Here is a 44,201-nt window from a genome sequence, read left to right as displayed (position 1 = left end):
AGGCGTGCGAGTTCGTCGAGCATCCAGCGCGCCCGCTCCGGACCATGCGCCTCGGCCAGCGCGACGAAGGCCTCGCGCCACTCGGCGGTTTCGACGGGATCGGGGTCGTGCGGTGACATGTCGAACAGGGCGCGCAATTGACTGGAGGGAATCGGAGCGTTCATGAACCGCAATTTAGGTTGCGGGCCGCGGAATGAGTTGCTGTTTCGCGGCCTCTGTTGACTCGATGAAAGCATAGAATGCCGCGCCTTGGCTATTCTGAAGCATTTCATGCACCTGGACACCATCGACCTGCGCATCCTCGATGAACTGCAGCGCGACGGCGCGCTGTCGAACGTCGAACTCGCGCGCCGGGTGCACCTCTCGCCGTCGCCCTGCCTGGCGCGCGTGAAAGCGCTGGAATCGACCGGCGTGATCCGGCGTTACGTGGCGCTCGTCGATGCCGCCGCGCTGGGGCTCGGGCTCAATGTGTTCATCTCGATCAGCCTGAAGACGCAGAGCAAGCAGTCGCTGGCCGATTTCGAGCAGCGCATCGCGGAGCACGACGAAGTGATGGAGTGCTACCTCATGACGGGCGACAGCGACTATCTGATCCGGGTCGCGGTCGCCGACATTGGCGCACTCGAGAAGTTCATCCTCGAGCAGCTGACGCCGATCGAGGGCATCGAGAAGATCCGCTCGAGCTTCGCGCTCAAGCAGGTGCGATACAAGACGGCGCTGCCGCTGCCGAAGGCCTGAGCTTCCACCGTTCGCAGCGGCATTGACCCTGCTGTCGCTCAGAGACCGACCAGGCCCCCGTCGTCCCTGGTGATCACCAACGTGGCCGAGCGCGGGCGGGCCGTGCCGCCCTGCGGCCAGTGGCTGCCGAACAGGGCCGGGTTGCCGATGTTGGCCGCCGGCGTGGTTTCACCCGGATGCTGAATGTTGACGAACAGCGCGCGGCCGTCGCCCGACTCGGCGATGCCGGTGATCTCGCAGTCCTTCGGACCGACCAGAAAGCGCCGCAGGCCGGCCGCGCCCGGCGCCTTGCCCACATAGGTCGCCTGCGTGCCGGTGGTGGCGCCGTCGACATTGGTGATCGACTTCGCCGCGCCATCGCCGACCTTGCCGGGAAGCGCCGCCAGCAGCATGCAGTTGGTGACGTCCGTGTACTTGCCGTCGTCGGTCTCCAGCCACAGCAGGCCGGGCGTCGCGGCGCTGAACCACATGCCGTCGGGGCTGGAGAAGTCGTTGTCGGCACCGAGGCCCGACAGGTTGACGTCGGCCGCCGCCGTCGAGCGCGCGCCGAAGAGATAGCAGTCCCATCGGAAGCTGGCGGCCGCGGGGTCGCCGCCCACATCGGCGAAGCGCACGATATGGCCGTTCGGATTGCCCTTCTGGGCGACCTGCGTCGGGCCCTTGGGATCGTTGTATGAGCGCGGGTTCGCCGCATCGGTGCCGCCGACCGGCCGCGCGGAATTGTTGGTGAGGGTCACGTAGACCTCGCCGTTCGTCGGATTCACCGCCGTCCACTCGGGGCGGTCCATCTTCGTGGCGCCCGCCGCATCGGCGGCCAGACGCGCATTGACCAGTACGTCCGCGGTGTCGGCGAAGGCGTAGGCGGCGTTCGCCGCGGTGATGCCGTTGACACCGAGCTTCAGTTCGAGCCAGCTGCCGGTGCCATCGGCATTGAACCTGGCGACGAACAGCTTGCCGTCGTCCATGTACTTGTCGCCGGCCGCAATGCCGCCGCCAACGTCCGCGGCATCCCAGACCTTGGTCGAAACGAACTTGTAGATGTACTCGTTCTGCGCGTCGTCGCCCATGTACCAGACCAGCGGCTTGCCGACCACCACGGGGCCAAGGCAGGCGCCTTCGTGGCCGAAGCGGCCCAAGGCGGTGCGCTTTTTCGGGGTGCTGGCGGGGTCGAAAGGGTCGATTTCCACCACCCAGCCGTAGGTGTTGGCGCCATTGCGGAAGTCGTCCGTGGCGGTGGCACCCAGGGCCTCGGTGTTCCATCGGCCGTAGAGGCCATCGCTCGTGTCGGGCGTGACGGTCGCCCACAGCTCACGGCCCGTGGTGTTGACACCGTAGCGCGCGAAGGAGGCAAGTTCCCTGGCCGTGCGCTTCGGGTTGTCGACCGCGGTGATGCGACGGAAGTAGCCGGCCCAATTCTCCTCGCAGGTGAGATACGTGCCCCAGGGCGTGGTGCCGTTGGCGCAGTTGTTGACCGTGCCGCGCGTCTTGCTGCCATCGCTCGAGTACTTCGTCTTCAGGTAGTCTGTCGTCGCCGCGGGGCCCGAGAAGTTCATCGGGGTCAGCGTGTGAATGCGGCGATTGAAGCCGCTGTCCTGCTTGTAGCTCCAGGCATTGCCGTTCCTGTTCACCTCGATCACGCTCACGCCGTGCAGGAAGAATTCGCGCTGCACCTCGTCGGCGACGGTGCGCACCTGGGCATTGCCACTACCTGTGGTGGTCTGGCCGGTGGGATGCAGGAACAGCGGCGTGATGGCTTCGTGGTTCATCACGAGCAGGCCGCGCGAGGCGTTGGCCGGAGCCCACTTGTTCGAGGCGTCGATGCCGAAGAAGCTCATGCCGTCGTGGTGGTCACCGGAGCGGCGGTCGTAGGTCGAGGGCGCATCGGTGCCGTCATTTGCATAGGCGGGCACGCCGGCGGCGATCGGGTCGCCCAGGCGGTAGAGCACGGTAGCCGTGTACCCGGCAGGCACGGCGACCACGTCATCCAGGCTCTTCGCCACGGCGGCGAATCCGAGCTTGGGGGCGGCCGGCGGCGCCGGAGCCGGCACCGGCGCAGGCGCGGGGGCCGCCGCGGGAGCTGGGACGACGACACCGTCGCCACCGCCGCCGCAGGCCTGCAGCAGCGCGACGCTGGCGGTGCCGGCGCCCAGGCCGAGCAGATTGCGGCGACTCAGGCGCGATGCGATCAGGTCGCTGAAAGATGGATTGGAGGTCTTGTTGCAGCCGATGTCATCGGGATCGATCGCAGCGATGTCGTTGCGGTGCTTGGCGGTCATGCGCGGTTCTTTCAGTGGGGGGCTGGTTGTTGAAAACTCACCCCCTTACGCTAAAAGTTCAATGTGACGCGCAAAAGTCAGCTATTGGTCAGCGATCAAATGCTTGGCATATTCAGAAACCCGGTCTACTTGGGCCAGAGCGCCCACAGCCGCAGCGGCTGGTTCAGCCGCGCGGCCAGGCGGCCCGCTTCCGGACCGGTGCCGGCGAAGAAATCGGCCCGTACAGCACCGACGATGGCACTGCCCGTGTCCTGCGCGACCACCAGCCTCGCCAGCGGCAGGGCGGGCCCGGGCGAGGCGAGCCAGACAGGCGTGCCGTAGGGAATGCTCTCCTTGTCGACCGCGATGGAGCGTCCGGCCGTGAGAGGCACGCCTTGCGCGCCAACGGGCCCGAAGGCGGCGTCGACCTCGCTCAGCGGCTCTTCGCGGAAGAACACATAGCGGGGATTGCTCCACAAGAGCTGCGTGAGGCGCTGCGGGTTCTGCGCGACCCATTGCTTGGTGTCTTCGGGCCATAGGCTGACCTTCGTCGCGCCCTGATTCAGGAGCCATTGCTGCACGCTACGGTATGGCTGCTCGTTGGTGGCGGCGAACGACACGCGCACCATGCGCTGGGAGCCGTCGGCCTCGGTGATGCGCAGTCGCCCCGAACCCTGGATGTGCAGCATGAGCACATCGATCGGATCGGCGAGCCAGGCGATCTCGCGCCCGCGCAAGGCGGCCTGCGCCTGAGGCAGGGTGTCGATCTCCTGGCGCGTGTACCAGGGGCGGCGCGCGACAAGGCCCGCGGGCGTCTGGTAGAGCGGCACGGTATTGGTCGCGGTCGGCCTGCGCGTGGCTTCGAACACCGGTTCGTAATAGCTGGTGAGCTTGCCCTCGACCGGACCGCCGAGCGCCTCGATACGGTAAGGCTGCAGGCGCTGCTGCATCCAGGCGCGCTGCTCGTCGGCGCTGGCGATGGCTAGTTGCCGCACCTCGCGGCACAGCGGCGCGAAGGCCGCGTTGGGCCGAGCGCAGTTGGCTATGAGGGCAGCCCAGCCTTCGTCCAGCGCATCGTCGTTGAAGCCCGGCAACTCCGACCAGGGCACCGGCACCCAGCGGCTCTTGGGATGCGCGAGCGACCCGGTGAGCGGCCCCAGGTCGCGCTGCGGCGGCGCCCGGCCGGGCGTGGAGGTGAGAGGCGCCTCATTCGGCAGCCTCGTGCTGAACGAGCAGCCGGCGAGCATTGCTACGATGGCGAGCCCGACCAGCCACTGGAGTCCTTTTGTCATGGGTTTGATTTTGCTTGAAGCGCTTGGCGCGGGAATCGTGTTCATCCTGATCGTCTGGTGGACCATGTTCTCCGGCCGGAAAGGGGGCGAAATACGCGACACGCCCGATGCCGACGACCATCCGACACCGCCCAAGGAGCCGCCTCCGCGGCGCTGAATCCGTTGTAGTTGGATGCCGCGACGACGCGTCGGGAAAGGCCTCGCCTGCTCACTCTTCGATAGCGCTGCATGCAGTGATCATGGGGCTTCACGGACTTTGCGCGCCCAAAAGATTTACATAGCGTGACCGAGGTCAAGTCGGTTTGCAGGCCACGCGCTCGGGATAATCGCCGCTCATTGGATCCAACTGTCGAAAGGAATTCACATGAAAAGATTCGTACTCGCCGCCACTGCCGCGGCACTTGTTCTCTCCGGCTGCGCAGGAATGACCGACACACAGCGCAATACCGGCATCGGCGCGGGCATCGGCGCCCTGGGCGGAGCCGCGATTGCTTCGGGCACGGGCGGACGCGCGGGCACCGGCGCCGTGGTGGGCGCGGCCGCGGGCGCCCTGGGCGGCTATCTCTGGTCCCAGCGCATGGAGAACCAGAAACGCCAGATGGAGGCCGCCACGCAAGGCACGGGCGTCTCCGTGACGCAGACCGCGAACAACGAGCTCAAGCTCGCGATCCCGAGCGACGTCTCCTTCGACGTCGGCCGCGCAGCGATCAAGTCCAACTTCGCGCCTGTGCTGGACCAGTTCGCGAGCGGCCTGCGCAACAACCCGAATGCTGAAGTGCGCATCATCGGCCACACCGACAGCACGGGCACGGATGCCATCAACAACCCCTTGTCGATCGAGCGCGCGGCCAGCACGCGCGACTACCTGATTGCTCGCGGCGTGCGCGCCACGGCCTTCCGCATCGAAGGCCGCGGCTCGCGCGAGCCGGTCGCCGACAACAACACCGACGCCGGCCGGGCACAGAACCGGCGCGTCGAGATCTACGTGGGCGAGCGCCCGCAAGGTTGAGCTGAAAAGGGGGCGTATTCGGCCAGCCCGGATGGATTTCGCTTAAGCTCCGCCCCGCCCGTCAACCGCGCGACATCAAGCGGGGGCTAGGAGAGGAAATCCATGTCATATCACCGGGACCATCCCGGCGAGCCAAAGCTTTCGGCCCGCGCAGCGCTGGCCGCGCTGGATTCGATCGTCAGGCACTTCAACCTGGGGCGCCTGTCGGTCGCCATCCTTGGCAAGGACCAGACGCGCAACAACTTGTCCGTCCCGCACTCGCCGGGCTTCGATGAAGGCGACCGCGGTGCCGCGGCGTGGCTCCGATGACACATCTCACCCAAGCCGATCTGCGGCTATGGCTGGATGCCGTCAGGTATCGGCCTCTTTCGTCGGAATACCTCCTGCCCTGGCTCGAAGGCCCGTTGCGAAGATTCTTCCCATACCGGGGCTTCATCCTGGGCCATGGCGAACTCGACGCAGGCCAGCTGAAGCTCACTCACATGCTGGCGAGCGGCCATGAAGAGGCCTACCTGCATCGGATAGGGAACACATTCGAGCTGGCGCAACGCGGGTCCCTCAAATGGTGGCTGGCGAGCCGACAACCGTTCTACATCGACCTGGAGGCCCCGCCGTTCCATGCCAGCGACTTCGAACTCGACGAAATCGCCCAGTTCGGGCTGGGCAACGTCGCCATCCACGGCGTGCTCAACCTCAAGTCGACTGCGGGAACGTACTTCGGCTTCGCCGGGGTCAAGGAGCCGCTGGGCGAATGGCATCTTGAAGCCCTGCGTCTCATGGCTCCCGTGCTCAACGACTTGCTCCTATGTCATTTCTCGCCCGAGCCGGAACAACTCCCCGCCCTGCTCCACACGCTGTCCCAGCGGCAAAAGGCCATCGTGTACCACCTCGCCGCCGGCCTGCGCCCCAAGGCCATCGCGCAAGCCCTGGGCCTCACGGTGGTGGCCGTGCGAACCCAGATTGCGGCGATCTATGCACGCGCAGGCGTGCACAAGCAGGCGGACCTGATTGCCATGCTCAAGTAGCGGGCGTGCCTTGCACCCCTGCACGAGCTCACAAGCTCCTCAGCAAGTTCGCCAACTCCACCGCCGACTTCACCTCCATCTTCTCGAACACGCGCGCCCGGTGGACCTCCACCGTGCGCACGCTGATCGAAAGCCCATCGGCGATCAGCTTGTTGGGAAGGCCTTCGACCACGCGCTGCATCACGTCGCGCTCGCGGTCCGTGAGTTCGTCGATGCGGCGCTTGAGCATGTGCCGCGCGCGCCGCGCCTCGATGGCGCGCAGCGACGCGCCGAGCGCATGCTCGATGCGGTCGACCAGCGCGTTGTCGGAGAACGGCTTCTCGCAGAAGTCGAAGGCGCCGCGCTTGACGGCGTCGACGGCCGTCGGCACGTCGGCATGGCCCGTCAGAAAGATCACCGGCATGGTTTCAAGCAGGCCCCGCTCCGCCAGGCGGTCGAAGAGCACGAGGCCGCTGGTGCCGGGCATGCGCACATCGAGCAGCATGCAGTGCGGCTGATCGATCAGCGGCTGTTCGGCCAGCCGCAGCTCGAAGGCCTCGGCGCTTTCGAAATGCTCGCTGACGAGCCGGCGCGAGCGAAGCAGCCAGGCCAGCGCTTCGCGCACGCTCGCGTCGTCGTCGACGATGAAGATCAGGGCGTCAATCAGGGGTTGCATGCGGGAGATTCCAGGACCAGGCTCAGGCGGCCGGCAAGGTGAAACGAAACACGGTGCCTCGTGGGCGCTGCGGCTCGTAAGTCAGCACGCCGCCGTGCTGTTCGACAACCGTGCGACACAGGCTCAGGCCGAGCCCCATGCCGTCGGACCGTGTGGTGAAGAAAGGGGTGAAGAGGCGCTCGGCCACCTCGTCGCTGATGCCGCAGCCGACATCGGCCACCGAGAATTCGAGCCAACGGCGCGCGTCCGACACCAGGCCGGAACCGCCCACGACACGCACGCGCGCCGCCTTCAGACGCAGGACACGATCGGCCAGGCCCGGCATGTCCATCGCCTGCATGGCGTTGCGCGCCAGGTTCAGCAGCACCTGCTCGACCAGCGTGCGATCGCACAACACCGAAGGCAGGCGCTCTTCCAGGGCGAGCTCCACCCGCACGCCCAGCTTGCGCGCCTGCAGCTGAACCAGCGGAAGCACGGCATCGAACAAGGCCTGCGGCGCGACCGGCTCGCGTGTGCGGTCGCGCCGGCGCACGAAGTCGTGAACGCTGCGGATGACCTGGCCGGCGCGGTCGGCCTGCTCGGCGATGCGGCGAACCGCCATCGCGATTTCGTCGTGATCGCCGTGGCGCACGTCGCCGCCGCTCAGCAGATTGAGCGAACCGTTCGCGTAGCTGGCGATGGCAGCCAGCGGCTGCGTGAGTTCGTGACTCAGCAGGGAAGCCATTTCGCCCACGGTCGCGAGTCGGGCACTGGCCTGCAATCGCTCCTGGGTGGCGCGCGAAAGCTCCTCGACCCGCCTCTGCTCGCTGATGTCGACGAAGGCGCTCATCCAGCCGGTCTGGGCCCGATGGGCGTTGATCAGCGGGGCCTCGAAGATCAGCACCGGGAAGCGACTGCCGTCCTTGCGCATGAAGACCGATTCAAAGCCCTCGCGCGGCGGCATGCCGCCCGCCAGTCGCACCGCCTGGCGCCGCTGGTACTCGTGCGCGAGTTCGGTCGGCCAGTACGGCGCCTCGACATCGCTGTTCATGAGCTCATCGGCGCTGAAGCCCACCATCTCGCAGAAGGCCGGGTTCACGTAGGTGATGCGGCCCTGCAGGTCGCGCGCCCGCAGGCCTGTGATGACGGAGTCCTCCATGGCCTTGCGGAATGCGAGCGCATCGGCCAGGTCGCGCTCGGCGCGCAGGCGCCGGCGCGTGTCGCGCGCCAGCAGCACGAGCACGGAGACCAGGGCAATCGAGATGGCCGTGACGAGTGCGGTCAGGAAATTGGGAAAGAGGTCGGGCGCTGCGCGCCAGCCATCGACGCGCAGCATCACGGCGGCGCCGGGAAGGTCGATGAGCTGCTGCGAGCTGAACACGCGGCTGCCCATGCGGCGCGGCACGCCGACGGCGACAAGCCGCGTGCCGTCGGCCTCGGTGAAGGCGACTTCCTGACCGCGCGTCAGCGTGGGCGCGACCATTTCTGTCAGCGTGTCGCGCAGCGAATAGGTGGCCACCAGGTAGCCGCCCGTCTCGACCGGCAGGCACATCTCCATGACCTCGAGACCACTGCTTGGGGCGTAGGGGACATAGTGGCTCGGCGAATAGGCCGCCGCGCCAAGCTTGCGCGCAGCGGTGCACGCCAGGGCCACGTCGGGCTGGTCGGCCCCGCGGTCCTGCTCGTCGAACACGCGGCGGCGGTAGGGCGTATCGACCGCGTCGAGCGGGCGCAGGGCGCCATCGCGCCGCTCGAGGCGCAGCCACTCGCGGTGTTCGCGCATCAATGCTCCGGCCAGCATCGGCCACTCCTCGCGCTTCGCACCGCCCGGCAGCGATGCACGCAGGGTCTGCACATTGCGCTGGAGGCCGCTGCGAAGGTCGGACACCGCGTCGGCGGTGTCGCGGTCGAGTGCCGTCTGCGCCTGCTCGACCTCGTGCCGCCCGGCAAGCCAGACGACGGTGACGAGCAGGGCAAGGACCAGGATGGCCATCAGCACCCAGAGGAACCAGCGCTGCCACAGCGAGCGCAGGCGCGCAAACGCGATGAACAGCGGCGCGCGGTGGGGGGGCGAGGCGAGCGAGGACACGGGCTTAGAGCACGCGGTGCGAGAGCACCGGCAGTTGGGCACGGGCGCGTTCGACCCGCGGGGCATCGATGTCGAAGAGAACGACGGCGGGGCCCTCGGCCTGCTGCGCGACCACTGTTCCCCATGGATCGACGACCATCGACTGGCCCCAGGTTCGGCGCCCGTTCTCGTGCAAGCCACCCTGGGCAGGCGCGACCACCCAGGCGAGATTCTCGATGGCGCGGGCGCGCAGAAGCACTTCCCAGTGAGCCGCGCCGGTGGTGTGCGTGAAGGCGCTCGGCACCAGCAGCAGATCCGCGCCCTGGCGCGCGAGCGCGCGATAGAGCTCGGGGAAGCGCAGGTCGTAGCACACGCTCATGCCGACGCGCCAGCGGTGGCCATCGCGCGAAGGCAATTCGAAGCTCACGGGCTCGACGCCGGGAGCGATCACGCGACGTTCGTCGTAGCGCTCGCGGCCGTTGTCGAAGTAAAAGAGATGGATCTTGTCGTAGCGCGCGACGCAGCTGCCGTCCGGTGCATAGGCAAGCGAGCTGTTGAATACGTGGCTCGTGTCCTCGGTCTCCAGCGGCAGCGTGCCGCCGACGATCCACAGGCGGAATTCGCGCGCGGCATCGGCTAGGAAGCCCTGCACTGCGCCCGCGGCGGGCGTCTCGCGCAGCGCGATCTTGTCGGTATCGTGCGCGCCCATCAGGCAGAAGTATTCGGGCAGCACGGCGAGTTCGGCGCCCGCGGCGGCGGCCTCGCGCAGAAGCGCATACGCGTCTTCCAGGTTCGCCTCGCGCGAGATCGCGGACACCATCTGGATCGCTGCGACTTTCATGGATCAGATCTCCTTTCTGTTACCGCCCGGGGGGCGTGCTCAGGGCTTCGGGCACTGGCCGACGCGGCGCCTTGACGATCTTGGGGTCGGTCCACGTGCCTTCGATATGAAACTCCTGCGTGGCGGCGGCGATGAGCGGCCTGCTCAGGATCATCTGCGCAAGGAAGGTGCCCAGCCCGACGGCGGGGTTGATGGCCGTGGCGACCAGCGCGGCGGTGCCGGCGTTGATCTCGGGCACCACGACCACGCGCAGGTTCTGGGTCTCGTGCGCGAGGTCGGCGGAGCCGTCCATCAGCACGGCCGCATTGACACCCTTCATCTGGAGGTTGTTGGTGATCGCGACGCCCTGGCTGATCTTCGCGTCGCCACGCACGAAGTCGAAGGCGAAGCCCTGGCTGAACACATCGCGAAAATCGAGCGTGAGGCGGCGTGGCAGCGCCTGGAGACTGAGCACGCCGAGCAGCTTGGCGATGCCCGGGTCGGCCTTGAGGAACTGCCCGGTCTCGACGTCGACCTGCAATTGTCCGCCGAGGCTGGGGTAGTCGAGCGAGAGCGGCGAGCCGATCCATTGAACCTGCCCATCGAGACGACCGCGGCCCCGTCGCACGACTTCCTTCATGCCGAAGCGGTTGAGCAGACCGCCAGCATCGGCGATCTCGAGCTTGAAGTCCATGGTGGTACGGCGCGCCTGCCCGCGCGCACCGCCGGCGGCGGGCGCCGCCCAGCCACCCTGCGCGGTGAAGGTGGCATCGGGGTTGGTGAACGCGAGCTTGTTGAGCTGCCACTCGCGCCCGGCGCCGCCTCGATTCACGGCATCGATCTCGGCGCGGCCGAGCCGGTGGCCCAGCAGTTCGAAGTCGTCGACCACGATGTCGAGCGCGGGCAGGGTATCGGGCTGCTCGTCGAGTAGAGATTCGACCTGTTTGGCTTCGCTGCGCTCGATGGTGAGCCGCGCAAGACGGGCGTAGAGGCGCCCGGCCTGCGCATGCCGGTATTCCGCATAGCCGCTAAGCTCGCGCGCATCGATGTTCGCTCGCCACAACGTTCCGTCGCGGCTGCCGCCCAGCACCACGTCGTGCAGCGTGCGGCCGCCCACGGTGAGCTCTTGCGCACGCACGGCAATCGCGGTCGGGAGATAGGAAAGCGCGTCGTCGGCGCTGCCCGTGTTGACGACCGCCTCCGGCGCCTTGCCTGTGGTTTCGCTGAATATCTGCTGCCAGGCCGGCAGATCGAGCCGCGCGAGCTGGATATTGGCGAGCACACCCCGCTCCGGCATCCCGCCGGCCTGGTCCGCCGCCAGGCCGACGCCGATGCTGCCGCGCAGCACCCGGGCATCGTTGCCGGAAACGTCGCGCACATAGGACGCCGACCCCACGCGGCCGAGATCGATCGAGATCTGATCGTGCACGGTGGCGGCGCCGGCGGCGGACTTGGCTGCTTCGCGCAGCACGATCTTCTTCTCGATGCGAAGCGGCATGGATTCGTCCGTCGTCTTGGCCAGCGGGGGCGGAAGTTGCAGCGCGAGGCCCTGCAGGCTGCTGGTGAGCAGGAACTCGGAGGCTCCATCGCGAACGGCGAAAGTGGCCGCGTAGGCGGTGCTTCCGCTCGCGTTCTTGGCGAGACGCGGAAGCCAGTCGATCCCGCGCGCTGCGCGCAGGCCCTCGGCGCTGGCGGTGCCCTGCGCGCGGATGCTGAGGTCCTGAGCGGCGCCGGCGAAGCGGCCTCCGCCCTCGATGCGCACGGTGCCGCCGAGCGCACGGGCCTGCACGCCCGTGAGCGTGAAGTCAGTTTCCGTGAAACCCAGCGTGCCGCGCGCCTGGCTCACCGAGGGCGCTTCGGGCGCGAGCTGGATCTCGTTGTCGGCCAGCGCGATGCTGGCCTGTACCTTGGACTTTTCCAGGGCTTCGAGCGGCAGTTCCAGATGCAGCCGATAGTCGGCATTGCCGGTCGCGCGCATACCCGCCAGTGCCGAGCCGGCCTCGCCGGCCAGCGGCGCCCCGACGCGCAGCAGCTCGCCGAGTGGACCCTTGGCCTGGGCATCGACTTTCACGAGCGCGTGGTGCGCAAGGTCCGGGATCTGGGCTTCGGCCTTGGTGACCTCGATGCCGGAAGGGCCGACCAGGCGCCCGCGCGCATTGCGCACCTGCATGCCGTCGCGTTCGAAGATGAGTTCGCCTGAAAGACCACTGAGCGGCGGCCAGACCTTCGTCGACCCGGCCACGGGCGGTGCATAGGCGTAGGTGACGTCCGCCACTTTCGCGGCGATGCGGAAATCGCCCTGCCGCGGATCGCTGAAGGGCATGTCGTGCAGGTCACCCCTGACACGGAAGTCGACCGTGCTGGCGGTGCCCTTGGTGACAGCGTCGCGCACGTAGTCGCGCGTCTGCTTGGGAATGTGAAGCGGCAGGTAACGGAACACGCGCGTTCCATTGGCGCGGCTGAGCTTGCCCTGCAGGTCGAGCACGCCCGGAAAGCGCGAGCCCCCGCGCGAGACAGCCGGGTCGCTGGTGCGCCAGCTGGCCTGCGCATCACCTTCCGCATCGGCGTTGGAGAAGTGCAGGTTCGAGAGTTGCAGCTGTGTAATGCTTCCGTCGATCTTCCACTGGAGCTGCGTGGACAGCTGGTCGATGGAAACGAACGGATCCTCGAAGATGCCCGGCAGATCGAGCCCGCCGTCGGCGATCGAGAGCGTGGCGGAGCCACCGGCCTGGCTGGCGTCGAAGTCGAGCGTGACGCCCCGCATGCCGGGTGTTCCGATGGGCGCCGAGGCGAGCTGGCTTGGCTGCGAGGCTACGCTCAGAGCGGTCGCTCGGCCACGCGCCTGGTATTTGTCGGGGGCGTCGAGCGGGCCCTGCCAGTTGGCGTCGATGCGCTCGACCAGGCCTCGCGGCTCGTAGCTCTCGATCAGCTTGCGTGTCGCGTCGCCGATGGGCAGGCGGTCTCCGATCAACGCCAACGCCGCCAGATCGAGGCGGTCGGCGCGCAACGCGCCACGTTCGGGGGTCGCCCCTGCGGCGGGAGTGTGCTGGAACCAGAGATTGCCGCCGGGCCAGCGCATGCCCTCGGCGGTGCTGAACTGCAGCGCGGCGGTGGAGAACTCCAGGGTTTGCCCCGTCAACTTGCCGGCAAGACGCCCCGTGACGTCGCGCAGCACCAGCGGCTTCAGCGCCGGGTCCAGGGAGGTGTCGATGCGCGCCAGTGCGAGATCGGCAGCCCCGCCGATCGGCTTGCCGTCCTTGATATCGGCCCAGAGGCGCAACGCGCCATCGCCTTCACGGATGCGCGCGTCGATATCCAGATAGCGGCCCAGCCGCGTGACGTCGATGTGCGGGAGGTCCGCATAGGCCTCGCCGTCCCAGCTCTGCCAATTGCCGCTGCGCATCGACAGCAGCGGCTGGTGGAAGCGGCCCCGCAAGCTGAAGCGCTCGCCCCACTCCGAGGGCGGCGTGGCGTCGAGCCGCAGGGCGTGGCGCCCGCCGCCGTTGCGAGCGACGAACTGGACGCCGGTCAAGACCAGGGGCTCGGCGCCGCGCAGCTCGTCGGTCCAGCGCACGGTCCCACCCTGGATCACGAACTCGCGCTGGGCGAAGAACCAGTCGGCGCCACCATCGCTCGTCTCGGTGGACATGTCCAGGCCAGCCACGTGGATCTTGCCGAGCGCGTCACGCCGCACGTCGAGCTGCGGTCCTTCGATGTAGATCTGCTCGAAGCTCAGGCGCCAGACGGAACGCGGCGACACGCTCGCCACCACGCGCGCGAGGTGAAGCGCCTCATTGTTCAGGGCGTCGTGCAGCGCGACGTCGCGCAGTTCGAAGCCGGGAAAGAGACTGCCTCCGCGCGCGGTGATCGACCCGATGCTGACGGGCACGCCAATGACGCGGCTGGCCTGCGCTTCGAGCGCGCCACGGTAGTCGCCGATTCGCGGCACAATCCAGATGTGTAGGACTAGGACTGACAGCGCCAGCAGGAGCCATGCACCGATCAGCAAACCCAACAACCAGCGCGCCGTCGCAGCGGTGATCTTGAGCAGACGTGAGGGGGAAAACGTCGTGTCGTTCATTGAGGATCGCGCTGTGTCAGGAATTATGACCGCCAGCCAGAAACCAGGGGCCGCCGGAGTCGACGTCACCGCTCTGGAGCCGTCGCCCGCGTCCCTTTCCGCAACGCGCTTGTCGGGCTATTCGCGCTTCGTGCAACGAGTGCGGCGCCGCTATGCTGGCGACCTCGCGCTGCTGCCGCCGGGTGCGCCGTTGCGCGACGGCATGGCCCAGGCCTTCGACGCGCTGCGCGCCCGCGGAGAGAGCGTGGCCGACGCGCTGCGCACGACGCGGCATCTGGTGATGGAGCGCCTCGTCGCGCTCGACTGCGACCAGGAGGCGCCGTTGGCGGTGGTCACCACCGCAGTCACCGAACTTGCCGAATTCGCACTGGACGTCGCCTGCCAGGACGCGTTCGCTGAACTCGAGTCCGCGCATGGAATACCCCTCGGCCCCGAAGGGCAACGATCGCAGTTCTGGGTCGTCGGCATGGGCAAGCTCGGCGCGCGCGAACTCAACGTGTCGAGCGACATCGACCTGATCTACCTCTATGACCACGACGGCGAGACGGCCGGCAACGCCCAGGGACTTTCGCGGCTGTCGAACCAGGAGTACTTCTCGCGTGCCGTCAAGCGCATCTATGCGCTGGTGGGCGATATCACCGAGCACGGCTTCGTGTTTCGCGTCGACCTCGCGCTGCGCCCCAATGGCAACTCGGGGCCGAGCGTGGTCTCGCTCGACGCGCTTGAAGAATATTTCCAGGTGCAGGGCCGCGAGTGGGAACGCTTCGCCTGGCTGAAGAGCCGTGTGGTGGCACCCAAGGCGGTTGTGACCGACCGCTCGGCCCAAGGCCTGCGGGGCGTGGTGCTGCCCTTCGTGTTCCGGCGTTACCTCGACTACAGCGTGTTCGACTCGCTGCGAACGCTGCATCGGCAGATCCGGGAACAGGCCGCGCGGCGCAGCGCCGGGCGACCCGAGCGCGCGAACGACGTCAAGCTGTCGCGCGGCGGCATTCGCGAGATCGAGTTCACCGTGCAATTGCTGCAGGTGGTGCGAGGCGGCCAGTTTCCCGAGTTGCGCACCCGGCCCACGCTCGATGCGCTGCAACGCCTGGCGCGGGCCAACCTGATGCCGCAGGAGACGGCCGATGCGCTGGCCACGGCCTACGATTTCCTGCGCCGCGTCGAGCACCGCATCCAGTACCTCGACGACCAGCAGACCCATGTGCTGCCGGTCAATGACGACGATCTACGCTGGATCGCGGTGTCGATGGGCTATGCCAATTGCTGCCTCTTCCTCGAGCAGCTCGATGCGCATCGCGAATTCGTGGCGCAGGAATTCGACAAGCTGCTGGGCGACAAGAAGCCCTGCAAGCGTTGCAACGGCAGCGAAGCAGCGACGCCGCCCGACCTGAGCGACCTGATCGCCGAACTGCCACCGGCCTTCGGCGAGCGCATCCGCAACTGGTGCGAGAACCCGCGCGTGCTGGCCTTGCGCGACGAAACGCGGGCGCGCCTGCGCCAGCTGGTGCGGCGCACCGGCCAATGGCTGCGCGAGCCCGACGGCGAGGCGCAGGGGCAGATCGGCCACCACGTCGATGCCGCGATGCGCTGGGCCGACTGGATCGAACCGCTGCTGCGCCGCGAGAGCTACATTGCGCTCCTGGTCGAGCGCCCCGCGGTACAGGAGCGCCTGCTGCGCCTGCTGGGCGCCGCCAGATGGCCCGCGCGTTACCTGATGCAGCATCCGGGCGTGATCGACGAGCTTGCCAGTGACGAGATGCTGTCCGGCCGCTTCATCGCCTCCGAGTTCGAAGGCGAGTTGCAGAACCGCCACGTGTCGCTGACCCGCACGGGCGAGGCCGACGAGGAGCGTCTCCTCAACCTGCTGCGCCATGCCCATCATGCGGAAGCCTTCCGGACTTTGGCACGCGATGTCGAGGGCCGCATCACGGTCGAGCAGGTGGCCGACGACCTGAGCGCGCTGGCGGATTCGGTCTTGCGCGTGACCGCGCAGTGGTGCTGGCCCCACGTGCGCAATCCGCACCGCGAAGTGCCGCAGTTCGCGATCATCGGCTACGGCAAGCTCGGCGGAAAGGAGCTGGGTTATGGCAGCGATCTCGACATCGTGTTCGTCTACGACGATGACGACGAACGCGCTCCGGAGGTGTATGCGACTTTCGTTCGCAAGCTGATCAATTGGCTCACGGTGAAGACGCGCGAGGGCGATCTGTTCGAGATCGACACCGCCCTGCGGCCCAATGGCAACTCGGGCATGCTCACGACCAGTTTCGACGCCTACGAGAAATACCAGTTGGGGCGGGGAAGCAACACGGCGTGGACCTGGGAGCATCAGGCCATGACGCGTGCACGCTTTGTGCTGGGCGACAGACCGCTCGGCGAGCGCTTCGACCGTATCCGCGAGGCCGTGATCACCGCCCCGCGCGACCGCGACGCGCTGAAGGCGGAGATCGTCGCGATGCGGGACAAGGTGCGCGCCGCCCGGCCGGTCAAGCCCGACCGTTTCGATGTCAAGCACAGCCCGGGCGGCATGGTCGACGCGGAATTCGCTGTGCAGTTCCTCGTGCTGTCCTCGGCGAAGGATCATCCGGAGCTGGTCCCCAACGTCGGAAACATCGCGCTGCTGCTGCGCGCCGAGCAAGCGGGTCTCTTGCCCGAGGGCATTGGCCGCAATGCCGCCTCCGCCTACCGCGAATTGCGGCGCGTGCAGCACCGGGCGCGGCTCAACGAGGAACCCACGCAGGTTCCGGTGACCGCGCTGGCGCCCGAGCGCGAAGCGATGCTGGCCCTGTGGAAGGCGGTGTTTGGCTAAGCCGCCACGCGCCGGTCAACGCATGCTCGCGATCATCGCGAGCGCGACACTTCTTTTCCTGGCCGGCTGCGCGAGCGGGCCGCGCGGCGGTTCCTCCGGCTTCGGACGGGATGGCGCCGATGCGAACCCGCCCGCAGGGCTCGCCCAGGTGCCCGACGCGGAACCCCGGATCGAACCCATCCGCAGCAGCGGAGGCACCAGCAAGCCCTATGTGGTGCTCGGCCGCTCCTATGTGCCGATCGTCGACGATCGGCCGCTGCGCGAGACGGGCCTGGCGTCCTGGTATGGCCGCAAGTTCCACAACCAGTCCACCGCGAGCGGAGAGCCCTACGACATGTATGCGATGACAGCGGCCCACAAGACCTTGCCGCTGCCGAGTTATGTGCGCGTACGCAACCCGGCCAACGGGCGGGAGGTGATCGTGCGGGTAAATGACCGCGGCCCTTTTCGCGAGGATCGGATCATCGACCTGAGCTACACGGCGGCGCTCAAGCTCGACCTGCTGCGGGGCGTGGCGCCTGTGGAGATCGAGCGCATCACCAACGAGGACATCCGTACCGGCGCGTGGCGACGCGACGATGCGGCCGGCACCGTGCTGGCGTCGCGCGTGCCGATGCCTGCGCCGCCCGCTTCGCCCGCCCCTGAAAGCGTGGCGGTTCCCACCGCGCTCACCACGCCTGTGGCGACCACGCCGCCCGCGGAGATGAGAGAACTCGGGGCCCTCCCACCGCTGGAGCGCGAGGCGCGACCCGCGGCAGTGTCGCCACCGGCCCCGGTCTTCCTGCACTTGCCCTTGCCGTCGCAAACGCCAGAAGGCATGGCCACGACGCCACCGCCCGGTTTCTGGGTGCAGTTGGGCGCCTTCAGCCAGCGCGACGGCGCGGCGCGCTTCCAGCAGCAAGTGGCACGCGACCTCCCGTCGATGGCAGGCTCGCTCAATGTGTTCAGCGAGCGCGGCACGCATCGCTTGCAGGCCGGCCCGTACTCCTCACGCGAAATGGCACGCGACGTCGCCGAACGGGCACGCAACGGCCTCCAACTCGCACCGGTGATCGTCGAGCGCCGCTGAACCGGCGCCCTCCCTCTCTCAAGCGCCCTGGTATTCGGGCCGCGGACCCAACGAGGCCGCGATTTCCTTGCGATAACGGTTGAGTTCCTGCACGGTCTTGAAGCTGCGGTTCATCAACAGGCTCAGGTTGTGCAGGATCCGTTCGCCGACCTTGTTTTCCCAGACGGCGTCGAACTTGATCTGCTTGTCCAGCCAATGCTCGAGCCAGTCGGGGTCGGGCACGCGGCTCTGAATCGTGTCGTTGGGAAACAGCGACTTGTTGACGTGCAGGTTGGTCGGATGCAGCGCCTGAGCGGTGCGCCGGGCGCTGGCCATCAGAACGCCGACCTTCGTAAATGCCGACCGCGCCTCGTCGCCGAATTTCTCCAGCGCGCGCTTCATGTAGCGCAGATACGCGCCGCCGTGACGGGCCTCGTCCTGGCTCAGGGTGGTGTAGATGTGCTTGATGACCGGCTCGGTATGCCACTCGGCCGCCCGGCGATACCAGTGGTTGAGCCGGATTTCGCCGCAAAAATGCAGCATCAGGGTTTCGAGCGGTGGCGCGGGGTCAAAGTCGAATCGCACATCGTGCAGCTCCTGCTCGGTCGGCGCGTGCTGCGGGCTGAAGCGCTTCAGGTACTCCATCAGGACGAGCGAATGCTTCTGCTCCTCGAAGAACCAGATCGACATGAAGGCCGAGAAGTCGCTGTCGTGGCGGTTGTCGCGCAGGAACATCTCGGTCGCGGGCAGCGCCGCCCACTCCGTGATCGCGTTCATCTTGATGGTCTGGGCCTGCTCATCGGAAAGCTTGCTCGCGTCGAAAGACTGCCAGGGAATATCCTTGTCCATGTCCCAGCGGACAGATTCGAGTTGTCTGAAGAGTTCCGGATAGAGCATCAATGTCTTTCTTAAGCCGTCGGATTTTAGTCGGCAGGTTTGGCGCGACCATGACAAGCGCGCGATGATGCAAGTACGTGCGCCTCGACGACGCGGATCCAGCCCCCTCTTTCACTCTCAGGAGCCGCCATGCGAATCCCCACCCGGCCAGCAGTGCCTTTGCTCTCGACGGCCATCGGCCTGGCCTTGGCCGGGCTGCTCTCGGCCGGCGCCACCGCCCAGACGGCACTGCCAGTATCGACCGCGGCTCCGGCATGCCCCCCTATCCTGCAACACACCTTTCTTCGGCTGCAAGACGAGAAACCCCAAGCGCTTTGCCAGTATGCGGGCAAGGTCGTGCTGGTGGTCAACACGGCGAGCTTTTGTAGCTTCACCCCGCAGTACAAGGGGCTGGAAGCATTGGACGGCAAGTACCGATCGCGCGGCCTCGTGGTACTGGGCTTCCCCTCCAATGACTTTGCGCAGGAGTCAGGCTCCAACAAGGAGATCGCCGACTTTTGCGAGAACACCTTCGGCGTGAAGTTTCCGATGTTCGCGAAATCGTCCGTGCGGGGCGCGGACGCCAACCCGCTCTTCAAGGAACTGGCGCGAGTCTCGGGCACCACGCCCAAATGGAACTTCTACAAATACCTGATCGGCCGCGACGGCAAGGTGGTCGAGTCCTATTCGAGCATGACTTCACCGGACGATCGCGGCTTCATTCGCGAGGTTGAAAAACAGCTCGGGCCGAGCTAATACTTCCAACGTACGAACGCACAAACAACCCACATTCAGCATGCTTCTGCCATCGGCGGCAACTTCTTCACAAATGGTTACTACGAGACTGGGAACCGTCGTGGCGGACGTGCGCTCATATCGGTTCGGGCAGCAGTTGTCCGACCGTTTTCATGTTGCGAGGTCTTCCAAGCGCTTGCCGTCTGGCTGAAATCCCGAGGCGATTCTTCTCCTCCTCCCTCCCTCCCTCCTTCGTCCGGGGCGCCTCGCAGCATTTTTGTCTTCCTCCTCCACGTTCGAGCCTGGAAAAGAAAAAGGCGCCGCAAGGCGCCTTTCTTCATGGAGCTGGCTTTTTCAGGCGGGCTGGGTGTCCGAGAAGCTGGGCCGAAGCATGAGCTTGTCGTAGAGCTTCGCCAGATTGGCGTGTTCGCTTCGCCAGTCGATCTGCGGGAACCTGAAGCCGATCCACCCCAGGGCGCAGCCGACCGCTATGTCGGACAGGCTCAGATGAATGCCGCTGCAAAAGGGCTTGTCGGCCAGGCCCTTGGCCATCGCAGCGACCCCGCCCACCACTTTGGCACGCTGGCGATCCATCCAGACCTGGCTGCGCTCGCCGTCGTTGCGGCCCGCCCATCCGGCCTCCAGGCGCCACAGGACGCCGGCGTCCATCACGCCATCGGCCAACGCTTCCCAGGTCTTGACCTCGGCGCGCTCGCGACTTTGCTGCGGAATCAGCTTGCCCACCGGCGACAGCGTGTCGAGATACTCCACGATCACGCGCGAGTCGAACATGGCCTCGCTGCCGTCCATGATCAGGCAGGGGACCTTGCCCAGTGGATTGGAACTTGCGATTGTGGTTTCGTCAGACCAGACGTCTTCGATCACAAACTGGTAGTCGAGCCGCTTTTCGGCCATGACCACGCGCACCTTGCGCACGTAAGGACTGGCAGCGGATCCGATCAGTTTCATGCGGGCTCTCTCCCTATCAAGGGTCGTCGTTATAGCGCTTCGATTCTAGGTGAAGGCGCCGGGGCGCAATCCTGCCGCATCGCCACCGAGGGCGAGGACGGTGGCGAAGCACGCGAAACAGCGAGCCGGAGAACTGTTCCTCCGGCGCCTAAAATTCGGGCATGAGCTTCTCCACCGTCTCCGCCCTTTCCCCCCTCGATGGCCGTTATGCGGCCAAGCTCGCGGCGCTGCGCCCGCTGATGAGCGAACAGGGCTACATGCACCGGCGGGTGCAGGTCGAAGTGGCGTGGTTCATCGCGCTGTCGGACTGCGGCTTCCCCGAATTCAAGCCGCTCACGGGCGGCGCCCGCAAGTACTTGCTCAGCCTGGTCTCGAACTTCTCGGAAGCCGACGCGATCGCGATCAAGCAGATCGAGAAGACCACGAACCACGATGTGAAAGCGGTCGAGTACTGGATCAAGTCGAAGTTCGAGGCGCGGCCGGAACTGCTCGCTGCCTCGGAGTTCGTGCATTTCGCGTGCACCAGCGAAGACATCAACAACACCAGCCACGCCCTGCAGATTCGCGCGGCACGCGAGAAGGTGATGCTGCCCGCCATCGATGGCCTGATCGCGACGCTGCGCGAGATGGCGAACAAGTTCGCGGCGGTGCCGATGCTCGCGCGCACGCACGGGCAGACGGCGAGCCCCACCACCGTCGGCAAGGAGCTGGCCAATGTGGCCGTTCGCCTGGTCAAGGCGCGCGAACGCATCGCCAGCGTCGAATTGCTGGGCAAGATGAATGGCGCGGTCGGCAACTACAACGCGCACATGGCGGCGTGGCCGGACTTCGACTGGGAAGGCTTCAGCCGCAAGGTGGTCGAGACCCCGGCACCGCTGGGCCTGGGGCTGACCTTCCAGCCCTACAGCATCCAGATCGAGCCGCACGACTACATGGCCGAACTCTTCGACGCGGTGGCACGAGCCAATACCATCCTGATCGACTTCTCCCGCGACATCTGGGGCTACGTCAGCCTGGGTTACTTCAAGCAGCGCCTCAAGACGGGCGAGATCGGCTCGTCGACCATGCCGCACAAGGTCAATCCGATCGATTTCGAGAACGCCGAGGGCAATCTGGGCCTCGCGAACGCGGTGCTGCGCCACCTGAGCGAGAAGCTGCCGATCAGCCGCTGGCAGCGCGACCTGACCGACAGCACGGTACTGCGCAACATCGGCGTCGCGTTCGGCTACGCCGCGCTGGCCTACGCGAGCCTCGCCACCGGACTGAGCAAGCTCGAACTCAACGAGGAAGCACTCGCCGAAGATCTCGACGCCTCATGGGAAGTGCTGGCCGAGCCGATCCAGACCGTGATGCGGCGCTTCGGCGTACAGGGGGCATACGAGCAATTGAAGGAAGTCACGCGCGGCAAGACGGTGACGGCCGAGGCTCTGCACGGACTGATCCGCTCGCTGGAAATTCCGCAGGCCGAGAAGGACCGCCTGCTGGCCATGACGCCCGCCAGCTACACCGGCAAGGCCGCCGAACTCGCGCGGCGCGTCTGATGGCCATCAAATCCACGATCTTCAAAGCGAACCTCGCCGTCGCCGACATCGACCACAGCTACTATGCCGACCATGCGCTGACGCTGGCGCGCCACCCGAGCGAAACCGATGAGCGGATGATGATCCGGCTGGTTGCGCTCGCACTCAACGCGCACAAGCTGCAGGACGTGTGCAACGGCGACGGCACGCTGGCCTTCGGCGCCGGCCTGTCGAATCCCGACGAGCCCGATGTCTGGCTGCGCGATTTCACCGGAGAAGTGAAGCTCTGGATCGAGGTCGGGCAGCCCGAGGAAAAGCCCATCATCAAGGCCTGCGGCAAGTCCGACGAAGTCATCGTCTACTGCTTCAACCACGCGGCCGAGATCTGGTGGCGCGGGATCGAGAACAAGCTCACGCGGCCGCAGAACCTGAGCGTGTTCCGGGTACCGACCCTCGCCTCGCAAGCGCTCGCCGCGCTCGCCCAGCGCTCGATGCAACTCCAGGCAACCATCCAGGAAGGCAGCCTGATGCTCGGCGACGGCAAGAACAGCATCGACATCGAGCCGGTGCGCCTCAAGTAGGCGCGAGCTTTCAGGCACGCGGCATCATCGCGCCGCAGCGCCAGCATTGCTCGAAGCCGCCCTCGACCAGCTCGCCGCAGACGCACTCCCAGCGACGCTGCGGCCGGTGCTGGAGCTCGCTCAACAGGCGCTCGGCGAGCGCGAACTGGGCTTCGTCCTCGATCCAGATTTCAGGCAGGCATTGGTCCGGTGGGAGCTGCCCGGCGGCGGCACCGAGATACTCGCGCTGCACCAAGGCCGCGACGCCGTCCTCGCGCAGGGCGTGCACCCACAAGGTCGCGATCGCCAGATTGGGTGCTTGCACAAGGCGGCGCATGGCTTGATCGCCCTGGGCTAGCCAGTGCCTTCGGCCGAGGCTTCATCGGGCCAGACGGGCTCGGCCTCGCGCGCGCGCTCGGCGTACTTGTTGAATCGCCAGGCCGAATCCTGCATGGTGATGCGCCGCCAGGTCGAACGCTTCTCGGCGGGCGTCAGGGCGGGCCAGTGCTGGACCTCGGCGAAACTGCGCCCGCAGCCCTTGCATTCATCGTCGCCCTGGCTGGTGGAGCAGATGGCGATGCAGGGCGTATCGGGCGTGGTGTTGTACCAGGCGAGCCATGCGGCCCATGCCTTGGCGGGGAAGCCGACTTCGTCGACCTCGTCCTCATGGTGGAACACCATGAGCGCATAGACCTCTGCCAGCGCCCGCAGTTCGGGCGCGAGGGTGATGCCATCAGGCGAGGGTTTCCGCTCGCGCCAGAAGTTGATGGCGGCCTCGATGTCGGTGATGTGAATGCCGGCCATGAATAGAAAAAAAGCGAGCGGGAATCATAGTCCGGCAGAGCCCCGCGTCTGTTGAAGGTTATGTTGCCGCTTCGGGCTGCCCGATGCTCTAATTCGGGCCACGAAGGGGAGTAGTTCCCGTCCGCTTTTTACCGAAGCGGGTATCGCCAGGTCGTCAATACGAAGCCCCACGGCTTCCGGCCTGTCGGGCAGCGCGCGCTGTCGAGCAAGACCTTCGATTTGAACCTGTGCAGGTTCGGTCGAAGCGTTTGCAAGTCCGGAAGGCAACCCCGTCCTCATTCACTCGCTTCATCCGACCCGCCCGGGATGGATCCAAACGAACAGAGGACTTTATGGAACAGTTTCTGACCCCTGAATTCTGGGTCGCCGTCGGTCAGATCATCATGATCGACATCCTGCTGGGTGGCGACAACGCGGTCGTGATCGCACTGGCCTGCCGCAAGCTGCCGCCCGCACAGCGCACCAGGGGCATCTTGTGGGGGACCGCCGGCGCCATCCTGCTGCGCGTCGTCCTGATCTTCTTCGCGCTCACGCTGCTGGCGATTCCCTTCCTGAAGCTGGCAGGCGCGATCCTGCTGCTGTGGATCGGCGTCAAGCTGCTGGTACCCGAGCAGGACGATGGCCACGGAAACATCGCCGCGAGCGACAAGCTCTGGGCAGCGGTCAAGACGGTGATCGTGGCCGACCTGGTGATGAGCGTGGACAACGTGATTGCCATCGCCGGTGCCGCGCAAGGCGCCGGTGCCGGACACCAGATGCCCCTGGTGATCTTCGGCCTGCTGGTCAGCATTCCGATCATCGTCTGGGGCAGCCAGCTGGTCATCAAGCTGATGGACCGCTTCCCGCTCATCATCACGCTGGGCGGCATGCTGCTGGGCTGGATCGCCGGCACGATGGCGGTGTCCGACCCCGCGGTGGTCAGCCCGGCCTCGTGGAACTGGGTGCCGAAACTGCCGCAGACCGACATGGTGCGCTACATTGCAGGCGTCGTCGGCGCGCTGCTGGTGCTGGCGATCGGCAAGTGGATTGCCACGCGCCATCCGAAGGCTGATGCCGCGACGCACGCCGTTTGATCTCGTTGCCAATGTCTCTGCCACTCTCACTAGTGAAACCAGGAGCGCTCATGGAAAAGATCATTCTCTACGTCGACGACCCGACCTTTGCGCGCGGATTTCTCGCCAGGCTTGCGGCGCCGGCCAGTGGCGCCGAAGCGCGTCACTGGATCCTCGTGGCCTGCCCGCCGCGCATGACGCATCGCATCAGCAAATGGGTGAGCCACAGCGCGCGCGAGAACTGGCGCGCCAAGTGGTTTGCCAAGGTGCAGGAGCACATCCTGCCCTCCTTGCTTGCCCATGATGGACAGGTCAGTCCGGTCCTGGCCAAGGGCACCCTCACCGAGGTCACACAGCGGTTGAAGCAGGAGCACGGCGCCGCGCGGGTGATCGATGCGCGGCGGCCGAAGGTCGGCGTCGACCTCGAGCCGGTGGCGCCCGACCAGCAGCCACCGGGGAAACCCGGCTGGGCGGTGCCCGGCGCATTGCTCGGCATGGGGGCGCTGCTGGTCCTCGCCAACGAGCTGTCCGACTGAGACCGGGCTCGGCACCGCATGCGACTTCTCATCAAATGGCTGCTCAGCGCGCTCGCGCTGCTCATGGTCACGTACCTCTATTCCGGCGTGCAGGTGGCGAGCTACAGTTCGGCACTTATCGCGGCGGCCGTCATCGGCCTGTTCAACATGATCGTGCGGCCGGTGCTGGTGGTGCTCACCTTCCCGGTCACCATCGTCACGCTGGGCCTCTTTCTGTTCGTCATCAACGCCCTGCTCTTCTGGGCCGCTTCGGGGCTGTTGCCGAGCTTCCACGTCAACGGCTTCGTGGCGGCGCTGATCGGCTCCCTGCTCTACTCGCTGCTGGGCCTCGTCATCGAGGCGGCACTGGGCGGCCTGCTCTCCAAGCGCTGAAAGCGGCTACTTGAGCGGCGACTCGGCCGCCTGCTCCTTCACCAGGGCATCGACCGCGCGCGCGCGCGTGTCGACGATCGACGCCTCGTAGTAGTCGACCGGCGCGCCGCTGCCCTGTTTGTGCATCAGTTCCTGCGCGGCCTTGAGCCGGTCGCGCGCACCCGCATAGTCGAGCAAGGCGACGTTGGCCTCGGCATCGGCGCGCACGGCGCGCAAGGTGTCGTCTTGGGCGCCGTAGAGGTTGGACAGCATGTGCCAGGCGCCGGCATCGCGCGGGTGGACCGCCACCCAGTCGCGCAGCGGCACGACCATCGGCGCCGGATTGCGCGTGGCGACCGCCGCCTGCGCGGCCATCAGCATCTCGGGGCGGTCCTTGGCCTTGGGGTCGAGCAATGCGGCCGCCTTGGCAGGAGCATTCGCCGCCAGCTCGATCTCGGCCGACAACAGGCGTGCGAGGCGGGAGGCTGGGGCATCGTCCGCGCTTCGCGCGACCAGGCGCTGAGCGAGCGCGCGGGCAGCCTTGAAGTCGCGCAATTCGTTGGCCGCCAGTGCCGCGGCGTAGAGCGCGCCGGCCTGCTGAGCGGGCGAACTGCGCGCGAACTCGCCGCTCGAGGCCGCATCGATCCATTGCCGCAGCACGTCGGACCCGGGCCGGGACAGCACGCGCGCCCGGGCGGAAATCATCGCGTGGTCCATGAGCAGCGGCAGGCTGACGGGGCTGCCCGACTTGAACTGGACGCGCCCCTGCATGTCCGCGATCCGCTCGGTAGTAAGCGGATGGCTGCGCAAGTAGGGATAGGAACCGTTGTCGCTGAGGCGCGAGGCGTATTGCAGCTTCTCGAACATGGCGGCCGCGCCCTGGGGGGCGTAGCCGGCCTGCGTCATCACGCCGAAGCCGACGCGGTCGGCCTCGCGCTCCATGTCGCGGGAGAAGCTGAGCTGGTTCTGCATGAAGGCGGCCTGGCTGCCCATCACCACGGCCTGCCCGGCATCGCCGTTGCGGCTCTTGCTGGCCGCGATCATGCCGAGGATCAGGCCCGCGAGCATCAGCGGCATCTGCTTGCTCTGCTTGGCCATCATGCGCGCGATATGGCGTTGCGTGACGTGCGACAGTTCGTGCCCGAGCACCGTGGCGAGCTCGTCCCGGCTGCCGACCACCGCGATCAAGCCGAGGTTGACGCCGAGATAGCCCCCGGGCAATGCGAAGGCATTGATGCTGCGGTCACGGCCCAGCAGCACCGTCCAGGCGAAGCGCTCGTCGAGTTCGGGCGTGATCTCTCCGCGCGTGCGGGCAGCCGCGAGCAGGCGTTGCCAGATGTCCTGCACGTACTCGTCCAGCACCGGATCGTCGATGTAGTCGGGGTCGCGGTACAACTCGCGCGCGATCTGGTCGCCGAGGTGCCGCTCGGCGCTGGCGGTCATTTCGGCGCCGTCGCCCATGCCGGGGAGCAATTGGGCTCGGGCAGCCGGTGGTAGGGCGACCTGCGACGCTATCAAAAGCGCAGCGCACAAGGCCCGGAGAAAACGCCGGGGCGGTGGATTCGGGTGGGATGAAGGAGTCAAGCGCGGCATTCCTCGTCAATGGCTCGGGCTCGTATGATGCGTCACCCAGCGGAACGTTCACACATGAGCACTCTCACCCATTTTGACGCGCAGGGCCAGGCCCACATGGTGGACGTGGCGGCCAAGCCCGCCACCCACCGCGTGGCCGTCGCGACTGGCCGCATCGAGATGCTGGCGTCGACGCTGGCGCTGATCGAATCCGGCACGGCCAAGAAGGGCGACGTGCTGGGCATCGCGCGCATCGCGGGCATCCAGGCGGCCAAGAAGACCAGCGACCTCATTCCACTGTGCCACCCGCTGGCGCTGACGCGCGTCGCGCTGGCCTTCGCCGTCGCCGATGGCGCGGTGCCGCAGGTGGCATGCACCGCCACGGTCGAGACCGTCGGGCCGACAGGCGTCGAAATGGAAGCCCTCACTGCCGTGCAGATCGCACTGCTGACCATCTACGACATGTGCAAGGCGGTGGATCGCGGCATGCGCATCACGGACGTGCATGTGCTGGAGAAGCATGGCGGCAAGTCCGGCAGCTATCTGGCGGACGACGCGGCGACTGGCTGAGGCCCCGACGAATCGGCACTACTCGGACGGATCGTCGATCGGCAGGCCCTTCAGCCATCGAGCGTATTCGTGAGGGAACGCGATCCTGAAGCGGGTGGCCTGGGCCAGGGCTTCATCGCGAAGCCCAAGCAAAGTGGCGCTTTCGATCAGCTTGACGATGACGCGCGGCTCGGGCGAGAAGTGCAGCAGGCGTTTCGCGAGCGTGTATACCTCGGCGGCGTTGGCGGTGCTGACCGGCGTCAGCGTCAGTTCGGCGAACTCCACCGGCCTCGCGAACAGCCAGGAATCCCCCACCTTGGCCAGGGTGTCGTCGCGGTAGGCGGGCAGGCGTTCGTCGAGCGGCAGATAGAGCTGGCTGATGCGGGTGTAGTCCCACGCGGCGTAGCCGACGACGGCGATCAGCGCGACGGCGGCAGCCCTCGAAAGCGCGAGCGCAGCCGGCCACATGGCGGCCCCGGAGCGATTCCGCGACTTCGATGTGGCCGGCCACAGGAAGCCCAGGCAGAGACCGAAGACGAGTTGGAAGGGACCGTACCAGAGCGGGTATTCGAGCAGGCTGTGAAGCACGATCATTCCCAGCACGCCCCAAGCCATGAGCCGCGACGGATCAGTCTCTCGCCATGGCCGGACGGCGAAGACCAGCCAGCTGAATCCGCCGCAGACCAGCACCGCGGCCGGGATTCCCAGTTCAACGGCGAGGTGCAAGGGCAGGTTATGCGCGTTGTCGAGGATCTCGACGAAGCGCGGGCCGGTGTAGAGATTGCTGTAGTGCGCGAACTTGAGTTCGCCCCAGCCCCAGCCGGCCCAAGGGTGCTGGACGATGAGATCGAGGACGTTGTGCCAGAGGACCCTGCGGCTGTGAGCGTCAGGTGCGCCTTCATGCAGGCGATGCATCATGTTGTCGACGCCGCTGCCGGCCAGCCTTGGCAAGAGCCAGGAGGCGGCGAAATACATACTGGCCAATGCAAGCAGCACCCACGGCGGAGGCAAACGATAGCGCAGCGCGTCCCTGGAGGGCCATCGCCGCCTCTCGCGAAGGGAAAGAAGGCCTGCGGTGCCGCCGATCAACAACAGCTGGATCAGCCCGGTGCGCGAGGTGGATGCCGCGGCCGCGACGAGGAGCAACAGGCTTGCGGGCAGGAGGGCAGTGCGCGCACGGCGCCCATGAACGGCGTTCAGCCAGAGCCCCGCGATGACGGCCATGCTGATCAATGTCGCAAACTGGTTGCGCTGTCGGAGGTTGCCATAGGCCTGGCCAAGTTCGGGCGAGGTCGTCCAGGGCGCCAGCGCCTCAGCGAGGCCGTAATACTGCAGCAATCCAAGGACCGCGCTGACGACACCGGCGGCGAAAAGAGCCACCGCCAATCCCGCTACTTCTTGAAGCGTCGAAGCGCGGGCCGCTGCTGCGCCGCTGGCAGCCGCCAAGCCGGTCGCGGCGAGCGCAGTGATGGCCGACAGTTCAAGTGTGAGGTTGCCCGCCCATCCCGCGAGGATGGACACCGCCACCAATGCCAGCCATGCAAGCACCCCTTGGCCGGGGAGCGCCGTCGGGCCGATCACCAGCAGCAATGCCGCACAAGTCCATGCGGCCAGTTGCTGCCAGACATCCGGCGACGGGCCGGCCGCAAAAGGGAAGACGAACGGCAGCGCGATCAGAACGCAGCGCCCAATGGCGGCAACTCGAGGCGCCGGCACGTCAATGAGAACTGCCTCAGGCGTCATGCGCAAGATTGTGCCTGCAGGAAAAAGTGCACAGGTCATGGGTTCGTCGGCGACGAAAGGAAGCGGAACGCTGACGGACGGTCAACGGCATTTGCGAGGTTTGGTGACAATTTGTCACCTCAGTGAATCCTGCGACCAAAGGTCATCAAGTGCAAACCGTCCGTCTTTCTTGCAAACGTTCCGCCGGCTTCACGCTGATCGAAGTCATGGTTACGGTCGCGATCGTCGCGATCTTGGCCACCATCGCATATCCGAGCTATACGGATTACTTGCGGCGCGGCCAAGTTCAGGAGGCCCCGGGGAACCTGGCCGGTTATCGAGCGCAGATGGAGCAGTACTACCAAGACAACCGCAACTACGGTTCGGCCGCTGCATGTGGTGTTGCGGTGCCGGCCGCGCCTAGCGCCAAGTACTTCAACTACGGATGCACAACGGGCAATGCAGGCCAGAGCTATACGGCCACTGCCACAGGCATTGCAGGCGGCTTGGTTGCCGGCCTCGCCTACACAATCGACCAGCTCAACAATCAGGGGACTACCTGTACTGGCTGTGCCTGGAATTTCAGTGGCGCCCAGACCACGTGGGTCGTTCGCCAACCATGAACCCCGTCCTGCGCGGTCGAATGAGGGGCTTCACCCTTGTTGAATTGATGGTGGCCGTCTCGCTGTTCGCCCTGCTGTTCATGTTCGCATATCCGAGCTATACGAGCTTCATCCAGAACGCCCAGATCCGGACCGCCGCTGAGTCGATCGTGAATGGACTGCAACTTGCCCGGGCTGAAGCCATACGCCGCAATGCCAACATCCAGTTCCAATTGCACAACACCTCGAATGGCACGGCGGTCACAGGCGGCACGGACTGGTCGGTCATGGCGTCGTTGCCGGTCACGCCCCCGACGCCCCCGATCTTTGATCAGCGAGTCCAGACACGTCGGGAGAGTTCCGCCACCTCACCCAACCGGGTCGGCGTCGCGACCGCTGTGAGTTCCACCGCGGCAAGTCCGGGAGCCGGCATGCCTGCGACCATTGAGTTCACCGGGCTCGGGCGCCTGAGTGCGGCGACCACCGCCCGCCAGATCGACATCACTGGCGCCACCGGGGCGCGCAGGCTGGCAATTGTTCTGGGGACCGGCGGCGACGTCAGGCTCTGCGATCCCGCGGTTTCCCTCGCAACCAATCCCCAAGGTTGTTCATGAAGCAAAAGCTACCTCTTCGAAGTGCGCGCATGCAGGCGGGTTCACAACGCGGCGTGATGCTGATCGAAGCGCTCGTTTCAATTGCCATCTTTTCCTTCGCGATCCTTGGCATTGTGGGCCTGCAGGCAACCGCAATCCGCACAGTGCGCGACGCCGACTATCGCGCCAAGGCAAGCCTCTTCGCCGACCAGATCATCGGGCAGATGTGGGCTGATCGATTCAATGTGCCGACTTATGCGTTGAACATCGATGGGGCAGCTTGCGCCGCGGGAACCAACACGACGGCCAACGCGGCACTCACCAGTTGGATCAGCGGCCTCACCGATGCAACCAACCCGGGTTCGCTGCCCGGTGCAGTCAACCTGAAACAGCAAATCGTCGTCGCGCCGAACAACGTCGTCACCCTGACGCTTTGCTGGCAAGGCCCGCAGGACACGGCACCTCACAACTTCACGCTGACGACGCAGATTCAAGGCTGAAACCATGTCATCGCTTCTTCACGCCAAGCGCCAGCGAGGATTCAGCCTCGTCGAGATTCTTGTGGGCATGGTTGTGGGCCTCTTCGTCACAATCATCATCTATCAGGTGATGTCCACCTACGAAGGCGTCAAGCGCACGACCACCACCGGGGCCGACACCCAGCAGAACGGCATCTTCAGTCTCTCGACCTTGGAGCGGGACATACGCGCTGCCGGCTGGGGCATTCCCTCGGCGAGCATCACGCCTTGCACCACGTACTTCACGTATTTCAGCAACGGCTCCGCCAGCGGCCCGGTGCCCAATTTTCCGAACACACCGGTCCGAATCACCGACGGCGGCTCCGCCGCAGGGGCGTCCGACAGCATCACCTTGCTTTGGGGCACTTCCGTGCGCGCCAATGTCCTCGATGCACTTCTGCAAAACGTCACCGCCAATCCGACGGGAACACCTGCTTCCAACCTTCAGCCGGTCACACAGGTTGCCCTGTCGACCACGGGCGGCTTCGTATGGCTGACAGATGATGTCGGCAACTGCGCGCTGACGCGCATCACCGCCACAGTGCCCAATCCCGCCAGTCCGGGCACCGTCATCCTTTCTCATGACCCGGTCACGGGCACCGCGGCACAGCCCAACTACAACCCACCGGCGAGCTATATGACGGCGCAGGGTTGGCCGGTCAGCTACAACACGAATCCGCGCATCTACGACCTGGGGGCGCTCACCCAGCGCACCTATTCCGTCGCGAATGGTTCATTGCTGTCGCAAGACTACTTCAGCAATACAACCCAGGTGCAGGTGGCCACCAATATCGTGAGCCTCAAAGCCCAGTACGGAATCAGCGATGCGGGTAGCCAGGTCGTCAACAACTGGGTGAGTGCGACCTCGGGCCCCGCAGGAAATTGGGCAACACCTTCGGTGGCAGACCTGCGGCGCATCAAGGCAGTGCGAATCGCGGTGGTCGCTCGCAGTCCTTTGAAAGAAAGGCTGGCCCCCGGGGCGACAGCTTGCGCGATCACCACCACAGCACCAGTGAGCTGGTCGGGTGGCCCCGCCATCGACCTGAGCAACGATCCCGATTGGCGCTGCTACCGCTACCGCACCTTCCAGACTGTGGTCCCGCTCCGCAACATTCTTTGGGCCAATCTGCCATGAAATTCGCCCTCTGCAACCCCGCGGCTAAAGGCCACGCACCGGCCTTCAGCGGCTGTCGCGCCAAGGCGCAGCGCGGCATCATCGTATTCATCACACTGATCGCGCTGGTGGTTCTTTCGCTCGCGGCCGTTGCGCTGCTGCGCTCCACCGATACAGCAGGTGTCATATCGGGCAACGTGGCGTTCAAGGGCGCGACCACGAGCGCTGCCGACACCGGCGCCGAACGGGCTTTCAACGCATTGCCGGCGCTCGCCTTGGCCGATGCCGACGTGGCCAATCAGTACTTTCGCATCATGCAATCGGTGGATGCCAATGGCGTGCCGACGGTCAACTGGGCCAACGTACCTTGCTATGACACGGCGGGCGGAACCGCCACCATCAGTTGCACCGACGAGTCGGCCTACCGGGTGCAGTACGTCATCGACCGGTTGTGCACCGTCGCGCCGGCCACGACCGATCCACTGACATTGCTCACCAGCAAGTGCGTGGCCGGACAGCCATTTTCCGCCGGCGGCGGTTCGGTGGGCAACGACCTCAACAGCCATGCGCAGACCACCAACGTCTTCGGCAGCCTGACCCCGCCGCCGCCGACGCGGCCGACGATCCACTACCGCGTGACTGTGCGCGTTCTGGGGCCACGCAATACCAGCAGCATTGTCCAGACCACCATCGAACTGCCGTTCGGCTGATCCTGCCCCTCAAAACAACGAGTCTTCACCATGTACCCAGTATTCAAGAAGTCGGCGGCTGGCATCGTTTCGATGATGGTTGTTTCGCTGATCCTTCAACCTCTTGCGGCCTTCGCATCAACGGATCTGACGGATGTTCCGCTGGCGGTGCAAACCGGGGTCAAGCCAAATATTCTCTACATGCTGGATAACTCCGGCAGCATGGAGTGGGGCTCGATCACGGGGGCCGATGCGACGCAAGAATACACCAACGGCGCCAAGGACATGCGTGCCTACTATTCGCCCACTTACAACCAACTCTACTACAACCCGGCAATTACTTATTTACCTGGCGTGAAATACGACAGTTCCGCAACAACTACCAATTTCACCTCGTCAATGGGGAACAGCACGACGACCGCGGCGCGCATCGATCCCTACCCCACGACATCGGGCGTCACAGGCACCATCGATTTGACCCAAACGTGCTGGAACAGCTCCACACCGCCCACTCTACCGCGATTCGACCCAAGCAACTTCGCTGTCAACAGCAACTGCTCGACTACGCAGACCGGATCCAAGACGACACAGTATGCCCGTTATGCTTTTTACTACGTCTGGAAAGGGTCCTCGGCAGAAAACGGAAGTTCAGGACAAAATTCGGACAGCAATTACAGCAGAGTCGAGATAATTGCGACTACCTCTACATATCCCAAGGCCGCCACACGAACCGATTGCGGCACAACAACGACTACCTGCAGTTATGCACAGGAGATGCAGAACTTTGCGAACTGGTTTAGTTATTATCGGACGCGTATCCAGACAGCAAAGAGTTCATTGGGCATCGCCTTTTCCGCTTTGGATGTCAAATCTCGGGTAGGGTTCTCAACCATCAACGACAACAGCAGGAACGGAAACAACAACACAAGTGCAGCAAATTTTGTTGCATTGGCAGATTTCAATAGCAGCCAAAAGAGCACTTGGTATTCCAGTGTCTACGCCATCAATCCGAATGGTGGTACGCCGCTGATTCCGGCCCTTGAACGCGCCGGCCAGTATTTCCAGACTGGCACGATGCCGGGGGCAAGCACCACGACTCGCACGACGACGGTCCCACTGGCCTGCACCCCCAACTACACGATTCTCTCAACGGACGGCTATTGGAATGGAAGTGCGAGCGCATCGGTCGGAAACCAGGATGCGACGGTCCCGACCTTGCCGGCCAACGTCTACGTAGATCCCGATACCGGAGCCGCCATCAATGATCCCATTGCAGGGGTGCCGCTGGTCAAGGGACAAAAATTCCCGGCGCCCTTTTATGACGGCAACGGCGCTTCCAACACGCTTGCAGACGTCGCGATGAAATATTGGATCACGGACCTTACCGGGTCGTCGGCAGGCAAAGTGGTGGCCAACATCTATGACCCGGCCACATGGCAGCACATGGTGACGTACACGATCGGTCTTGGCGCCAGCGGAACCCTTTCCACGCCGCCGACGGGGTCCGCCTCCTGGCCAACGCCGCAAGCAGACTCGGCCACCGCGATTGATGATCTCTGGCATGCGGCGCTCAATGGACACGGCCAATACTTCAACACCAAGGACCCAGCCAAACTGCAAACTGCGCTGGCGTCCATTCTCAACAACATCATCAACCGCACGGGATCGGCCGCCTCAGTGGCGGTCAGTAACCCGAGCGTCAAATCGGGTGACAACACGGCCTTTGCATCGAGCTTCAATTCGGGGGCCTGGTACGGCGATCTCCAGGCCTTCGCAATCGACCTGAACACCGGGCTGCTGGGCAATACGCCACTGTGGTCGGCCCAGTCGTTGCTCGATAGCAAGCTTTTCAGTACGCGCTTTATTGGGAGCTTCGACGGCAACACCGGGGTCGCCTTTACTGCGACCGGCCTGAGTTCCAAACTCTCGCGCCTGAACTCGCCAACCACTCCGCCTGGCCCGACCGACAATGCCGCGATCATTTCCTACTTGCGTGGCGATCGCAGCGGGGAGGGAGATGGCAGCAATAGCGCCAAACCCTATCGCACCCGCCTCCACGTACTGGGCGATGTGGTGGATGCAGAGCCCACCTATGTATCGGCGCCGCGTTCCGGCTATACAGACACGGGTTACACGACCTTCAAGGGCGGGACGGCCGCAACTCGCACCAAAGTCGTCTATCAGGGCGCCAATGACGGCATGTTGCATGCCTTCGATGCGACCACGGGGAGCGAGCTGTGGGCCTATGTGCCTGGCAGCTTGTTGGACGTCAACCTCTCCACCACGTACGCCTCCACCAGTTCGCTCGTCGGGCTGACGCAGCAGTCGCTGTTTCAGCATCGCTTTTATGTCGACGGCACGCCGGCGGCTACTGACGTAGACCTCAGCAACACGCAGGCAAACCAGCCGACACCGCCCACGGCGAACTGGGCCACTATTCTGGTCGGCGGCCTGGGCAAGGGTGGAAGGGGCTACTACGCCTTGAATGTGACAGACCCCACTGCCGCTTCGGATGCCGCGGTGGCCAGCAAGGTGATGTGGGAGTTTCCGAATGCAAGCACCTCCGCGGCCGTCAAGAAGAACATCGGCTACACCTATGGCACACCACTGAATGTGAAGACCAAGGCCGCGGGCTGGGTGACGCTGGTGACCTCAGGCTACAACAACGGCTCGGACACCGGCGGCGACGGGACTGGCCACCTCTATGTGCTGAACACCGCCACGGGCGCCCTGATCAAGGACTTGAGCACGGGCGCCGGCACAAGCGCAAACCCCAGCGGCCTGGCCAAGATCAGTGCTTTCCTGGCAAACCCGGGCGTCGACGATACAGCGGACTACGTCTACGGCGGTGACCTGCTTGGGAACGTGTGGCGCTTCGACTTGTCAGACGCGGCATCCAGCAACTGGAACGTGAAGCTGCTGGCTACGCTGGTGGACAAAACCGGCGCGGCGCAGTCCATTACCGGAGCGCCCGAACTGGGCGTGGTGAAGGACAAGCGCATGGTTTACGTGGGTACAGGTGAATATCTCGGAACCACCGATATTCCGGGCGCCACTGGCGCCAGCGCCAAGGCAACTCAACCGAATTCGATGTATGGGCTGCTGGATGACAAGTCCTCGACCCCGACAATCACCTCACTGCGTACGCAACTCGTTGCACAGACGGCGACGGCATCCGGTACGAACATCAACGTGACGACGAACCCCGTAGATCTCACGAGCAAGAAGGGCTGGGTGCTGGACTTTGCAATTACTCCCGCGGGCGAACGCTCCGACACGAATCCTGTGCTGTTCCAGGGCGTTCTTGCATTCACGACGAACATACCTTCGAGCGACCAATGCGCGCCGGGAGGAAGCTCCAACATCTATTTCATCAATTACAGCAATGGTGGTGCGATACCGAATCTGACGAGTCGCTATGTGGGCAATGTGCTGTCGAGCCGTGTGCAGCCGGAAGGACTGCCCAATGGGTCGGTGAAGACCCTCGTGCGCACGTCCGACGGCAAGACGAAAGTCTATGACGTGGCAATCCCGTCTTCAACAAACCCAACTCGCATCATGTGGCGGGAAGTCATTACGAACTGACTGCGAACAAGAACGCGAGTAGAGCAGTTGGTTCGTAAGCGCTCAATTAACCACGACCTTGATCCGCGGGCTGTGACCTGACAGCCTACGTTCCCTATAAGGACTTCCCCTCAAGAGGCAACACCTTTGTGGGGCGCATTTGGCTTCTGACATGAAGGTTGCGGACGGCGTGCCTATAAACGGGCAACTATGCTGCGCTGTGCAGCGCCCCTGATGAAAGACGCGCGCCGAGGTCTCCATTCACGTATCAGGCAGTTATCTAACGAATGCCTCGGAACGTAGGCGAGTACGCCCCAGCGCAGGTCCAAACCTTCAAATCATCAACTGTCGCGCATCACGCGGTGGTGTTCTTCCTTTCGTGCTCCGGGATGGGATCAGGCGGGGACCTTAAATCCTTCCTGTAGATGCAATGCGGCCCAGCACATGCGGGCGTTCTTTGCTGCGATTGCGACAAGGGCCCGACCGTAGCCGCGGCGCTCCTTGAGTTGCAAAGCCCAGCGACTGACTGGATCGCTCTTCCCAACGGCTCTGGCCAGCAAAGCCCTAGCACCCAGGACCAACAGCGTGCGCAGATAGCGATCGCCAGCTTTGGTAATGCTTCCCAGCTTGGCTTTGCCCCCTGAGCTGTTCTGCCTGGGCACCAGACCCAGCCATGCGCTGAACTGGCGTCCATTCTTGAAGTCGTGCCCATTGCCGATGCTGGCTACGATGGCGCTAGCTGTGGTCGGTCCAATACCACGCAATTGCATCAGCCGTTGAGCTTGAACATCCTCCGCGGCCATCAAGTGGATCTGCCGTTCGCTCTGGGTGATGCGCTCCTGGATGTGGCTTAGCTCGTTCATCAATTCGCCGATGACAAGGTTGCAGTACCCTGGCAGATCCTCCAGCACATTGTGCACGCCCCGGTGGAACGCCTTGAACGCCTGGGGAAGAACGACGCCGATTTCGCTCAGCGAGCCGCGGATGCGATTGATCAGTGCCGTTCGCTCGGCAACATAGCCCTGGTGCGCTCGGTGAACAAATAGCTTGCCTTGCTGTTCAATGGTCTTGATCGGAACGAAGCGCATGTTTGGTCGTGCTACCGCCTCGCAAATTGCCGCGGCATCGGCCGCATCGTTCTTGCCGTACTTGCCACCCATGCGATACGGTGCCACGAACTTCGGTGCCATGATGCGCACCGTGTGGCCGAATTTCTGGAATTCACGCGCCCAGTGATAGGACCCCGAGCAGGCCTCCATGCCGATCACACACGGCGGTAGGCTTGCGATGAGCTCAAGCAGCTTGGCACGCTTGACATCGGGGCGAACTATCTCGGCCTTGCCAGCCTCATTTACGCCGTGCACGGCGAAGACATTCTTGGCCAGATCGATTCCGATGGTGACGACGGTCATGAGCATCTCCTTTTGAATCGTTTGATGAACGCAACCCATCATGGCACTCCGTTGCCGAAATCCCGGGCGCGCCGTCCACCAGGATGGGAATGTCCCTTTCATTCACATAGATGAACGTGGGAACGTAATGACAGACGATTTGGAAGACCTCAAACGCCGGCTGGTAGTGGGGCACAAGAGCGACGGACGCAGCGTGTACGATGAAGCGGCGAAGTCGGAGTTGGTGGCACTGTGTCGGCAGCCAGGCGCCTCGGTGTCGCGTCTGGCGCGCGAGTGCGGCGTCAATGCCAACCAAGTTGGACGCTGGCTTCGCGAGCATGGTCATGGTAGCCGTGCGCGCAAGGCCGTTGCCAGCGTGGTGCCGGCGCCTGCGGCGTTCGTGGCGATCGCGGTGCCGCCAGCGTCGCCGACCGGAGCTGGAGGCGGCGGCGACAGCGTGGCCATGATGGACCTGCAGGCACGCCTGCCCAATGGCGTAGCGATCGACCTTCGCGGCGTTCAGGTTGGCCAAGTCAGCGAGGTGATCGAGGCATTCGGGAGGCTGCGGTGTTCCGCTTCAACGAAGACCTGAAGGTCTACCTGCACCGGGAGGCCATCGACTTCCGCGTTGGACTCAACGGGTTGGCGATTCTGGTCGAGCAGGCGCTCGGCCTGGATCCGTTCGCCAAGGCCGTGTATGTCTTCCGCAACCGCCGCCGCGATCGCGTGAAGATCCTCGCCTGGGACCGCAACGGCTTCTGGCTATTGATGAAGAGGCTTGAGGAACAGGACCGCTTCAGCTGGCCCGACGCGGCGACGGTGCCGACGCTGACGGCGGAGGAACTTCACTGGTTGCTCGATGGCATCGACCTCGCCGTCATCCGCAAGCATCCCCAGCGCGTCTACGCGCGCGTGGCCTGATCGAGGGCACTCACGGCGTGCAGCGGCGCGAAGAAATTTGCATGAAAGTGCGATGATCCTGGAACGCCTGCGCGCCATGTGGATCGAAGCAGGCGATGGTCCAGATGCCCACCGCCGAAGAATTCGAAGCCCTGCAAAAGGCGCTGGCCGAGGCCACTCGGCGCAGCGAATCTCTGGTCGGCGAACTGCGCGTGGTGACCACCGAGAGGGACCTGGCACTGGAGCGACTGCGGGCTTTGCAGGGCCAGCTGTTCGCCGCCAAGAGCGAGGCTCGTGGCAGCGAGCAGAAGGACCTGTTCCTCAACGAGGCTGAGGCACTCGCGCCAACCGCGCAGACGCTGCCGGCCGAAACCGATGACGAGGAATCCACGACGGTCGCTGGTCACCAGCGCAAGAAGCGCGGGCGCAAACCACTGGATCCGGCGCTGCCGCGCGACATCGTGCGCCACGAGCTGCCCGAGTCCGAGCGTGTCTGCGCTCACGACGGCCACGCCCTGGTCGAGATCGGCGCCGAGGTGAGCGAGCAGATGCACGTCATCCCTGAGCAGGTGCGTGTGCTTCAACATCACCGTATCAAGTACGCCTGCCCTTGCTGCGACCTGAGCCTGAAGGTCGCGCCGACGCCGGCGCGCATCATTCCGCGAGGTCTTCTCACCGAGGAGGCACAGGCTTGGGTCATCACGGGCAAGTACCAGTTCGGCATGCCGCTGTACCGAACGGCCGTACTGCTGCGCCGCTTCGGCGGCAACATCGTGAGCAATACGCTGGCCGCCGGCGTCGTGCGCATCGGCCTGGCCGTGCAACCCGTCATCAACCTGCTGCGCGACCACCTCCTGGACTCGGACCTGATCTACGGGGATGAGACCACCGTCCAGGTGCTCAAGGAGCCTGGGCGCAAGGCGCAGACGAAAAGCTTTATGTGGGCGCAGATGAACGGCAGCGGACCGCCGGTACGGCTGTTCGCCTATGCGCCCGGGCGTGGCGCCGTGCATGCCGAGAAGCTTTATGCCGGAATCCGGCGCGGGGCCACGTTCATGACCGATGGATACCAGGTCTACGACGGCATCGCCGAGAGCCATGGCTTGACGCATCTTGGATGCTGGGTTCATGCGCGCAGGCCCTTCGTCAAGGCCGAGGACGCCATCCCGAAGGCGGCCCGGTCACCGGACCAGTTGGCCACACGGTTCATCAAGCTCATCAGCAAGCTCTACCGCGCGGAGTCACTGGCCGAGAAGTGGTCGCCGGAGCGTCGTCAGCGATTGCGTGCACGCTACAGCGCTGCGGTGGTCGTGCAGATCGAGCAGTTGCTGCTCACGAATCTGCACGTCGTCGCGCCATCGAGTTTGCTGGGCGAAGCCCTGCACTACCTGAACGGGCAGTGGCCCAAGCTCACCCGCTTCCTGGAGAGCGGCACCCGGCCTCTGGACTCCAACCCGGTGGAGAACGCGATCCGTCCGTTCGTTGTCGGAAGGAAGGGATGGTTGTTCGCCGATACCGTGGGCGGCGCCAACGCGAGCGCTAACCTGTATTCGCTCATCGAGACGGCCAAGGCGAACGGGATTGAGCCATACCGCTATCTCGTGGCCCTGTTCAAGAAGCTGCCCCTGGCGCAAACGGCCGAAGACTACGAGGCCCTGCTGCCCTGGCGACTGACGTAGTGAACCGGCCTGGGGTTGAGCCCACGATCTGCCTCAATGCAGGTCACCCGCTGCTCCGCAGCACTTCTTGAACTTCTTGCCGCTCCCACAGGGACAAGGCTCGTTGCGCCCCACCTTGGGTTGCATCAACTTGGCCACCTCGCGCTCATAGACAGCGAGTCTGAACGGTAGCCAGTGAGCATGCATGTCCAGGACAACTTGCGGGATTTGAAGTGCCAGCTCCGCCCGCATGGCTGGCGTCTTGGTGAGCTCGTCCTGATCCACGGAGAAGTCGTCTTCGCCGAGCAGGGCGATCGGCCTGAACCAGGCTTGCCCTTGCGGTGTCGACAGCAACGGCTGCCAGTCATTCCAGCAAAGCCTCATTCCCTCAACAAAGCCGTAGGCCCACATCTCAGCGTCGTCATATTCCCGCTCGTCGCCGACGTAGGTCATCGTTGACCAGCTAGGGCTTATCACTCGTGGGTCATCCTCCAGCCCGGCAATGATGCTGTTGAGGTGACGCATCACCAGCCCCAAAATGTGGTTCAACTGCTCGATCGAATCCATCGGCGGCATCATCTCCTTGGTGCCCCAGATCTTGGGGAGCCACTGCTTCGGATGCATGGTTGTCGGGCCGACCGCAAGGGCGTGCAAGAACCCATCCACCATGTCCATCGTCATGACCTCTTCCGTGTCGACGTCATAGAGCAGGAACTGGTCAAGTTCGTGGAACTCGTCCTCGGACAAGGGGGTAAATGGTGTGGTCATCGAATGAATGGGGCGAGGCGCGGAACAACCGAGATTCTCGCCGTCGGCGCGCCGCTGACCGACATCTAGCCACCCACCCTTGACTCCCTTACCCCGACGGTCATCTCGGCACAAGGGGCGTGGTCAATAGAGCGCTTACGTTGGTTCTGCTTAATAGCGCGCAACGTCGCGTTATTGGGCAGAGCCATTTGTCTACCGCGCGACGGCGGGTGATTCTTTGATTCGGTAGTTTTTCATCGTCCGTGCCCGACCTCAAGGCATGCAGCGTGGGGCGCAGCTAAGCTAGCGATCGATCGGGGTCCCTATTGATCGTTGGGCACCAATGAACTCCAATTCACAGAAGCTTCGGCGCAGCCACGCTGCGGAGTTAAAGGCGCTGATCATCGCCGAATGTAGCCCGGCGTCTCCGTCGCGGTCGGGTCGCTTGCGCACGCGCTCAACGTCAACCCTGTTCGCAAGTGGGCTCGTCGAGACCGCGTCAAAATCCTCTCATTCATCCGGAAAGGGTGCAGTATGAACGCAGTTAGTTGGCCAGCAGGCACATGCCATCGCCGTCACTCCACAGCAGCTTGACGAGATCGCCTCGACGGCCACGGAAGACAAAGACATGGCCGGAGTACGGATCCTCAGTGAGTGCGGTCTGCACCTTCGCCGCCAGCGTGTCCATGCCGCAGCGCATGTCCGTCACCCCAAGCAGCCAGCCAGACGCGGGTGCCCGCACGCGGACCAATCATGAGCTCTGGCGCAGCGCGCGCAGGACGCTGCACAGGCTGTCTTCGTCGACAGCGCCACGCAGTCGCAGTTGCGCGCCGGCGAACTCCAGTTCGATGACGCCGTTGCGCGGTGCCGGTCTCGACTGCGGCGGCGTGGGCCCGATTGAAGTGGCCATCGTCATGACCTCGGCGGGCGGCGCGACCTTCACCGGCAACAACACAGCGGATTCCGTGCTGTCCGCTGAAGTCTCAGCGCGCCGGAACTCACGTCGCCAGGTGAACAGCAAGTTGGCGTTGATGCCATGCTCCCGCGCGATTGCTGATGCCGACGCTCCTGGCTGCAAGCTCAGCTCAACAAGCCTGGCTTTCAACGCCCGATCGTGATGGCGCCGACCTGGTTCTCCCTCACTCTTCATGATGTACATGCACTCCTGATGATGGGCACCTAATGCGGTGCCATTTGTTCAGGTCACATGCTGTCGACTTCGTCCGGCTTCAGCAAGACGGCCTTCGTCGGACTATTACGTTCTTCATGCACATCATCTCGATGCGCACTGATCCGCTGATCCTGCCCACAACCCGTCGGCGCGAACAGAGGGCCTTGAGGCGACGCTTACTGACCGTGTACTCGTCGCGATGATTGGCGATCCAGGCGTACTTCATCGCGACCCCTTGGCAAAGCGCGCCGTCGCTTTCCTAAGAAACACTGGGCGTTGCTGCCTCTTGAAGGGTGAAGCCAAATTCTGCAGCACGGCGATGCAGCTGCTTGACGACACGTTTGCGATACTGCTGTTCGTAGTGGTCGGCCCCAGGATCTTGGTAGGCCATGCCGAATCGCATGGCGTTGTAGAAGAGCACCGCGATCTTGCGCGCGGTCGCAGTTACGGCCTTGGCCTTGCCCACGCGGGCGGCCAGCCGGCGATAGAAAGCGCCCAATGCGTTGTTCGTTCGCCCGACAGTTACGGCGGCGAGCCGTAGGTGCGCGCTCACCCCATTTAGAAGACTTTCGGGTACGTGCGGACAGCACCTTGCCACCGCTGATCTTGCACCCCGGCGCTAAGGTCAACCATGATGTGAAGTGCTTGGCTGTTGGCCATTTTCTGAGATCAGTTCCACACTCGGCAACCAAGCGCAGCGCGAGGTAGGGACCAATGCCGTGAATCCGCGTCAGATCCACGCCCGTGAGCAGATATAGCGGTGCCCGGGTATCGAAGGCCACGGCATTGGGCTGCACCGTGTTGTGCCGCGGCTTGGGCAGCGGCTCGACGGGGCTTGGCTTGTCGGCGTTCAATTCGGCCAGCGTGCGTTCGATCTGAGCATCACATTCTGCGAGACGCCCTTGGTAGAAGTCGTACAAGGCCAGCGCCTGCGTCATCTCAAAGAGGTGCTCTGGTTGATAGTTGCCCACCAGCGCGGCTCGCACTGTCATCTTGCTGGCCTTGCAGCGTACGTCACGCATCTTCGCAAGTACGTCTGGGTCGCGCTGGCCCTCGACGATTGCGCGGATGATCTTCATCCCCGTAACGCCGGTCACATCACTGACTACATGGTGCAGTTGGAGATTCATCAACGTGAGCGCCTTCTGCATGTGCTGAATGTGGGCAGCGGCGTAGTCAAGATGGCGCTCGCGCAGCCGCAGGTAAGCCCTCAACGCAGCGATGTCGCGCTCGGGCCGGAAGCTCGCGCGAAGCAGTCCGCATGCATGCAACCTCTGCAGCCACTGCGCGTCGTTCACGTCGCTCTTGCGCCCGGGGACCATGCGTGCCTCGCGTGCATTGGTGACGATGACCTCCAGGCCGTAGCGCTGAAGCACCTCGTACACTGGAATCCAGTACACGCCTGTCGACTCCATCGCCACAGTCTTGATGCCGATAGACACGAGCCAATCCGCCATTCGCTCAATGTCACCGGTGAAGGCCTGAAACGTTTGCACTGACTCCTCGCAAAGCTCGGGGGCAACGCCAACGACATGGAAACGCGAGCCGATGTCGACGCCCGCGGCACGATCATGAATGACGGGAAGGCCCGCCGGTTTGGTGGATCGCCCTGACATGATCACCTCCTGTAGGTTAAGCACGCCGGTCGGGGACTCGGATCAGTTCAATTTCCTAAACGGGGTCACGCAAGGTGCCACCAAAGCCGGGTCCGCAGCTTCCCCTGGGCCAGGTTTCGAGACGGGGACAAATGCCTCCAAAAAGCGAGCGGTCGCTGGCCAGCGCGTAGCCAGTGTAGGCCTGCTGGTGTTTCTACGCAGACGGGCCGTGCGGCATGCACGTGGGCGGTTTCGAAGGATCTCAACATTCAACTTCGCGTCAGCAAGTTCCGGGCGCGGCCGGATGTTCTCCGCCTGCAGTTCGCTCACCGGGCGACGTGTCGGCATGGACGCAGCCCATCAATGGCTTCGGGCCCCGCAACGCCAGTCGCCGCTCGCCGCCACTTCCAGTGGCCCACCGTCGACACCCGCACACCCCAGTCGGCGCGCCGCATCGTGGCTGCCGACTGATTCCGCTAGACATGATGGCCCGTCCTCGGAGGAGGCGGACAGTAGATGGGAGATGGAAGGTCTGCCTCCTGCAGGAGTACCGTGGGTTGCGCACTGCGAGTGCGCCGAGCCACATGCAGAACACCCGAGGGTGTGATCTGCAGCTTTGCACAGGTTGCACAGG

The 44,201-nt window shown here is 64.8% G+C and carries 40 protein-coding genes and 1 pseudogene; 23 read left to right on the top strand and 18 right to left on the bottom strand.

Annotated elements, in window-relative coordinates; translation table 11 throughout:
- The first annotated feature begins 270 nt into the window (after positions 1–270).
- Complete coding sequence (locus AC1DNF_RS28610; RefSeq protein WP_478152036.1) at positions 271–738, top strand: Lrp/AsnC family transcriptional regulator; 468 nt, start codon at positions 271–273, stop codon at positions 736–738.
- 38 nt (positions 739–776) lie between these two features.
- Here the strand turns inward: AC1DNF_RS28610 and AC1DNF_RS28605 are convergent, their stop codons facing one another.
- Positions 777–3,014 (bottom strand): PhoX family protein, encoded by a 2,238-nt coding sequence (locus AC1DNF_RS28605; RefSeq protein WP_478152035.1) that lies wholly within the window; start codon positions 3,012–3,014, stop codon positions 777–779.
- 125 nt (positions 3,015–3,139) lie between these two features.
- Positions 3,140–4,285: a murein transglycosylase A gene (mltA, locus tag AC1DNF_RS28600; RefSeq protein ID WP_478152034.1), complete on the bottom strand. Its 1,146-nt coding sequence runs from the start codon at positions 4,283–4,285 to the stop codon at positions 3,140–3,142.
- On the opposite strand from mltA, the gene AC1DNF_RS28595 reads away from it, so the two are divergent.
- From AC1DNF_RS28595 to AC1DNF_RS28580, 4 genes are all read left to right on the top strand, one after another.
- Positions 4,284–4,442, top strand: a complete 159-nt coding sequence (locus tag AC1DNF_RS28595) for a hypothetical protein (RefSeq protein ID WP_478152033.1) — start codon at positions 4,284–4,286, stop codon at positions 4,440–4,442. The two genes, mltA and AC1DNF_RS28595, sit on opposite strands and share 2 nt — an antisense overlap.
- A 207-nt stretch (positions 4,443–4,649) precedes the next feature.
- The gene (locus tag AC1DNF_RS28590; RefSeq protein WP_478152032.1) at positions 4,650–5,294 is read left to right on the top strand and encodes a YiaD family glycine zipper/OmpA-like lipoprotein; all 645 of its coding nucleotides are present in this window, start codon (positions 4,650–4,652) and stop codon (positions 5,292–5,294) included.
- 102 nt (positions 5,295–5,396) lie between these two features.
- Positions 5,397–5,603, top strand: coding sequence for a hypothetical protein (locus AC1DNF_RS28585; RefSeq protein ID WP_478152031.1), 207 nt, complete (start codon positions 5,397–5,399; stop codon positions 5,601–5,603).
- Positions 5,600–6,319, top strand: coding sequence for a helix-turn-helix transcriptional regulator (locus AC1DNF_RS28580; protein WP_478152030.1), 720 nt, complete (start codon positions 5,600–5,602; stop codon positions 6,317–6,319). The genes AC1DNF_RS28585 and AC1DNF_RS28580 overlap by 4 nt, the downstream gene beginning before the upstream one ends.
- Positions 6,320–6,347: 28 nt before the next feature.
- Here the strand turns inward: AC1DNF_RS28580 and AC1DNF_RS28575 are convergent, their stop codons facing one another.
- From AC1DNF_RS28575 to AC1DNF_RS28560, 4 genes are all read right to left on the bottom strand, one after another.
- A complete protein-coding gene (locus AC1DNF_RS28575; RefSeq protein WP_478152029.1) occupies positions 6,348–6,974 on the bottom strand; it encodes a response regulator transcription factor in 627 nt (208 codons plus the stop codon).
- A 22-nt stretch (positions 6,975–6,996) separates the two neighbouring features.
- Positions 6,997–8,946, bottom strand: a complete 1,950-nt coding sequence (locus AC1DNF_RS28570; RefSeq protein WP_478152039.1) for a two-component system sensor histidine kinase NtrB — start codon at positions 8,944–8,946, stop codon at positions 6,997–6,999.
- Positions 8,947–9,046: 100 nt separating this feature from the next.
- Positions 9,047–9,862 (bottom strand): carbon-nitrogen hydrolase family protein, encoded by an 816-nt coding sequence (locus AC1DNF_RS28565; protein WP_478152028.1) that lies wholly within the window; start codon positions 9,860–9,862, stop codon positions 9,047–9,049.
- Positions 9,863–9,881: 19 nt separating this feature from the next.
- On the bottom strand, positions 9,882–13,922 hold the full coding sequence (locus tag AC1DNF_RS28560) for a YhdP family protein (protein WP_478152027.1): 4,041 nt from the start codon (positions 13,920–13,922) through the stop codon (positions 9,882–9,884).
- Between the two features lie 25 nt (positions 13,923–13,947).
- Between AC1DNF_RS28560 and glnE the strand changes: the two genes are divergently transcribed.
- The gene (glnE, locus tag AC1DNF_RS28555) at positions 13,948–16,731 is read left to right on the top strand and encodes a bifunctional [glutamate--ammonia ligase]-adenylyl-L-tyrosine phosphorylase/[glutamate--ammonia-ligase] adenylyltransferase (RefSeq protein WP_478152038.1); all 2,784 of its coding nucleotides are present in this window, start codon (positions 13,948–13,950) and stop codon (positions 16,729–16,731) included.
- A 22-nt stretch (positions 16,732–16,753) separates the two neighbouring features.
- On the top strand, positions 16,754–17,800 hold the full coding sequence (locus AC1DNF_RS28550; protein WP_478152026.1) for a septal ring lytic transglycosylase RlpA family protein: 1,047 nt from the start codon (positions 16,754–16,756) through the stop codon (positions 17,798–17,800).
- A gap of 18 nt (positions 17,801–17,818) precedes the next feature.
- Here AC1DNF_RS28550 and AC1DNF_RS28545 read toward each other — a convergent pair whose 3' ends face one another.
- The gene (locus AC1DNF_RS28545; protein WP_478152025.1) at positions 17,819–18,676 is read right to left on the bottom strand and encodes a ferritin family protein; all 858 of its coding nucleotides are present in this window, start codon (positions 18,674–18,676) and stop codon (positions 17,819–17,821) included.
- A 129-nt stretch (positions 18,677–18,805) separates the two neighbouring features.
- Between AC1DNF_RS28545 and AC1DNF_RS28540 the strand changes: the two genes are divergently transcribed.
- Positions 18,806–19,411: a glutathione peroxidase gene (locus tag AC1DNF_RS28540; protein ID WP_478152024.1), complete on the top strand. Its 606-nt coding sequence runs from the start codon at positions 18,806–18,808 to the stop codon at positions 19,409–19,411.
- A gap of 333 nt (positions 19,412–19,744) precedes the next feature.
- On the opposite strand, the gene AC1DNF_RS28535 is transcribed toward AC1DNF_RS28540, so the two are convergent.
- Positions 19,745–20,359: a glutathione S-transferase N-terminal domain-containing protein gene (locus AC1DNF_RS28535; protein WP_478152023.1), complete on the bottom strand. Its 615-nt coding sequence runs from the start codon at positions 20,357–20,359 to the stop codon at positions 19,745–19,747.
- Positions 20,360–20,520: 161 nt separating this feature from the next.
- Between AC1DNF_RS28535 and purB the strand changes: the two genes are divergently transcribed.
- Positions 20,521–21,900 (top strand): adenylosuccinate lyase, encoded by a 1,380-nt coding sequence (gene purB, locus AC1DNF_RS28530; RefSeq protein WP_478152022.1) that lies wholly within the window; start codon positions 20,521–20,523, stop codon positions 21,898–21,900.
- The gene (locus AC1DNF_RS28525) at positions 21,900–22,460 is read left to right on the top strand and encodes a YaeQ family protein (protein WP_478152021.1); all 561 of its coding nucleotides are present in this window, start codon (positions 21,900–21,902) and stop codon (positions 22,458–22,460) included. Before purB ends, AC1DNF_RS28525 begins: the two co-directional genes overlap by 1 nt.
- Before the next feature lie 10 nt (positions 22,461–22,470).
- Here AC1DNF_RS28525 and AC1DNF_RS28520 read toward each other — a convergent pair whose 3' ends face one another.
- Entirely contained in the window at positions 22,471–22,776 is a 306-nt protein-coding gene (locus AC1DNF_RS28520) for a DUF2007 domain-containing protein (protein ID WP_478152020.1), read from the bottom strand.
- 17 nt (positions 22,777–22,793) lie between these two features.
- The gene (locus AC1DNF_RS28515; protein WP_478152019.1) at positions 22,794–23,243 is read right to left on the bottom strand and encodes a DUF3717 domain-containing protein; all 450 of its coding nucleotides are present in this window, start codon (positions 23,241–23,243) and stop codon (positions 22,794–22,796) included.
- A 332-nt stretch (positions 23,244–23,575) separates the two neighbouring features.
- On the opposite strand from AC1DNF_RS28515, the gene AC1DNF_RS28510 reads away from it, so the two are divergent.
- Genes AC1DNF_RS28510 through AC1DNF_RS28500 form a run of 3 tightly spaced genes read left to right on the top strand, consistent with a single transcriptional unit; the run spans position 23,576 to position 25,203 of the window.
- On the top strand, positions 23,576–24,316 hold the full coding sequence (locus AC1DNF_RS28510; RefSeq protein WP_478152018.1) for a TerC family protein: 741 nt from the start codon (positions 23,576–23,578) through the stop codon (positions 24,314–24,316).
- A 50-nt stretch (positions 24,317–24,366) separates the two neighbouring features.
- Positions 24,367–24,831, top strand: a complete 465-nt coding sequence (locus AC1DNF_RS28505) for a hypothetical protein (protein WP_478152017.1) — start codon at positions 24,367–24,369, stop codon at positions 24,829–24,831.
- An 18-nt stretch (positions 24,832–24,849) separates the two neighbouring features.
- Positions 24,850–25,203 (top strand): phage holin family protein, encoded by a 354-nt coding sequence (locus tag AC1DNF_RS28500; RefSeq protein ID WP_478152016.1) that lies wholly within the window; start codon positions 24,850–24,852, stop codon positions 25,201–25,203.
- A gap of 6 nt (positions 25,204–25,209) precedes the next feature.
- On the opposite strand, the gene AC1DNF_RS28495 is transcribed toward AC1DNF_RS28500, so the two are convergent.
- Positions 25,210–26,775 carry a M48 family metalloprotease gene (locus AC1DNF_RS28495; RefSeq protein ID WP_478152015.1) on the bottom strand — a complete coding sequence of 522 codons (1,566 nt, stop codon included), beginning with the start codon at positions 26,773–26,775 and terminating at the stop codon, positions 25,210–25,212.
- Between the two features lie 54 nt (positions 26,776–26,829).
- Here AC1DNF_RS28495 and moaC point away from each other — a divergent pair, with 54 nt between their 5' ends.
- On the top strand, positions 26,830–27,324 hold the full coding sequence (moaC, locus tag AC1DNF_RS28490; RefSeq protein ID WP_478152014.1) for a cyclic pyranopterin monophosphate synthase MoaC: 495 nt from the start codon (positions 26,830–26,832) through the stop codon (positions 27,322–27,324).
- Positions 27,325–27,342: 18 nt separating this feature from the next.
- Here moaC and AC1DNF_RS28485 read toward each other — a convergent pair whose 3' ends face one another.
- The gene (locus tag AC1DNF_RS28485; protein WP_478152013.1) at positions 27,343–29,046 is read right to left on the bottom strand and encodes a PglL family O-oligosaccharyltransferase; all 1,704 of its coding nucleotides are present in this window, start codon (positions 29,044–29,046) and stop codon (positions 27,343–27,345) included.
- 149 nt (positions 29,047–29,195) lie between these two features.
- Here AC1DNF_RS28485 and AC1DNF_RS28480 point away from each other — a divergent pair, with 149 nt between their 5' ends.
- Genes AC1DNF_RS28480 through AC1DNF_RS28455 form a run of 6 tightly spaced genes read left to right on the top strand, consistent with a single transcriptional unit; the run spans position 29,196 to position 36,126 of the window.
- Positions 29,196–29,648: a type IV pilin protein gene (locus AC1DNF_RS28480; RefSeq protein WP_478152012.1), complete on the top strand. Its 453-nt coding sequence runs from the start codon at positions 29,196–29,198 to the stop codon at positions 29,646–29,648.
- Positions 29,645–30,241, top strand: coding sequence for a GspH/FimT family pseudopilin (locus AC1DNF_RS28475; protein WP_478152011.1), 597 nt, complete (start codon positions 29,645–29,647; stop codon positions 30,239–30,241). The genes AC1DNF_RS28480 and AC1DNF_RS28475 overlap by 4 nt, the downstream gene beginning before the upstream one ends.
- The gene (locus AC1DNF_RS28470; protein ID WP_478152010.1) at positions 30,238–30,720 is read left to right on the top strand and encodes a type IV pilus modification PilV family protein; all 483 of its coding nucleotides are present in this window, start codon (positions 30,238–30,240) and stop codon (positions 30,718–30,720) included. The genes AC1DNF_RS28475 and AC1DNF_RS28470 overlap by 4 nt, the downstream gene beginning before the upstream one ends.
- 4 nt (positions 30,721–30,724) lie before the next feature.
- On the top strand, positions 30,725–31,873 hold the full coding sequence (locus AC1DNF_RS28465) for a PilW family protein (RefSeq protein ID WP_478152009.1): 1,149 nt from the start codon (positions 30,725–30,727) through the stop codon (positions 31,871–31,873).
- Positions 31,870–32,562, top strand: a complete 693-nt coding sequence (locus tag AC1DNF_RS28460; RefSeq protein ID WP_478152008.1) for a pilus assembly PilX family protein — start codon at positions 31,870–31,872, stop codon at positions 32,560–32,562. The genes AC1DNF_RS28465 and AC1DNF_RS28460 overlap by 4 nt, the downstream gene beginning before the upstream one ends.
- A 30-nt stretch (positions 32,563–32,592) precedes the next feature.
- Positions 32,593–36,126 (top strand): pilus assembly protein, encoded by a 3,534-nt coding sequence (locus AC1DNF_RS28455; RefSeq protein ID WP_478152007.1) that lies wholly within the window; start codon positions 32,593–32,595, stop codon positions 36,124–36,126.
- Between the two features lie 374 nt (positions 36,127–36,500).
- Here AC1DNF_RS28455 and AC1DNF_RS28450 read toward each other — a convergent pair whose 3' ends face one another.
- Positions 36,501–37,517, bottom strand: a complete 1,017-nt coding sequence (locus AC1DNF_RS28450) for an IS110 family RNA-guided transposase (RefSeq protein WP_478152006.1) — start codon at positions 37,515–37,517, stop codon at positions 36,501–36,503.
- A 127-nt stretch (positions 37,518–37,644) separates the two neighbouring features.
- Here AC1DNF_RS28450 and tnpA (AC1DNF_RS28445) point away from each other — a divergent pair, with 127 nt between their 5' ends.
- The 3 genes from tnpA (AC1DNF_RS28445) to tnpC all read left to right on the top strand — a co-directional run bounded on the left by tnpA (AC1DNF_RS28445) (position 37,645) and on the right by tnpC (position 40,075).
- Positions 37,645–38,088: an IS66-like element accessory protein TnpA gene (gene tnpA, locus AC1DNF_RS28445; RefSeq protein ID WP_478152005.1), complete on the top strand. Its 444-nt coding sequence runs from the start codon at positions 37,645–37,647 to the stop codon at positions 38,086–38,088.
- The gene (gene tnpB / locus AC1DNF_RS28440) at positions 38,064–38,417 is read left to right on the top strand and encodes an IS66 family insertion sequence element accessory protein TnpB (RefSeq protein WP_478152004.1); all 354 of its coding nucleotides are present in this window, start codon (positions 38,064–38,066) and stop codon (positions 38,415–38,417) included. Before tnpA (AC1DNF_RS28445) ends, tnpB (AC1DNF_RS28440) begins: the two co-directional genes overlap by 25 nt.
- Before the next feature lie 95 nt (positions 38,418–38,512).
- On the top strand, positions 38,513–40,075 hold the full coding sequence (gene tnpC, locus AC1DNF_RS28435; protein WP_478152003.1) for an IS66 family transposase: 1,563 nt from the start codon (positions 38,513–38,515) through the stop codon (positions 40,073–40,075).
- Positions 40,076–40,108: 33 nt separating this feature from the next.
- On the opposite strand, the gene AC1DNF_RS28430 is transcribed toward tnpC, so the two are convergent.
- From AC1DNF_RS28430 to AC1DNF_RS28410, 5 genes and pseudogenes are all read right to left on the bottom strand, one after another.
- Positions 40,109–40,822 (bottom strand): UPF0149 family protein, encoded by a 714-nt coding sequence (locus tag AC1DNF_RS28430; protein ID WP_478152002.1) that lies wholly within the window; start codon positions 40,820–40,822, stop codon positions 40,109–40,111.
- 523 nt (positions 40,823–41,345) lie between these two features.
- A complete protein-coding gene (tnpB, locus tag AC1DNF_RS28425; RefSeq protein WP_478152037.1) occupies positions 41,346–41,501 on the bottom strand; it encodes an IS66 family insertion sequence element accessory protein TnpB in 156 nt (51 codons plus the stop codon).
- 51 nt (positions 41,502–41,552) lie between these two features.
- Positions 41,553–41,960, bottom strand: coding sequence for an IS66-like element accessory protein TnpA (gene tnpA, locus AC1DNF_RS28420; RefSeq protein ID WP_478152001.1), 408 nt, complete (start codon positions 41,958–41,960; stop codon positions 41,553–41,555).
- Positions 41,961–42,148: 188 nt separating this feature from the next.
- On the bottom strand, positions 42,149–43,588 hold the full coding sequence (locus AC1DNF_RS28415; protein ID WP_478152000.1) for an IS110 family RNA-guided transposase: 1,440 nt from the start codon (positions 43,586–43,588) through the stop codon (positions 42,149–42,151).
- Between the two features lie 231 nt (positions 43,589–43,819).
- Positions 43,820–44,047, bottom strand: a pseudogene (locus AC1DNF_RS28410) (IS3-like element ISBvi3 family transposase); the annotation flags it as partial.
- Positions 44,048–44,201 lie beyond the last annotated feature (154 nt).

This window comes from Variovorax sp. 01T432, assembly GCF_056398605.1.
Note: the sequence above shows the minus strand (reverse complement) of the source record. Positions and strands in the feature narration are given on the sequence as shown.

What these genes read in the sequence shown, in the direction of transcription:
- AC1DNF_RS28495 (WP_478152015.1), bottom strand. Translation starts at nt 26,775, where the DNA reads ATGCCGCGCTTGACTCCTTCATCCCACCCGAATCCACCGCCCCGGCGT.
- AC1DNF_RS28575 (WP_478152029.1), bottom strand. Translation starts at nt 6,974, where the DNA reads ATGCAACCCCTGATTGACGCCCTGATCTTCATCGTCGACGACGACGCG.
- AC1DNF_RS28610 (WP_478152036.1), top strand. Translation starts at nt 271, where the DNA reads ATGCACCTGGACACCATCGACCTGCGCATCCTCGATGAACTGCAGCGC.
- AC1DNF_RS28525 (WP_478152021.1), top strand. Translation starts at nt 21,900, where the DNA reads ATGGCCATCAAATCCACGATCTTCAAAGCGAACCTCGCCGTCGCCGAC.
- moaC (WP_478152014.1), top strand. Translation starts at nt 26,830, where the DNA reads ATGAGCACTCTCACCCATTTTGACGCGCAGGGCCAGGCCCACATGGTG.
- AC1DNF_RS28580 (WP_478152030.1), top strand. Translation starts at nt 5,600, where the DNA reads ATGACACATCTCACCCAAGCCGATCTGCGGCTATGGCTGGATGCCGTC.
- AC1DNF_RS28605 (WP_478152035.1), bottom strand. Translation starts at nt 3,014, where the DNA reads ATGACCGCCAAGCACCGCAACGACATCGCTGCGATCGATCCCGATGAC.
- AC1DNF_RS28470 (WP_478152010.1), top strand. Translation starts at nt 30,238, where the DNA reads ATGAAGCAAAAGCTACCTCTTCGAAGTGCGCGCATGCAGGCGGGTTCA.
- AC1DNF_RS28545 (WP_478152025.1), bottom strand. Translation starts at nt 18,676, where the DNA reads ATGCTCTATCCGGAACTCTTCAGACAACTCGAATCTGTCCGCTGGGAC.
- AC1DNF_RS28560 (WP_478152027.1), bottom strand. Translation starts at nt 13,922, where the DNA reads ATGAACGACACGACGTTTTCCCCCTCACGTCTGCTCAAGATCACCGCT.
- mltA (WP_478152034.1), bottom strand. Translation starts at nt 4,285, where the DNA reads ATGACAAAAGGACTCCAGTGGCTGGTCGGGCTCGCCATCGTAGCAATG.
- AC1DNF_RS28570 (WP_478152039.1), bottom strand. Translation starts at nt 8,946, where the DNA reads ATGGCCATCCTGGTCCTTGCCCTGCTCGTCACCGTCGTCTGGCTTGCC.
- AC1DNF_RS28590 (WP_478152032.1), top strand. Translation starts at nt 4,650, where the DNA reads ATGAAAAGATTCGTACTCGCCGCCACTGCCGCGGCACTTGTTCTCTCC.
- AC1DNF_RS28515 (WP_478152019.1), bottom strand. Translation starts at nt 23,243, where the DNA reads ATGGCCGGCATTCACATCACCGACATCGAGGCCGCCATCAACTTCTGG.
- AC1DNF_RS28485 (WP_478152013.1), bottom strand. Translation starts at nt 29,046, where the DNA reads ATGACGCCTGAGGCAGTTCTCATTGACGTGCCGGCGCCTCGAGTTGCC.
- tnpC (WP_478152003.1), top strand. Translation starts at nt 38,513, where the DNA reads ATGGTCCAGATGCCCACCGCCGAAGAATTCGAAGCCCTGCAAAAGGCG.
- AC1DNF_RS28595 (WP_478152033.1), top strand. Translation starts at nt 4,284, where the DNA reads ATGGGTTTGATTTTGCTTGAAGCGCTTGGCGCGGGAATCGTGTTCATC.
- AC1DNF_RS28540 (WP_478152024.1), top strand. Translation starts at nt 18,806, where the DNA reads ATGCGAATCCCCACCCGGCCAGCAGTGCCTTTGCTCTCGACGGCCATC.
- AC1DNF_RS28415 (WP_478152000.1), bottom strand. Translation starts at nt 43,588, where the DNA reads ATGTCAGGGCGATCCACCAAACCGGCGGGCCTTCCCGTCATTCATGAT.
- AC1DNF_RS28535 (WP_478152023.1), bottom strand. Translation starts at nt 20,359, where the DNA reads ATGAAACTGATCGGATCCGCTGCCAGTCCTTACGTGCGCAAGGTGCGC.
- tnpA (WP_478152001.1), bottom strand. Translation starts at nt 41,960, where the DNA reads ATGTACATCATGAAGAGTGAGGGAGAACCAGGTCGGCGCCATCACGAT.
- AC1DNF_RS28450 (WP_478152006.1), bottom strand. Translation starts at nt 37,517, where the DNA reads ATGACCGTCGTCACCATCGGAATCGATCTGGCCAAGAATGTCTTCGCC.
- AC1DNF_RS28500 (WP_478152016.1), top strand. Translation starts at nt 24,850, where the DNA reads ATGCGACTTCTCATCAAATGGCTGCTCAGCGCGCTCGCGCTGCTCATG.
- tnpA (WP_478152005.1), top strand. Translation starts at nt 37,645, where the DNA reads ATGACAGACGATTTGGAAGACCTCAAACGCCGGCTGGTAGTGGGGCAC.
- AC1DNF_RS28430 (WP_478152002.1), bottom strand. Translation starts at nt 40,822, where the DNA reads ATGACCACACCATTTACCCCCTTGTCCGAGGACGAGTTCCACGAACTT.
- AC1DNF_RS28550 (WP_478152026.1), top strand. Translation starts at nt 16,754, where the DNA reads ATGCTCGCGATCATCGCGAGCGCGACACTTCTTTTCCTGGCCGGCTGC.
- glnE (WP_478152038.1), top strand. Translation starts at nt 13,948, where the DNA reads ATGACCGCCAGCCAGAAACCAGGGGCCGCCGGAGTCGACGTCACCGCT.
- purB (WP_478152022.1), top strand. Translation starts at nt 20,521, where the DNA reads ATGAGCTTCTCCACCGTCTCCGCCCTTTCCCCCCTCGATGGCCGTTAT.
- AC1DNF_RS28460 (WP_478152008.1), top strand. Translation starts at nt 31,870, where the DNA reads ATGAAATTCGCCCTCTGCAACCCCGCGGCTAAAGGCCACGCACCGGCC.
- AC1DNF_RS28565 (WP_478152028.1), bottom strand. Translation starts at nt 9,862, where the DNA reads ATGAAAGTCGCAGCGATCCAGATGGTGTCCGCGATCTCGCGCGAGGCG.
- AC1DNF_RS28510 (WP_478152018.1), top strand. Translation starts at nt 23,576, where the DNA reads ATGGAACAGTTTCTGACCCCTGAATTCTGGGTCGCCGTCGGTCAGATC.
- tnpB (WP_478152037.1), bottom strand. Translation starts at nt 41,501, where the DNA reads ATGCGCTGCGGCATGGACACGCTGGCGGCGAAGGTGCAGACCGCACTC.
- AC1DNF_RS28465 (WP_478152009.1), top strand. Translation starts at nt 30,725, where the DNA reads ATGTCATCGCTTCTTCACGCCAAGCGCCAGCGAGGATTCAGCCTCGTC.
- AC1DNF_RS28455 (WP_478152007.1), top strand. Translation starts at nt 32,593, where the DNA reads ATGTACCCAGTATTCAAGAAGTCGGCGGCTGGCATCGTTTCGATGATG.
- AC1DNF_RS28520 (WP_478152020.1), bottom strand. Translation starts at nt 22,776, where the DNA reads ATGCGCCGCCTTGTGCAAGCACCCAATCTGGCGATCGCGACCTTGTGG.
- AC1DNF_RS28585 (WP_478152031.1), top strand. Translation starts at nt 5,397, where the DNA reads ATGTCATATCACCGGGACCATCCCGGCGAGCCAAAGCTTTCGGCCCGC.
- AC1DNF_RS28505 (WP_478152017.1), top strand. Translation starts at nt 24,367, where the DNA reads ATGGAAAAGATCATTCTCTACGTCGACGACCCGACCTTTGCGCGCGGA.
- AC1DNF_RS28475 (WP_478152011.1), top strand. Translation starts at nt 29,645, where the DNA reads ATGAACCCCGTCCTGCGCGGTCGAATGAGGGGCTTCACCCTTGTTGAA.